This is a genomic window from Litoreibacter roseus, from assembly GCF_009811795.1.
Taxonomy (GTDB): Bacteria; Pseudomonadota; Alphaproteobacteria; order Rhodobacterales; family Rhodobacteraceae; genus Litoreibacter; species Litoreibacter roseus.
The window spans coordinates 1,305,208-1,361,169 of the sequence record NZ_BLJE01000002.1; the positions used below are offsets into that span (position 1 = coordinate 1,305,208).

General features: G+C 58.4%; 57 protein-coding genes and 1 tRNA gene (2 of these 58 cut by a window edge). 31 read left to right on the top strand and 27 right to left on the bottom strand.

All coding sequences use genetic code 11. The features are described 5' to 3' along the window. The 3 genes in view from KIN_RS13480 to hisF are tightly spaced (each overlapping or abutting the next) and all read right to left on the bottom strand, a layout consistent with a single transcriptional unit that may run on beyond the window. Positions 1–367, bottom strand: the beginning of a protein-coding gene (locus tag KIN_RS13480; RefSeq protein ID WP_159807742.1) for an MFS transporter. Its footprint begins 812 nt before the window's first position; 367 of the gene's 1,179 nt are visible here — the first part of the coding sequence; the start codon lies at positions 365–367; its stop codon lies off the left edge, out of view. Then, on the bottom strand, positions 364–678 hold the full coding sequence (locus KIN_RS13485; RefSeq protein WP_159807744.1) for a phosphoribosyl-ATP diphosphatase: 315 nt from the start codon (positions 676–678) through the stop codon (positions 364–366). Before KIN_RS13485 ends, KIN_RS13480 begins: the two co-directional genes overlap by 4 nt. Then, positions 675–1,439, bottom strand: a complete 765-nt coding sequence (gene hisF, locus KIN_RS13490) for an imidazole glycerol phosphate synthase subunit HisF (protein ID WP_159807746.1) — start codon at positions 1,437–1,439, stop codon at positions 675–677. Before hisF ends, KIN_RS13485 begins: the two co-directional genes overlap by 4 nt. A 123-nt stretch (positions 1,440–1,562) precedes the next feature. Here hisF and KIN_RS13495 point away from each other — a divergent pair, with 123 nt between their 5' ends. Continuing rightward, on the top strand, positions 1,563–2,009 hold the full coding sequence (locus KIN_RS13495) for a DUF302 domain-containing protein (protein ID WP_159807748.1): 447 nt from the start codon (positions 1,563–1,565) through the stop codon (positions 2,007–2,009). Here KIN_RS13495 and hisA read toward each other — a convergent pair. Beyond that, positions 2,006–2,728 carry a 1-(5-phosphoribosyl)-5-[(5-phosphoribosylamino)methylideneamino]imidazole-4-carboxamide isomerase gene (gene hisA / locus KIN_RS13500; RefSeq protein WP_159807750.1) on the bottom strand — a complete coding sequence of 241 codons (723 nt, stop codon included), beginning with the start codon at positions 2,726–2,728 and terminating at the stop codon, positions 2,006–2,008. The genes KIN_RS13495 and hisA overlap by 4 nt on opposite strands. 144 nt (positions 2,729–2,872) lie before the next feature. Here hisA and KIN_RS13505 point away from each other — a divergent pair, with 144 nt between their 5' ends. Beyond that, positions 2,873–3,262 carry a DUF2147 domain-containing protein gene (locus tag KIN_RS13505; protein WP_159807752.1) on the top strand — a complete coding sequence of 130 codons (390 nt, stop codon included), beginning with the start codon at positions 2,873–2,875 and terminating at the stop codon, positions 3,260–3,262. A 41-nt stretch (positions 3,263–3,303) separates the two neighbouring features. On the opposite strand, the gene hisH is transcribed toward KIN_RS13505, so the two are convergent. The 4 genes from hisH to KIN_RS13525 all read right to left on the bottom strand — a co-directional run bounded on the left by hisH (position 3,304) and on the right by KIN_RS13525 (position 6,127). Next, positions 3,304–3,945 (bottom strand): imidazole glycerol phosphate synthase subunit HisH, encoded by a 642-nt coding sequence (gene hisH, locus KIN_RS13510; RefSeq protein WP_159807754.1) that lies wholly within the window; start codon positions 3,943–3,945, stop codon positions 3,304–3,306. 1 nt (position 3,946) lies between these two features. Then, positions 3,947–4,534 (bottom strand): imidazoleglycerol-phosphate dehydratase HisB, encoded by a 588-nt coding sequence (hisB, locus tag KIN_RS13515; RefSeq protein ID WP_159807756.1) that lies wholly within the window; start codon positions 4,532–4,534, stop codon positions 3,947–3,949. Positions 4,535–4,672: 138 nt separating this feature from the next. Beyond that, complete coding sequence (locus tag KIN_RS13520) at positions 4,673–5,344, bottom strand: SDR family oxidoreductase (protein ID WP_159807758.1); 672 nt, start codon at positions 5,342–5,344, stop codon at positions 4,673–4,675. A 57-nt stretch (positions 5,345–5,401) separates the two neighbouring features. After that, entirely contained in the window at positions 5,402–6,127 is a 726-nt protein-coding gene (locus KIN_RS13525; RefSeq protein WP_159807760.1) for a type 1 glutamine amidotransferase domain-containing protein, read from the bottom strand. Between the two features lie 110 nt (positions 6,128–6,237). Here KIN_RS13525 and KIN_RS13530 point away from each other — a divergent pair, with 110 nt between their 5' ends. After that, positions 6,238–7,134 (top strand): LysR family transcriptional regulator, encoded by an 897-nt coding sequence (locus KIN_RS13530; RefSeq protein ID WP_159807762.1) that lies wholly within the window; start codon positions 6,238–6,240, stop codon positions 7,132–7,134. A 14-nt stretch (positions 7,135–7,148) separates the two neighbouring features. Here the strand turns inward: KIN_RS13530 and KIN_RS13535 are convergent, their stop codons facing one another. Continuing rightward, positions 7,149–8,027 (bottom strand): LysR family transcriptional regulator, encoded by an 879-nt coding sequence (locus tag KIN_RS13535; protein ID WP_159807764.1) that lies wholly within the window; start codon positions 8,025–8,027, stop codon positions 7,149–7,151. A gap of 504 nt (positions 8,028–8,531) precedes the next feature. Here KIN_RS13535 and egtB point away from each other — a divergent pair. Both egtB and egtD read left to right on the top strand, forming a co-directional pair. After that, the gene (gene egtB / locus KIN_RS13540) at positions 8,532–9,791 is read left to right on the top strand and encodes an ergothioneine biosynthesis protein EgtB (RefSeq protein WP_159807766.1); all 1,260 of its coding nucleotides are present in this window, start codon (positions 8,532–8,534) and stop codon (positions 9,789–9,791) included. Beyond that, positions 9,788–10,729 (top strand): L-histidine N(alpha)-methyltransferase, encoded by a 942-nt coding sequence (egtD, locus tag KIN_RS13545; protein ID WP_159807768.1) that lies wholly within the window; start codon positions 9,788–9,790, stop codon positions 10,727–10,729. The genes egtB and egtD overlap by 4 nt, the downstream gene beginning before the upstream one ends. 16 nt (positions 10,730–10,745) lie before the next feature. Here egtD and KIN_RS13550 read toward each other — a convergent pair whose 3' ends face one another. Together KIN_RS13550 and KIN_RS13555 are read right to left on the bottom strand one after the other, a co-directional pair. Beyond that, positions 10,746–11,123, bottom strand: coding sequence for a response regulator (locus tag KIN_RS13550; protein ID WP_159807770.1), 378 nt, complete (start codon positions 11,121–11,123; stop codon positions 10,746–10,748). Next, complete coding sequence (locus tag KIN_RS13555; RefSeq protein WP_243144920.1) at positions 11,092–14,574, bottom strand: chemotaxis protein CheB; 3,483 nt, start codon at positions 14,572–14,574, stop codon at positions 11,092–11,094. Before KIN_RS13555 ends, KIN_RS13550 begins: the two co-directional genes overlap by 32 nt. Between KIN_RS13555 and KIN_RS13560 the strand changes: the two genes are divergently transcribed. Continuing rightward, positions 14,564–15,187 (top strand): PAS domain-containing protein, encoded by a 624-nt coding sequence (locus KIN_RS13560; RefSeq protein ID WP_279285265.1) that lies wholly within the window; start codon positions 14,564–14,566, stop codon positions 15,185–15,187. The genes KIN_RS13555 and KIN_RS13560 overlap by 11 nt on opposite strands. A gap of 82 nt (positions 15,188–15,269) precedes the next feature. Here KIN_RS13560 and KIN_RS13565 read toward each other — a convergent pair. The 5 genes from KIN_RS13565 to KIN_RS13585 form a co-directional block, all read right to left on the bottom strand. After that, a tRNA-Gly gene (locus KIN_RS13565) sits at positions 15,270–15,344 on the bottom strand. Between the two features lie 123 nt (positions 15,345–15,467). Continuing rightward, positions 15,468–15,782 (bottom strand): hypothetical protein, encoded by a 315-nt coding sequence (locus tag KIN_RS13570; protein WP_159807774.1) that lies wholly within the window; start codon positions 15,780–15,782, stop codon positions 15,468–15,470. Positions 15,783–15,803: 21 nt separating this feature from the next. Beyond that, entirely contained in the window at positions 15,804–16,823 is a 1,020-nt protein-coding gene (locus tag KIN_RS13575) for an endonuclease/exonuclease/phosphatase family protein (RefSeq protein ID WP_159807776.1), read from the bottom strand. Positions 16,824–16,841: 18 nt separating this feature from the next. Next, positions 16,842–17,525, bottom strand: a complete 684-nt coding sequence (locus KIN_RS13580; protein WP_159807778.1) for a molecular chaperone DjiA — start codon at positions 17,523–17,525, stop codon at positions 16,842–16,844. Between the two features lie 87 nt (positions 17,526–17,612). Next, positions 17,613–18,233, bottom strand: coding sequence for a VOC family protein (locus KIN_RS13585; RefSeq protein ID WP_159807780.1), 621 nt, complete (start codon positions 18,231–18,233; stop codon positions 17,613–17,615). 51 nt (positions 18,234–18,284) lie between these two features. On the opposite strand from KIN_RS13585, the gene KIN_RS13590 reads away from it, so the two are divergent. From KIN_RS13590 to KIN_RS22250, 5 genes are all read left to right on the top strand, one after another. Then, positions 18,285–18,845, top strand: a complete 561-nt coding sequence (locus KIN_RS13590) for a 5-formyltetrahydrofolate cyclo-ligase (RefSeq protein ID WP_159807782.1) — start codon at positions 18,285–18,287, stop codon at positions 18,843–18,845. A 35-nt stretch (positions 18,846–18,880) separates the two neighbouring features. Then, positions 18,881–19,696, top strand: a complete 816-nt coding sequence (locus tag KIN_RS13595) for a TIGR00282 family metallophosphoesterase (RefSeq protein WP_159807784.1) — start codon at positions 18,881–18,883, stop codon at positions 19,694–19,696. A 92-nt stretch (positions 19,697–19,788) separates the two neighbouring features. Then, positions 19,789–21,567: an SLC13 family permease gene (locus tag KIN_RS13600; protein ID WP_159807786.1), complete on the top strand. Its 1,779-nt coding sequence runs from the start codon at positions 19,789–19,791 to the stop codon at positions 21,565–21,567. Between the two features lies 1 nt (position 21,568). Beyond that, on the top strand, positions 21,569–22,012 hold the full coding sequence (locus KIN_RS13605) for a hypothetical protein (protein ID WP_159807788.1): 444 nt from the start codon (positions 21,569–21,571) through the stop codon (positions 22,010–22,012). A 106-nt stretch (positions 22,013–22,118) separates the two neighbouring features. Further along, entirely contained in the window at positions 22,119–22,283 is a 165-nt protein-coding gene (locus KIN_RS22250) for a hypothetical protein (RefSeq protein WP_174239121.1), read from the top strand. Positions 22,284–22,300: 17 nt separating this feature from the next. Here the strand turns inward: KIN_RS22250 and KIN_RS13610 are convergent, their stop codons facing one another. Beyond that, positions 22,301–24,082 (bottom strand): SLC13 family permease, encoded by a 1,782-nt coding sequence (locus KIN_RS13610; RefSeq protein ID WP_159807790.1) that lies wholly within the window; start codon positions 24,080–24,082, stop codon positions 22,301–22,303. A 140-nt stretch (positions 24,083–24,222) separates the two neighbouring features. On the opposite strand from KIN_RS13610, the gene KIN_RS13615 reads away from it, so the two are divergent. Next, entirely contained in the window at positions 24,223–24,963 is a 741-nt protein-coding gene (locus KIN_RS13615) for a YebC/PmpR family DNA-binding transcriptional regulator (protein ID WP_159807792.1), read from the top strand. Here KIN_RS13615 and KIN_RS13620 read toward each other — a convergent pair. After that, positions 24,960–25,865: a LysR family transcriptional regulator ArgP gene (locus KIN_RS13620; RefSeq protein ID WP_159807794.1), complete on the bottom strand. Its 906-nt coding sequence runs from the start codon at positions 25,863–25,865 to the stop codon at positions 24,960–24,962. The genes KIN_RS13615 and KIN_RS13620 overlap by 4 nt on opposite strands. Before the next feature lie 91 nt (positions 25,866–25,956). On the opposite strand from KIN_RS13620, the gene KIN_RS13625 reads away from it, so the two are divergent. Both KIN_RS13625 and KIN_RS13630 read left to right on the top strand, forming a co-directional pair. Beyond that, positions 25,957–26,553, top strand: a complete 597-nt coding sequence (locus tag KIN_RS13625; protein WP_159807796.1) for a LysE/ArgO family amino acid transporter — start codon at positions 25,957–25,959, stop codon at positions 26,551–26,553. Between the two features lie 41 nt (positions 26,554–26,594). Next, entirely contained in the window at positions 26,595–27,497 is a 903-nt protein-coding gene (locus KIN_RS13630) for a DMT family transporter (RefSeq protein WP_243144921.1), read from the top strand. Here the strand turns inward: KIN_RS13630 and choV are convergent. The 3 genes from choV to KIN_RS13645 all read right to left on the bottom strand — a co-directional run bounded on the left by choV (position 27,494) and on the right by KIN_RS13645 (position 30,454). After that, the gene (gene choV, locus KIN_RS13635) at positions 27,494–28,549 is read right to left on the bottom strand and encodes a choline ABC transporter ATP-binding protein (RefSeq protein ID WP_159807798.1); all 1,056 of its coding nucleotides are present in this window, start codon (positions 28,547–28,549) and stop codon (positions 27,494–27,496) included. The two genes, KIN_RS13630 and choV, sit on opposite strands and share 4 nt — an antisense overlap. After that, complete coding sequence (gene choW / locus KIN_RS13640) at positions 28,546–29,379, bottom strand: choline ABC transporter permease subunit (protein ID WP_159807800.1); 834 nt, start codon at positions 29,377–29,379, stop codon at positions 28,546–28,548. The genes choV and choW overlap by 4 nt, the downstream gene beginning before the upstream one ends. A gap of 148 nt (positions 29,380–29,527) precedes the next feature. Then, a complete protein-coding gene (locus KIN_RS13645) occupies positions 29,528–30,454 on the bottom strand; it encodes a choline ABC transporter substrate-binding protein (RefSeq protein ID WP_159807802.1) in 927 nt (308 codons plus the stop codon). A gap of 151 nt (positions 30,455–30,605) precedes the next feature. Here KIN_RS13645 and betC point away from each other — a divergent pair, with 151 nt between their 5' ends. The 3 genes from betC to KIN_RS13660 all read left to right on the top strand — a co-directional run bounded on the left by betC (position 30,606) and on the right by KIN_RS13660 (position 34,565). Next, a complete protein-coding gene (gene betC, locus KIN_RS13650) occupies positions 30,606–32,111 on the top strand; it encodes a choline-sulfatase (protein WP_159807804.1) in 1,506 nt (501 codons plus the stop codon). A 37-nt stretch (positions 32,112–32,148) separates the two neighbouring features. Next, positions 32,149–33,807: a choline dehydrogenase gene (betA, locus tag KIN_RS13655; RefSeq protein ID WP_159807805.1), complete on the top strand. Its 1,659-nt coding sequence runs from the start codon at positions 32,149–32,151 to the stop codon at positions 33,805–33,807. A 74-nt stretch (positions 33,808–33,881) separates the two neighbouring features. Further along, entirely contained in the window at positions 33,882–34,565 is a 684-nt protein-coding gene (locus tag KIN_RS13660; protein ID WP_159807807.1) for an HAD-IA family hydrolase, read from the top strand. Here KIN_RS13660 and KIN_RS13665 read toward each other — a convergent pair. The 3 genes from KIN_RS13665 to KIN_RS13675 form a co-directional block, all read right to left on the bottom strand. Continuing rightward, the gene (locus KIN_RS13665; protein WP_159807809.1) at positions 34,562–35,368 is read right to left on the bottom strand and encodes an alpha/beta hydrolase; all 807 of its coding nucleotides are present in this window, start codon (positions 35,366–35,368) and stop codon (positions 34,562–34,564) included. The two genes, KIN_RS13660 and KIN_RS13665, sit on opposite strands and share 4 nt — an antisense overlap. Beyond that, positions 35,369–36,748 (bottom strand): helix-turn-helix domain-containing protein, encoded by a 1,380-nt coding sequence (locus tag KIN_RS13670; RefSeq protein WP_159807811.1) that lies wholly within the window; start codon positions 36,746–36,748, stop codon positions 35,369–35,371. It abuts the gene before it with no gap. A gap of 98 nt (positions 36,749–36,846) precedes the next feature. Continuing rightward, positions 36,847–38,064 carry a multidrug effflux MFS transporter gene (locus KIN_RS13675; protein ID WP_159807813.1) on the bottom strand — a complete coding sequence of 406 codons (1,218 nt, stop codon included), beginning with the start codon at positions 38,062–38,064 and terminating at the stop codon, positions 36,847–36,849. Positions 38,065–38,265: 201 nt separating this feature from the next. Between KIN_RS13675 and KIN_RS13680 the strand changes: the two genes are divergently transcribed. From KIN_RS13680 to KIN_RS13710, 8 genes are all read left to right on the top strand, one after another. Then, positions 38,266–39,798 (top strand): acyl-CoA carboxylase subunit beta, encoded by a 1,533-nt coding sequence (locus KIN_RS13680; RefSeq protein WP_159807815.1) that lies wholly within the window; start codon positions 38,266–38,268, stop codon positions 39,796–39,798. Positions 39,799–39,887: 89 nt separating this feature from the next. Further along, the gene (locus KIN_RS13685) at positions 39,888–40,148 is read left to right on the top strand and encodes a DUF7218 family protein (protein ID WP_159807817.1); all 261 of its coding nucleotides are present in this window, start codon (positions 39,888–39,890) and stop codon (positions 40,146–40,148) included. 34 nt (positions 40,149–40,182) lie between these two features. Beyond that, positions 40,183–40,563 (top strand): DUF6497 family protein, encoded by a 381-nt coding sequence (locus KIN_RS13690; RefSeq protein WP_159807819.1) that lies wholly within the window; start codon positions 40,183–40,185, stop codon positions 40,561–40,563. A gap of 214 nt (positions 40,564–40,777) precedes the next feature. Beyond that, positions 40,778–40,909, top strand: a complete 132-nt coding sequence (locus tag KIN_RS22565) for a hypothetical protein (RefSeq protein ID WP_279285266.1) — start codon at positions 40,778–40,780, stop codon at positions 40,907–40,909. Positions 40,910–40,990: 81 nt separating this feature from the next. Beyond that, a complete protein-coding gene (locus KIN_RS13695) occupies positions 40,991–41,359 on the top strand; it encodes a hypothetical protein (protein ID WP_159807821.1) in 369 nt (122 codons plus the stop codon). Between the two features lie 358 nt (positions 41,360–41,717). After that, complete coding sequence (locus tag KIN_RS13700; protein ID WP_159807823.1) at positions 41,718–41,918, top strand: hypothetical protein; 201 nt, start codon at positions 41,718–41,720, stop codon at positions 41,916–41,918. Positions 41,919–42,038: 120 nt separating this feature from the next. After that, positions 42,039–44,039: an acetyl-CoA carboxylase biotin carboxylase subunit gene (locus tag KIN_RS13705; protein ID WP_159807825.1), complete on the top strand. Its 2,001-nt coding sequence runs from the start codon at positions 42,039–42,041 to the stop codon at positions 44,037–44,039. After that, positions 44,036–44,683 carry a hypothetical protein gene (locus KIN_RS13710; RefSeq protein ID WP_159807827.1) on the top strand — a complete coding sequence of 216 codons (648 nt, stop codon included), beginning with the start codon at positions 44,036–44,038 and terminating at the stop codon, positions 44,681–44,683. Before KIN_RS13705 ends, KIN_RS13710 begins: the two co-directional genes overlap by 4 nt. Positions 44,684–44,798: 115 nt before the next feature. Here KIN_RS13710 and KIN_RS13715 read toward each other — a convergent pair whose 3' ends face one another. Continuing rightward, positions 44,799–45,260, bottom strand: coding sequence for a DUF4174 domain-containing protein (locus KIN_RS13715; protein ID WP_159807829.1), 462 nt, complete (start codon positions 45,258–45,260; stop codon positions 44,799–44,801). A 126-nt stretch (positions 45,261–45,386) separates the two neighbouring features. Here KIN_RS13715 and scpA point away from each other — a divergent pair, with 126 nt between their 5' ends. The 6 genes from scpA to KIN_RS13745 all read left to right on the top strand — a co-directional run bounded on the left by scpA (position 45,387) and on the right by KIN_RS13745 (position 54,338). Further along, positions 45,387–47,522, top strand: a complete 2,136-nt coding sequence (scpA, locus tag KIN_RS13720; RefSeq protein WP_159807831.1) for a methylmalonyl-CoA mutase — start codon at positions 45,387–45,389, stop codon at positions 47,520–47,522. Positions 47,523–47,589: 67 nt separating this feature from the next. After that, complete coding sequence (locus KIN_RS13725) at positions 47,590–48,390, top strand: hypothetical protein (RefSeq protein ID WP_159807833.1); 801 nt, start codon at positions 47,590–47,592, stop codon at positions 48,388–48,390. Between the two features lie 298 nt (positions 48,391–48,688). Next, positions 48,689–49,807 carry an AI-2E family transporter gene (locus tag KIN_RS13730; protein ID WP_159807835.1) on the top strand — a complete coding sequence of 373 codons (1,119 nt, stop codon included), beginning with the start codon at positions 48,689–48,691 and terminating at the stop codon, positions 49,805–49,807. Between the two features lies 1 nt (position 49,808). After that, the gene (locus KIN_RS13735) at positions 49,809–50,492 is read left to right on the top strand and encodes a P-loop NTPase family protein (RefSeq protein WP_159807837.1); all 684 of its coding nucleotides are present in this window, start codon (positions 49,809–49,811) and stop codon (positions 50,490–50,492) included. A 39-nt stretch (positions 50,493–50,531) separates the two neighbouring features. After that, complete coding sequence (locus KIN_RS13740; protein ID WP_159807839.1) at positions 50,532–52,703, top strand: RNA degradosome polyphosphate kinase; 2,172 nt, start codon at positions 50,532–50,534, stop codon at positions 52,701–52,703. A gap of 84 nt (positions 52,704–52,787) precedes the next feature. Then, positions 52,788–54,338 carry a Ppx/GppA family phosphatase gene (locus KIN_RS13745; protein ID WP_159807841.1) on the top strand — a complete coding sequence of 517 codons (1,551 nt, stop codon included), beginning with the start codon at positions 52,788–52,790 and terminating at the stop codon, positions 54,336–54,338. Positions 54,339–54,350: 12 nt separating this feature from the next. Here KIN_RS13745 and KIN_RS13750 read toward each other — a convergent pair whose 3' ends face one another. Next, complete coding sequence (locus KIN_RS13750) at positions 54,351–55,484, bottom strand: carboxylate-amine ligase (RefSeq protein WP_159807843.1); 1,134 nt, start codon at positions 55,482–55,484, stop codon at positions 54,351–54,353. Between the two features lie 137 nt (positions 55,485–55,621). Beyond that, positions 55,622–55,962, bottom strand: the 3' portion of a protein-coding gene (locus KIN_RS13755; RefSeq protein ID WP_159807845.1) for an SRPBCC family protein. The gene runs 61 nt beyond the window's last position; only the last 341 of its 402 coding nucleotides appear in the window; its start codon lies off the right edge, out of view — the gene reads right to left on this strand; its stop codon occupies positions 55,622–55,624.

Here is a 55,962-nt window from a genome sequence, read left to right on the forward strand (position 1 = left end):
CAACAGCTGCTGCGACCGGTGTAAACATTCCCGCGCCCGCTGCCGCAAACATGCGGGCGACATTCAGTGCTTCGATATTCGGTGCGAAGGCTGAGGCAAGGCTCGCCAATCCAAACAGGGAGAGCCCATAGGTCAGGATACGCCGTCGCCCGATTTTGCCGGTCAGTGAGACCAGCAGCGGCGACAAAATCGCGTAGGCAATGGCGTAGGTAGTCATGATCCAACCTGCCGCCGAGGCGGTCAGGGAAAAATCATCTGCAATCGGATTCAGGAGCCCGATTACCACAAAGGCACCCATGCCGATCACGAAGTTGGATGCCGATAGGACCGAGATCAGCAGAGGATGCGCACCGGTGGCGTCACTCACGTGCGGGCTTCTTTCTCTTCGATCCCGGAGACCCCCTCGCGTCGGGCCAGTTCCGACAGAACATCCTCGAACGGCACGTCGCGCGCGGCGAGCATTACCAGCAGATGATAGATCACATCCGCCGCCTCTGCGGTCAGGTTGGCCCGGTCGTTCTTTGCGCAGGCGATCACCGCCTCAATCGCTTCTTCCCCGAACTTCTCGGCGCATTTATCCGGACCTTTTGACAGAAGCTTCGCTGTCCAGCTGGTTTCGGGCGCGGCGGTTTTCCGGTCTTCGATGGTCTTGGCCAGCACATCAAGGACGTGGGTCATGCGTCTATCCTCATGTTCAAACCTGCGCGCGCCATATGCAGCTTGGCCTCCTGAATGGTAAAATCGCCGAAATGAAAGATCGAGGCGGCGAGCACGGCGTCCGCACCACCAAGTGTTACGCCCTCGACAAGATGATCCAGCGTGCCGACGCCGCCCGAGGCGATGACCGGGATCGTTACCGCGTCAGAGATGGCCCGCGTGAGAGGCAGGTTGAAGCCCGAACGTGTGCCGTCCCGGTCCATCGAGGTCAGCAGGATTTCCCCGGCGCCCAGATCTGCCATCTGTCGCGCGAACGCGACGGCGTCGATGCCCGTTGGCTTGCGGCCGCCATGGGTGAAAATCTCCCAACGGTCGTCTGCCACCGATTTGGCATCGATGGCCACGACGATGCATTGGCTTCCAAAGCGATCTGCGGCTTCCGCCACAACAGTCGGATCGGCGACAGCGGCAGAGTTGAAGCTGACTTTATCCGCGCCTGCCAGAAGCAGCTTGCGCACATCATGATGTGTGCGCACGCCACCTCCGACGGTGAGCGGGATGTAGCAGGCCTCTGCCGTGCGGGTGACCACATCAAACATTGTGCCCCGGTTTTCATGGGTCGCGTTGATGTCCAGAAAACAGATCTCGTCCGCGCCCGCGGCGTCATAGGCCTTTGCTGCCTCGACAGGATCGCCCGCGTCGATCAGATCGACGAAGTTCACGCCTTTGACGACGCGACCGTCTTTGACGTCAAGGCAGGGGATGATGCGGGTCTTGAGCATAGCGGTCCGTTCTGAAACTCCGCGTTCATCTAGCGGCTTATGTCAGCCGATGCCAGAGAAGTGATTGGAACTGTGCTATGAAGGATGTGTTCTGTCTGCACGTGCCAATTTGGAGGAGTCACCATGAAGAAAGTTTTAGCTGCATCCTTTGCCCTTGCCATATCCGCAACCTCTGCCTTCGCGGCGGATCTCGTTCAGGTTTCGACATCGAAATCCGTGGATGAAGCCATGGATGCGCTTGAAGCCGCCGTCGGCAATGCAGGTGCAACGGTGTTTGCCCGTGTGGATCATGCACAAGGCGCGCAAAACGTGGATATGGAACTGGCGGATGCGCAACTTTTGATCTTCGGCAATCCAAAACTTGGCACACCTGCGATGCAGGATGACATCCGGGCAGGGCTCTATCTACCGCTTAAAGTGTTAGCCTATGAAGGCGCGGATGGGCAGGTTTACCTGACATACGAAGATCCGTCGGCAATGCTCGGCGATCTCGACGTGGGCGCTGATGCAGAATATCTGAAGATGATGACCGGCGCGCTGAATAAGCTGACGACCGCAGCGGCGAACTAGCCCTTCAGCACTGCCAACGCTTCGCCGAGGTCGAACGCACCGTCATAAAGCGCGCGTCCACTGATCGCACCGTTCAGGGGCGCGTTTGCTGTTTTCAGCGCTTTCAGATCGTCCAACGATGAGACACCGCCGGATGCGATAACCGGGATCGAGACTGCGCGCGCAAGTGCTGCTGTCGCCTCGACGTTCGGTCCCTGCATGGCACCATCGCGGTTGATATCTGTGTAGATGATCGCCGCGATCCCAGCGTCTTCAAACTGGCGAGCCAAGTCGGTCGCTTCGATATCGGTCTCTTCCGCCCAGCCCCGGGTGGCAACCATGCTGTTGCGGGCGTCGATGCCGACAGCCACCTGACCGGGGAACGCCTGCGCCGCATCGCGGACCAGTGCTGGGTTCTCAACCGCAGCCGTGCCCAGAATGACCCGCGCCAAGCCCTTGCTCAGCCATGTTTCGATGGTCTTCAAATCCCGAATACCCCCGCCAAGCTGCGCCGGGATGTCCGTAGCGCTCAGGATTGCTTCGACCGCGTCTGCGTTCACGGGCTGGCCCGCGAATGCGCCGTTCAGATCCACAAGATGAAGCCATTCGCAACCGGCCTCCTGAAAGCTGAGGGCTTGAGCTGCCGGGTCATCGCTGAACACGGTCGCCTGATCCATCTCCCCCTTATAAAGCCGGACGCAGTTTCCGTCCTTCAGGTCAATCGCAGGGTAAAGGATCATCTTTCGCACTCGCTTGGATCGTCAGATTTGGCGCCTCTTAACCACACCTTAATCCGGGCTGCAAAGATATAAGACCCAACGTTAGCCTTGCCTGATCGGTGGTCGGTCCGGCAACACTGAGTTCACGATATGAGGGAGGACATCATGAATAAACTCGTTTTGGCACTGGGTGCTGTACTGGTGAGTGCCGGTTTTGCGGCTGCAGACCCTTTGGAAGGGCAGTGGCGCACGGCAAAGGATGACAACGGAAACTCCGGCCTGATCGACGTTGCGCCCTGTGGCAATGCGTTGTGCGGAACGCTGATCCGTTCCTATAACAGTGCCGGACAGCAGATTCAGTCAGAGCATACAGGCCGCCGGATCATCTCCGCGACCACGCCTTCAGGTGGCGGAAAGTACCGCGGCAAGGTTTTTTCGCCGGATCGGGGAAAAACCTATAACTCCAAGCTGCAACTTAACGGCAACACGCTGAAGGTGTCGGGTTGCGTCTTTGGGATCTGCCGGGACGGTGGTACGTGGCAGCGCGTCAACTGAACTGAACGCCAGCCTCTGACGGCCAATGCGGTCAGGGGCTGCTACGGTGTCCAGGCCAAAAAGTTCGATATCATGCGAAGGCCAGCCGACTGGCTTTTCTCGGGGTGAAATTGCAATCCGATGATCGTGTCACGCGCGACAATTGCCGTGATTTCTTCTTCGTACTCGACATAGGCCAAGCGATTTTCGGGATCTGCCAGTTTCATATGGTAGGAATGCACGAAATAGGCGTGATCACCGGTGTTGATGCCGTCCAGAACCGGATGCGGGCGATCAAGGATCAGATCATTCCAGCCCATATGCGGAACCTTCAGCGACGTATCGCTCGGCGCGATCTTGACGACTTCCCCGCCGATCCAGTCAAAACCGGGCGTGTCTTCATATTCGCGCCCCCAACTGGCAAGCATCTGCATACCAACGCAGATACCCATAAAGGGGCGCGCGCGTGTTTGCACGGCGTCCGCAATGGCTTCATACAACGCCGCGCGATCCTGCATCAGCGCCTTGCGGCAAGCCGGAAACGCCCCGTCACCGGGCAAAACAATCCTGTCTGCACGGGAAACGTCTTCGGGCTTGGACGAGACGATGACAGAACCATGCCCGCCCTCCGCAGCCATGCGCTGAAACGCCTTTTCTGCTGAGTGCAGATTGCCGCTCTCGTAGTCGACCAGAACCGTCAGCACGTCAGAGGCTGCCCTTTGTCGAGGGGATCGCATCCGATTTACGAGGGTCGGTTTCAACGGCGTTTCGCAGCGCCCGCGCTACAGCCTTGAAGGCTGCTTCCGCGATGTGGTGGCTGTTGAACCCGTGCAATTTGTCGATGTGCAGCGTGATGCCCCCGTGGGTCGCCAACGCCTGAAAGAACTCCCGCACCAGTTCGGTATCGAATGTGCCGATCTTGGCCGTTGGGAGGTCCAGATTGCAGATGAGATAGGGCCGCCCGGACAGGTCAAGCGCCGTGCGCACTTGGGCGTCATCCATCGCCAGATGGCACTCGCCATAACGGCGGATGCCTCGCTTGTCCCCGAGCGCCTGTGTCAGGGCCTGACCAAGAGCGATCCCTGTATCTTCAACGGTGTGGTGATCGTCGATGTGCAAATCGCCCGTTGCCCGAACTTTTATATCGATCAGCGCGTGACGGGCAAGCTGGTCGAGCATGTGGTCAAAGAACCCGACGCCCGTTTGATTGTCGTACTGTCCAGTACCGTCGAGATTGATTTCGACGGAGATATCGGTTTCTGCAGTGGTTCTGCTGATTGAAGCTGTGCGCATGTCACTCATATCCCAAGTCTCGGCGGCTTATAGGCCGGGCATCGTCAAGCGCCAAGATGGTCTGTCACATTTGCGACGCGGCATGGCAAGTGCGCCGCAGGGCAGGGCAACCTCTTGCGGAGATCGCCCTGCATTGGCTCACTTCGGATAAATCTGGATCGAAGGAATTTCGACGTGGCTCGGCTGCTCAATTGCATAGATGAAGGCCCGCGCGATATCGTCAGGCCGCAATGCGTCCGGCTTTTCTTCATCGAAAAATGGCGTGTCGACCATGCCAGGGTTGATGTTGGTCACCCGCGCCCCGGTGCCTGACAGTTCGGCTGCCAGATTGTCTGCATAGCCCCGAATGAACCATTTTGTGGCGCCGTAAACTGAGCCATCAATGTTTATATGGCCCGCTTTGGAGCCGGTCAGTATAAGGTGACCGCCTGATTTTTTAAGGTGCGGGATGGCGTGCTTTGCCGTCACCGTCACACCATAGTTGTTGACCAGTATCATTTCCTTGAAGTTTTCGACGTCACCGTTTTCAGTGCCTTTTGCCGAAGCGCCAAGACCGGCATTTGCAAACACCACGTCAATCTGCCCAAAGTGTTCTACCGCTTTGTCGAACATCGCTTTTTGCTGATCCGGGTATGTGACGTCGCATTCGATCGCAAGCGCGTTGTCGTCGCCCAGTTCCTCGGTCAGGTCGTTTAATTTGTCCAGTGATCTCGCGGCCAAAGCAACTTTGTGGCCAGCTTTGACAGCGTGTCGGGCGCAGGCTGCGCCAATGCCGGAGGATGCGCCTGTGATCAGGATAACTTTGCTCATTGTGTTCGGACTTTCTTGAAAGAGGGCGGGGCGGTTCAGAACGCACCCCGCCGGAAATTAGGCCGCGTTGGTCAGTTGAGTGTCAGCAAAAGCTTCAACCAGCAGGCGCGCGACCGGTTCCGCGGATGCGGGGTTTTGGCCTGTCACGATGTTCCCGTCGCGTACCGCATAGGCTGAGAACTTGTCGGAGGTTGCCTCAAACTTCGCGCCCTTGGCGCGCAACTCGGTTTCCAGCAAATACGGCACAACGTCCGCCAATCCGACCTCACGTTCTTCCGCGTCTGTGAATGCATTGATCTTGCGGTCCGCGACGATCGGGACACCGCCAGAGGTTGTCGCGGACAGCAGACCAGCCGGACCATGACAGACGGCGCCGACAATGCCGCCTTTGTCAAACATATGCCCGACGAAATTTGCGAGCTCATCGGATTGCGCAAAGTCCCACATTGTGCCGTGCCCGCCCGGCAAAAACAGACCGTCATATTGGTCTATCTCAACGTCACCGATGGCTTTGGATGTCTGCAGGTCAGCCATTGCGTCGCCGTCGTCAAGGAAGCGCTGGACACTTGGCTTGCGATCCCCTTCTTCCCCGATAGAAGACGGATCAGCGGGGGCTTCGCCACCTTTGATTGAAGCGAAGTCAATTTCGACGCCTGCATCCCTCAGTGCCCAATAGGGGATTGCCATCTCGTCCATATAGAACCCCGTCAGGCGATCGGATTCGGGAAATTGGCTGACAGATGTCAAAATGAACAAAGCGCGTTTGCCGGACAGATCGGTCATGGTCATTCTCCTGTGTTGTTCGGATATCTGGGAAATGGGCTTCGATCAGCCATTTGACAAAACGGGAAATTTAGGGAAGCTCATAAATAATTTTATGGAACCGCCCTGCAATGAATCCAAACCTGTTAAAGACTTTTGTCGCAGTGGCTCGGTCCGGGTCGATCACACGGGCGGCTGACCGGCTTAACGTGACCCAGCCCACTGTCACCGGGCACATTCAGTCCTTGGAGGCGCAATTTGAGGCCCCGCTGCTGGAACGCGGCGCCCGCGGTGTCACGCTGACAGACGCGGGCGAAGAACTGTTGCGCGATGTGGCGGGCCATCTTGAGGCCGCAGAAGGTGCTTTTGAGCGCCTGCGGTCGCGATCGACAGCGATCAAAGGCACTGTGCGCTTTGGCGGTCCCGCCGAGTTCATCGGTGAGAAGCTTCCACCGGTGTTCGCGGCCTTGGCCCGTGCCGGTCTGGACCTGCGGATTACGCTAGGTGGGCGTGAACGGATTTCGGCTGCATTTCAGGGCAACTTGATTGATCTAGGCATCACCGCTTCGGAACCGCAGAGTCCTGCCTTGGGGTTTGCGCCCGTGTTTCAGGAACGGCTGATATTGGTGGCATCCCCTGCCGTGGCCCGTGTGACAGAACGTCAGGGCATCACCAAAGACACGTTTCCTGATCTGGACTTCGTGGCCTATGACAAAGCCCTACCGCTCGTTCGGACATATGGGATCGCGGTTTTTGGCGTCAGCATCGAAAACCGGGCGGTGGTTGCTGCGCCCAGTTTGACACTTGTGCGGGACGTTGTGGCGGCTGGGATGGGGGTCAGCGTTCTGCCATCCTATTTGTGCCAACCCGCGCTTGCGTCAGGCGCGTTGGTTCAAATCCACAAGCCCGCGCGCGTTCCGATCAACGAACTTTTTCTGGTCTGGCGCAAAGAAGCCTTGCGACAACCAAGGATCGCGTTGGCACGGGATAGATTTGTCGGCGCCCTGTCTGAAATTGACCAACTCTGAGGTTTGCCAATCGCTCAGACCGCAAAGCGTGCACGGTTTCGTAACACGAAATCGGTCGTATGATCTACGAAAGCCCGAACACGCGCCGTTTTGCGCAGGTCGCCGTGAAGCAGGATCCAGATGGACCGGTTCAGTTCCGCTTCGACGCCGGGGACGCGCACCAATCTGGGGTCCGTGTCGCCCAAGAAGGCCGGGATCCAGATCATGCCGACGCCGTGGGCCGCGGCCTCCATCTGGGGATAAATTTCCGGTAGGATGTGGCGGGCGGGCGCATTTGGAAAGGGGCTGTCTGCCACCCAATCCGTGTTCGCCGAAAAGCCGATCCAAGACGCCTCGGCCCCGTCGCCGATGGTCAGGTTCGGTCGCGCTGCCAGATAGTCCGGTGAGGCGAAGGCGCAGATCGTATATTGAACCAACCGCCGCCCGATCAAATCATCATCCACGTCGTAGGCCACACGAATGGAAACGTCTGCCTCGGCCCGGGCGAGGTTCGAAACCTTGTTGGTAGAGATCAACTCAATCTCGATGTCAGGATAGGCCTGCGCAAAACTGGCGAGGATCGGGGCCAGAAAGGACTGGGTGAAGGATGGCGGGATGCTGACCCTCACGGTTCCCGATGGGTTTGCGTCCAGACCGAAAAGCTTTCGCTCGATCTGTTTCGTTTGACGTTCTATCTCTTGCGCATGTGTCAGCAGCGTCTCGCCTGGCTGGGTCATAGAGAGCCCCTGTATGGACCGCTCAAAGAGCCGTGTGCTGAGTGACGTCTCAAGCCCATCGATGGCCCGTCGTACAGTTGCATGACTGACGCCCAAGGTCTGAGATGCGCCCCTGAGCGATCCCGACCGGACGATGGCCAGAAAGATACGCAATGTGTCCCAGTCGAAATTCTTCAACGTCCTGTCTTTGTCTATGGATCGTTTTTGATCCGCGATGGATGGATATAGGCAGTAACCTTCAAGAAATATGTCCGCTATTCATGGGCGCGTCACACGAGGTTTGCAAGAACCCGCCACAGGTTGTGCGAGTGACCGGACGACATATGCCGATCGCGGCATGTATATTGATTGAAGCTACGTGAGGACGGCGCGCTATGTCAGAGACAGAGATCACAACCGCGCCTTTCGAGGTATTGGACACCTTGGCCCGACACAAACCCGCTTGGAGAAGAAGAGATCCGATATACACAACCGCCATTCTCACGTGATGATCGCTGACTTGTTACGGCGGGGCGGAATATTACTCTGTCATCCGGCCGCAAAAGCCCGCTACGTATCAGTGCTCGGGCCAATGCTTGCGCGCATTGAGAAACGCCTCGGATTTTTATTTGAGCACATCCGCAATATTGCCAGCCGAGTGCCTTCTCTCACAGATTGCATTTTAGCGAAGGAGACCCTCAGATGAATCAGGTTTTCAAAGAAGCACAGCCTTCGCCGAACGAAATTTTGGAATTGTTTCAGGATGTTCGCGAACAAACAGATCGGTTGGTCGCTCCGCTGACACCAGAAGATATGATGCTTCAGTCCATGGAGGATGCGAGCCCGGCAAAGTGGCATCTGGCGCATACGACGTGGTTTTTCGAGGAATTCATACTTAAACCTCACGCGCCCAGCTACACGTCCCCCGACGAGCGTTTTGCGTTTTTGTTCAATTCTTACTACGTGCAGGCTGGACCGCGTCACGCACGGGACAAACGGGGGCTTGTGTCGCGGCCCGGAGTGGATGCGGTGCGTGCATATCGTGACCATGTCGAGGGCTCTCTGGCCGATCTGATCGACAGCGGGGCCGGTGACGCGGAAACCATTGTGTCGTTGACCGAATTGGGCTGTCATCATGAGATGCAGCATCAGGAATTGCTGGTCACTGACCTCCTGCACGGTCTGTCCCATAACCCCTTGATGCCCGCGTACCGCGAACCGGAACCGCTTGCGATCAGCGAGGAGGTGCCGCTTACATTCACGAAACATGACGGTGGTCTCTTTGAGATCGGCCACTACGGAGACGGGTTTGCCTATGATTGCGAAGGGCCCCGGCACAAAACCTACGTGGCGCCGTTTCAACTGGCCGATCGGCCGGTCAGCAACCGTGACTGGATCGCGTTCATCGAAGACGGCGGATATAGCAAACAGCCGCTGTGGCTGATGGAGGGCTGGGCCGTATCTCAGGCCGAAGGCTGGGACGCGCCACTTTATTGGTGGCAGCAGGATGGTGCATGGTGGTCTTACACATTGCGCGGCCCGCAACCGGTGAACCTTGACGCTCCTGTCGTCCATGTCAGCTACTACGAAGCGGATGCATTTGCGCGGTGGGCCGGGGTGCGCCTGGCCAGTGAAGTGGAATGGGAGCTGGCCGCGCGCGACACAGTTATCGAGGGCAACTTCATGGAAAGCGCCGCATTCCGGCCATTGCCCGCGGGGTCTTTGTGGGGGGATGTCTGGGAATGGACGCAAAGCCCCTTTACGCCCTATCCTGGCTTCCGCCCGCCTGAGGGTGCATTGGGCGAATATAACGGCAAGTTCATGGTCAACCAGATGGTGCTGCGTGGCGGATCCTGTGCAACCCCGAAACTTCAGATGCGCCCGACCTACAGAACATTTTTCTACCCTCATCAGAGGTGGCAGATGCTGGGTCTGCGGCTGGCAAAGGATGCAGATCAATGAACAAACCGCTGACGGAAAACACCGAATTTATCACGTCGTCTTTGAACGGGCTGCAATCTGACCCCAAAACGCTTCAAAGCAAGTGGTTCTACGACCCCGCGGGCAGCGCCTTGTTCGAAGAGATCACGCAATTGCCAGAGTACTATCCGACCCGGACGGAGCTTTCGATTTTGGAGGCCGAGGCCGACGCTCTTGCCGGTTTCCTGCGAGATGGTGCCGCGCTGGTCGAGCTGGGCAGCGGTGCCAGCGTAAAGACACGACTGCTGCTGGACGCAGCGCCGCAGCTTGGTCACTACGTGCCTCTCGATATCTCGGCGCAGTTTCTGAAACAAAGCGCGGCTGATCTTGCGCGGGACTATCCTGCGCTTGAGGTCCAACCGATTGTGGCTGATTTCATGAGGGACGTGGTCTTCCCACCGGCATTGGAAAACGCATCAAAAGTAGCCTTCTTCCCGGGATCGACTCTCGGAAATCTGGATCAGGGTCAGGCAGTTGAGTTGTTGGCAAAGGTCGGCGCTTGGCCCGGGATCGACAGCTTCATTTTGGGACTTGATCTCGTGAAAGACACAGAGGTCTTGATAAATGCCTACAATGACAGCGCCGGGGTGACTGCGGCCTTCAACCTGAACCTGCTTCGCAGGCTTAATCGGGAGGCTGGAGCGACCTTCGATCTGGTGAATTTTGCCCATGATGCCCGCTGGAATGAAAGCGCCCAGCGGATCGAAATGCATCTGGTCAGCAAACGCGCTCATGACGTGACAATCGGTGAGGCGACTATCTCATTTCAGGAAGGCGAGAGTATTCATACGGAAAACAGCCATAAGTACACCGCAGACTCAATTCGTGATATTGCAAAGACGGCAGGCTGGCAGGTGACAGAGATGTTGTTAGACCCCAAGGAATTCTTTGCCGTGTCCGTCCTGAAGCGGGCGATCTAACCGCCCCGAGGTGCCTTCAGGAACTGATCAGAAGCTCTTCCCCAAAGAACCGGGTAAGGGCGGTGACACGGAATGGCTTTTCGATCACGTCATGTACTGCGACTGCGTTGAGGTCGGCGGATTCGTAGCCTGAGCAGAAAAGAACCTTCGTACCCTTCTCTTGAAGCTCTTTGCCCAGCCCAATGCTTTTCTCGTTGCGCCCAAGATTGACATCGAGAAGCGCGTAATCGAACGCGTTCCTAGCTATCAGATCACGCGCGCCCTGGAGCGTATGGGTGGAAAAAACCTCTACGTCGAAGGTAAGCCGTATGCTGTCCGCCATTTCGAGGCATACGAACACCTCATCTTCCAAGTAGAGCAGTTTAGTTTTCAAAGAGGTTGAACTGTCCGTCATCTTGTTTTTCTTCTAGTTCGTCGGCATTGATCGTAAGAACACAGGAAACCCCAGCGGGTTCCCAACTCATTTTGACTTTACCGCGCAAACTTCCCTCTATTGTCGACGAAATAAGTGTCGTGCCGAAGCCGGCCCCGTCCGGCTTGGTCACGGTCGGCCCGCCGCGTTCCTTCCAAGTGAAGATGAACACGTCTTCGGTGCCATCGTCCTGACGCACCCAAGACAGTTCGACATGCCCGGTGTCGTTTGAAAATGCACCGTATTTTGCGGCATTGGTCGCAAGTTCGTGGACCGCCATGCCAAGCGACAGAGCCGCACGTGAATTGATTGGAAAGTTACGCCCCTTCAAGGTCACCCGGTCTGTCCCGTAAACGGCGGTCAGCTCGGGCTCCAACACATTCAATAAGGGTGCCGAGGTCCAGTTCGAGCGAGTCAAAAGCTGATGGGTCTGTGCCAGCGCCTCCAACCGTTTCGACAGGTCCTCAAGTAGAGGCTTGTCAGCCGTCGCAATCCGTTCGGTGCGGGAGACCAACGCCATGACGTTGGACAGCATGTTTTTGACCCTGTGTTGAAGCTCATGCATGACACGTTTCAACTCAGCCGCAGTTCTGACCTGTTCGGTTACGTCCCGTACATTGACCCCCACTGACGACACGACGCCGTTGTAAACGACAGGATACCAATCAGTGTCCCAGATCCGCTCATCTTCGGGATGTGCAGCGGTGTAGCCGGTCACGCGCAACCCTTCGAGTGCGACACCCGTTTCGAAAACACTGATGGCAGGTCTATTCACCTGCTCGCGGAGGCCCGGCACGATGTCATCCATGCGTTTACCCATATGCGCTTCTACGGACGTGCCGTTGATTTCTGCCAGACCCGGATTCACGCGGATATAGCGCAGATCATGGTCCAGCAATGCCATCGCTTGCGGCGTAACGCGGTACAATTCCTCGATCTCGGCGACGCCCTGTTTCACCAGTTCAGCGTTTCTTTCGGCCTCCAGTGCATATTGCCGCAGTTCCGTTATGTCGATGCAGGTGAACACCACGCCGCCATCGCCTACCTTGTCAGAACGGTAGGGAACGACACGCACGCGGTAGAAGTTTTCGCCGGACTTATCCTCAAATTCCTCTTCAAGGGCCATTCCGCGTTCCGAGACAGTGCTACATATCTCGATCAGCCGGTCTATATCGATACTGCTTCCAATATCGCTGAGCGCCCGTCCAATGTCCTGTTTGGCAAATCTGAATAGATTTTTTGCGTCAGGGGTAAATCTGCGCAGTTTGAGCGAACTGTCCAAGAACACCGTCGCGATCTGCGTGCTTTCAATCAACCCCGACAGATCAGCATTGATATCGCGGATCTCAAGTATCTTGCTGTTCAACTCGTCGTTGGACGTTGTGAGCTCTTCGTTTGCAGACTGAAGCTCCTCGTTCATCGACATCATCTCTTCGTTGGAACTCTTGAGTTCCTCGTTGGATGTTTCGAGTTCCTCGATGGTCGTCCGGATCGTCTGGCGGGCATTGTCCAACTCTAGCTCAAGCTCTTGGGTGTAGGCTCGGCTTGCGTCACCTTCGGGCAAAAGGGGCCGTTCATCCTGTCCGCCGGAAAGATAATGGTCCTTCAGAACCAGCAATTGCTGGTCGTCGTTAAGCAACTTTCGACTTACCTCAAGCCGGACGACTTTCCCGTCGATCTCTCCTTCGTGGTAGAGGGATGTCACATCGCCGGGGGCCAACTTGGTGTTGATCAGCCGACGCACTGTTGGCTCAAGTTCGGGCCGGATCAATTTCGTGATCGACAGCTTCGCGGATCCCCCTTTCATCTTGAGGTACTTGGCCGCCGCGTCCGATGCATAGACCAGATCGCCAATGTGGCTGAGGAACAGAAATGGCGGCGCAAAATCTGTCAGAATGGCTTCGGCAAAAGGCTCGGACAGAACACTTGAAGCCGACGGATCGCGGCCCATGGGGCTTTGCTGCGGAAGAAACCCGCCCATACGCGGGAGGTTCAGCTTCACGGACGGGCCCGGGCGACGGGTAAAGATCCGGTGAGCGCGGTGGGATTCCTCAAACAGGTTATCGTCGCCAGTCAGGCTTTCGCTGGTTCCCAACAGCAAGTGACCGCCGGGTTTCAGCGCATATTGAAAGACCCGCATCGCGGATTTCTGCATTTCACTGCTGAAATAGATCAGCACATTCCGACATGAAATCAGATCGATGCGGGCAAAGGGTGGATCTTTGCACAAGCTCTGGTTTGAAAATCGCACCATATCGCGCAATGCTGTGCCGACTTCGTAACCGTCAGAGCGGGACCTGAAGTACTTTGCCAGAAGATCGCCGGGAATCTCATCGGCAATGGTGTTGGGATATTGGGCGAGCCGGGCAACACGCAGGGCGTCATCATCAATATCTGTGCCGAATATAGAAACCTGCGGCGCAACCTCGGTCCGTTCCAGCGCTTCGCTGATCAACATACCGATGGTGTAGGCCTCCTGCCCGGTCGAACACCCGGGGACCCAAACCCGGATTTCCTGATCGCGCCCTCGGCCCTCGACCAATTTCGGGATGACGTCGGCTTGCAAAGCTTCGAAAACGTCAGGATCCCGGAAAAAGCTGGTGACGTTGATCAGGATGTCCTTGAACAGGCGCGAGGCTTCATCCGAGTTTTCGACCAGACGTCGGATGTAGCTGTTTGCATCGCTGATCCCCAGAACGGACATGCGCACTGCGATCCGGCGCAGCAACGTGGCGGGTTTGTAGGAACTGAAGTCATGGCCGGTGCGATACCGAATATGTTTCGTGACGCGTTCCAGAAACTCGACGCTGGTAAGCGTATCAACCTCAACGTCATCCATGTTCGCGAAATAGTCGTTGAGGGCGGATACCATTTCGCCCACGGGAAGGACGAGATCATAGGCGGATGTCTCGATCGCGCTGCGCGGCATCCCATCGTATTTCGCCTCTTCGGGTTCCTGCACAAAGACCAGACCACCGCCTTCCTTGACGGCCTTCACCCCATTGCTGCCGTCACTTCCGGTTCCTGAAAGCACGATGGCCACGGCTTCGGACTTCTGGTCTGCGGCAAGGCTTTCAAAAAGCGCATCAATCGGTCTGCGGCGCCCGCGCGGATGCTCGAATTCGGTGCTGATCAGCATGCCGTCCTTGATGGTCAGGGACTGACCCGGCGCGATCAGGTAGATATGCTGCGCCTCGATCTTCTGTTTTTCCCCCACTGTGACCACCGGCGTTTCTGTCCGTTTGGACAGAAGTTCGGCCAGAAGGCTCTCTTGATCCGGATCAAGGTGTTGGACGACGACAAAGGCGAAGTTGTGCGCCGAGGGCAGGCCCGCGATGAACCCCTGTAGCGCTTCTAGGCCGCCAGCGGACGCACCAATCCCTACAATCTGAAGCGCGGACGCGACAGAGGATACAACTGAATTGTCGTTCACGGTGGGCCTCACGGTTAACTGGGCTAACTTTCCCCAAAGGACATTTTCGTATAGTTTACAGAAAGTAAAAAGGAGAAATGCGCTGATCGATAGCATTACTGAGCGTACGGCGAAAAATCTCGAGGACAGTCCAATTGCTATCACAGTGGCGGACCCGAAGGTTGAAGATATGCCGATCGTCTTCGCGAATAAGGCCTTTTGCAATCTGAGCGGTTATGACCGCCAAGATGTAATTGGGCGAAATTGCCGATTTTTACAGGGCGCCCATGAAAACGCTGAAGCGCGCGAAGAGATACGCAGCGCGCTGGCTGCAAATCAAAGCGTTCAGGTCGTGTTGAATAATACGACCGCCGACGGGTATGATTTTCAGAATCTTTTATTCTTGGAGCCGATCAAGGATCGATCTGGCGCACTGAGATTCTATATTGGATCGCAGTTTGCCGTCAGGCCACAGGACACCGCCAGGTATCTGGAACGTCACACCGCATCACTGGATTCCACAATTTCGCACTTGTTAAAGTTGAACCACAATCTGCGGCGTGAAAATCAAAAGAACCTTGCTCGATCAGCCCGTATGGTCTTGGAGAATTCGTTGCTTCACAAGGACATCTAAGCGCCGCCCGTGGCAACAAACGTGGATTGAAAATGCAAAAAGCGCCCCAGAGGGCGCTTCTTTTGCATCAATTGTTTGACTTTGGAGCGGGCGATGAGATTCGAACTCACGACCCTAACCTTGGCAAGGTTATGCTCTACCCCTGAGCTACGCCCGCATCCTTAGTGTCGCGTGAGATATAAACTCTGGGTCCGCCCTGCAAGGGAAAAATAAGGTCTAGCCAGGATTTTCTATGCGGCCGCAACGGGGCTCACCATTCGGCGCCAATCCTGTCTTGGGATCAGAGCTCAATGCCATCCACGACCGGGCCATCCGGTGGCGTTGGTCTATCCGGACCGAAGGGCGTGTCCCGATCCGGCGCAGCTTCAGACGGATCGCGCTTGCGGATGATGATGTCGCCGTTCGGCAAGACCTCGGGCGGATGATATCCGGGCACATCCCTTAGCTGGTCAGCGAAATCGCGCATCAAAGGCATCAACGGTTCAGCCAAACCACGAAACTGCTCAAGGATTTCAGGGATGCCTGGGACGTCCTGCTCGTCCTGCGCATGGGCTGTGCCGGTCAAAACGACGAGGCTTATGGCAAGGGCACGCATCATGATACCAATGTAGGCATGTCAGAGCGCGATATCCAGCGTCACGGGGAAATGGTCAGACGCGGTCAGAAGCGCGTTGCGCAGCGTCTCGTCTTTCCAACAGGTCGGATCGTCGAAGGGATGCCAGATCCGCCAATCTGGACGTTTGGCTGTCAGGTCAGCCGAGGTCATCACGTAATCTAGCAAGGCATTTAGATAACGTTTCTGGTGACGGACGTAAAACCGCGATGTTGCATAAGGCGCGCCGATACGCTGGCTCAGCGCGGCGGCGGCATGGGGGTCATGAAGCTGCATGTCTGGGGGTGCCTGATGACCAAGGACAATCTCGACACCGGAGCGCCCAAAGAGCTTCTCGTATTCGTCCAGACCTGGCCCATCGTTGAAATCGCCGAGGACGATCAATGGTGTCTTGGCGTGCAAATATCGTTCGACCCGTTCACGAAGCCACACGCACTGGGCCAGTTGCTTGCGGCGGTTCGAAATTGAAATGCGCATCACCTCGGCGTCCCCGCGTGCACCATGCGGGGCCTTGGATTTGGCATGCACGCCGATCATTCGAAAAGTTGATCCGCCGACAGTTTCAAGCATGACCTCAAGTGGGGGCTTTGACCACACGATGGCGTCTTCCTGCGCGTCGATATCAATATCCAGCCGGAACGCGCCATCAAACCTTGGCACGTCGTCGGGGGCATCGCTGCCGGCGGGGTCGTGAAGGGCTGTCAGTGTGTCAGGATCGTAAAGCAGAATGATTTCCTGCTGTGTTTGGTTGGTGAACCCGCTTAAAGCTGCCCGTGTCCGCAAATTGAAATGTCGCGCAAATCGTTCCAGCGCCACCCGCCCGTCGCGGCCATCGGCAATGTCTGGTGCCTCGATCACCATGACGGCGTCTGCATCGAGCGTGCGGAAAACATGACCAAGAGCGTCCGTTTGTGCGGCCCGTGTCACGTCTCGGCGGCTGGACCAGTTTCCATCATTGTAAAGTGACCCGTCATCGGCAAAGAGCGAGTTGAACCACTCGACGTTATACGTCGCCAGTCTCATAAGCGCGTGTTGCGGAGCCTAGGCGGCACGGTCGGCGACGATCTCATCCCACGCCTCATTGATCGCGATTAGGCGCTTTTCTGCAAGCCGTATGGCCTCTTCCGGGACCCCCCGTGAGATCATGAGGTCAGGATGCGCTTCCCGAACCAGAGCGCGCCAGCGCGCCCGGATATCGTCCAGCGCGGCGTCCGCTGGGATGCCAAGCACCGTATAGGGGTCACGTCTGGCGTCAGGCACGAACCGGGCCCGCATACATCGGAAGTCGCTTTCCGACATGCCGAAAATCAGTGCAACTTCACGCAGGAAAGCATTTTCAGCCCGATGATAATCGCCATCGGCCAGCGCGATATGGAACAACCCTTCCATCAGGTCCGATAAAGCTGCGGGTTGATCTGTGAACATTGCTGCAATTTTGCGGGCGTAGCTGTCAAACCCCGCAACATCCTGACGGGCAAGGTTGAACACGCGCGCCGCGCTTTCGGAATCGGCCTGCGGGATGTCGAACACTTCACGAAAGGCTGCAACTTCGTCGCGCGTCACCAGACCGTCGGCCTTGGCCATCTTCGCCCCAAGCGCAATCACAGCAATCGCAAATCCGACGGAGTGCTCGGGTTCTGTTCGCAACTTGTCAAAAATCGCGCTTAAGCCTTCGCCATTTGCGAGGGCTGCGAGTGCGTCTGTTATGCGTTGCCAGATCGTCATCTGTCAGAGACTAAAGGATTTAATGAGCTTTGTCAGAGGATTCTGAACCGCGACCTACAAGTTGTAAACTAGACGGCGATGGCGTGCTCAACGCAGTGTGACGTCCCCGCGTGGTGTTGTGAAAGTCGCTTCAAGTGCAGGCGTGACCGCCTTCCTGAATGCGATGGTGCCCGGCGCAAGGCGCGTGTTGAGGCGCTCGGCTATCTCATCAGCAGCGGGATGGTGCAGAACAAGGGTGTCAAGCCGAATGCCCTCGTCTGGCAGCCTTGGTGCGGGTAAGGGGCCATTCCATTCGATCAGCGCAGGTCCCCAGCCGCCCCAAGGAAGAATGCCACTGTCCGGGACCGCCATTTTCCACCGCAGATCGCCGCGCTCCAAAGAAATGGCGGGGCCAAACTCAGGTCCTAGTTGCCGCAGGGCACCTTCGATATCGTCCGTTTGCAGTGCCCAGTTCATCAGGCGAGGTGGCCCCTCGAACGCATCAAGATTGAACCAGCGCCGACGTCCTGGCGCGGGGGCATCAGGATCTACGGCAATTACTTCGAAATACAGATCAGGCCCAAGGTTCAGAAGCTGGTTATGGGTGCTCATGGCCGCATGTTTGCCGCCCGGTGCAAGCTTGGTGTCGAGGCGTTTTTCCATTGCCGCCACGCCGTCCGAAAGAACGTCGCAAGAGACGGCGAGATGGTCGAGTTTGAAAAGGGACATGGGCCAAGCGATAGGATAAGCCGTATGGGATGACAAGGCAGAGGGCACGCCGTGACAGATCAGGCGGATCAAAAGGCGCGCGCACGGCGGGCGGCATTCGCACGACGCAAAACAGCGAAATCCATCGAACATGATGATGCGGCTTGCGGGCATCTGCTGGAGGTTTTGCGGACAGACGTTGGCAAACCGGTCGCGGGGTATATGCCGATCCGAACCGAAGTTGATCCGCGCCCGGCCATGGCGGCGATGGCGAGGACAGGCCCGGTGGGTGTTCCGGTGATCGAGGCCGCCGACACCCCCCTAAGATTTCGCAGATGGACGCCGGACAGTGAGATGATCGACGGCCCGTTTGGTGCAAAAGTGCCTGTGTCGGGGTCTTGGATCACGCCCGCCGTGCTTATTGTGCCGCTTTTGGCGTTTGACAGATCCGGCGCACGTCTGGGCTATGGGGGCGGTTTCTACGACCGGACACTCGCACTTTTGCGCCAAACCGCACCCGCGTTGGCCGTAGGCTTCGCATTCTCCGCACAGGAGGCTGACGCTCTGCCCACGGAACCGACAGACGAACGCCTTGATATGGTCGTCACCGAGGCAGGCGTGATCCGGTTCTGATTGCCAATTCCGCGCGATCGGCCTAGTCGGGGTATATGAGACTCCTTTTTCTTGGTGACGTGATGGGACGCGCAGGGCGCGCGGCAATTACAGAACGTTTGCCCAAACTGCGCGCGGACCTCCGCCTCGATTTCGTCGTGGTCAACGGCGAGAATGCGACATCCGGCAATGGACTGTCCGGTGATCACGCGAAGGACCTGCTTGCTGCAGGGGCCGACTGCATCACGCTCGGCGATCACGCCTTCGACCAGCGTGATATGCTGTCCTTCATCGAGAAAGAGCCGCGCATCATCCGTCCGCTCAACTTTGCCAAAGGCGCACCGGGGCAAGGCGCGCGGGTTTTCGATGCGCCCGGTGGGCGTAAAGTTCTGGTGACACAAGTGCTGGGGCAGGTGTTTATGAAGCGCCCATTTGAGGATCCGTTTGGGCAGCTTGAGCAGGTTCTGAAAAAGCATCCTTTGGGCGGTCTGGTGAATGCAACTGTTGTTGATGTGCATTGCGAGGCTACGTCCGAGAAGATGGCGATGGGCCACTGGTGTGATGGCAGAGCGTCGATCTGCGTAGGCACTCACACCCATGTTCCCACGGCGGATGCGATGATCATGCCGCAGGGCTGTGCCTACCAAAGCGACGCAGGAATGTGCGGGGACTACAATTCTGTGATCGGGATGGAGAAGGCGGAGCCCATGCGCCGTTTCGTGACCGGAATGGTCAAAGGTCGCTTCAATCCTGCGACGGAGGAGGCCACGCTGTCCGGGCTCTATGTGGAAACCGATGATCGCACCGGGAAAGCGAACCGCGTCGAGATGGTGCGCGAGGGTGGGACACTTCAGTCGGCGCTGCCGAACTGAGTGCAAATTTGCGGCATAGCCCAACTGATCCCGCTTCTATATTCACATCTCAATATCTGGACACGCCTTTATGCTCGGGAGAGATTGTCTGAATGGAATTGATTGAGATGTCTCAGACCAACGAGGCCATCTTCGCGCTGTGTGTGGTGGCGGGGATGTTCGCTTTGTTCGTGCGCGAGGTATATCCGACCGAAGTCGTTGCCATCGGCGGGGCCGCGATCCTCTTGGTGGCCGGTGTCTTGCCCTATGGGCGGGCGTTGGACGTGCTGTCGAACCCTGCGCCCTGGACGATCGCTGCGATGTTCATCGTGATGGGGGCGTTGGTGCGGACCGGCGCGCTGGATTGGTTTACCCAGATTGCCGACCGGAATGCAGCGACACGACCGGCTCTCGCAATGGCGGGCCTGCTGGCGTTTGTCATTTTGTCGTCTGCCATTGTGTCAAATACGCCCGTCGTTGTTGTCATGATCCCCGTTTTTGTCCAGCTCAGCCGCACCATGGGGATCAGCGCATCGCGTCTTTTGATCCCGCTCAGCTACGCGGCGATCCTTGGCGGAACGCTCACGCTGATCGGAACCTCCACCAACCTGCTGGTCGACGGCGTGGCGCGCGCCAACGGGATGGAGCCATTTACCATCTTCGAGGTTACGCCCCTTGGTATTGTTTTGGTCATTTGGGGCATGATTTATTTGCGTTTCATCGGGCCGCGGCTGCTGCCCGAACGCGATAGCATGGCGGCACTGCTCTCCGGCCAGTCGCGCAAGAAATTCTTTTCCGAGGCGGCCATTCCGCCTGACAGCAACCTGATCGGGCGCGAGGTTTTGGGCGTTCAGTTGTTCAAGCGCGATGGCGTGCGACTGGTTGATGTGATCCGCGGGGACCAGTCCCTGCGTCGTGATCTCAAATCTGTCACGCTGCAAACCGGTGACCGCGTGGTTTTGCGAACCGAGATGACCGAACTCTTGTCGCTACAGGCCAACAAAGAGCTCAAGCGGGTGGACCAATTGTCTGCCGTCGAGACGACGACAGTTGAGGTGCTGATTTCTCCCGGCTGCAAGATGGTGGGCCGCTCGTTGGGATCCATGCGGCTGCGGCGTCGCTATGGTGTCTACCCGCTGGCCGTCCATCGCAGAAATCAAAACATCGGCAGCCAATTGGATGACCTTATTGTCCGTGTTGGCGATACATTGCTGCTGGAAGGCGCACCCGAGGATATTAATCGGCTGGCCGAAGACATGGACCTTGTCGATGTTTCGAAGCCGTCTGCCCGTGCATTTCGTCGGTCCCACGCGCCGATCGCCATCCTCGCACTCTTCGGGCTGGTTACATTGGCAGGGCTGGGCTTCGCACCAATCTTTGCTCTCTCTTTTGTGGCTGTGGCCATCGTCCTTCTGACCCGCTGCATTGACGCGGAGGAGGCGTTTTCTTTCGTTGACGGTCGCCTTCTGGCCCTGATCTTCGCAATGCTTGCCATCGGTACGTCGCTGGAGGCGTCAGGCGCGGTCGCATTGATCGTCGATCTTCTGGCGCCTTACATGATGGGCCTTCCCCCGTTCTTTGTGATCTGGGGCATCTACCTGCTGACGTCGGTTCTGACGGAACTGGTGTCCAACAACGCCGTCGCCGTCGTCGTGACACCCATTGCAATCGGCTTGGGCAATGCGATGGGAATGGACCCGCGAGCTCTGGTCGTGGCGGTCATGGTGGCGGCATCGGCCAGTTTTGCCACGCCCATCGGATACCAGACCAACATGCTTGTCTATGGTCCCGGCGGGTACAAGTTCACTGATTTCATGTGGATCGGTATCCCGTTGAACCTAAGCATGGGCATTCTGGCGTCCGCGATCATTCCGTTCATCTGGCCCGTATGACATGCGCCGCTTTCTGCTTTTCATCTGCGTTGCCGCGTTACTTTCGGGATGCACGCGCCTGCAAAACCGCTACTTTCCTGATCCGATTGACCGGATAGACCTGCCGCCACCGGCACCTCTTCAGGTTGCGCGGCCCCTCTTTGCCGTTCTTGAGGATGAGACCGTTTTGGTGGAAATGGCGGACGGCACGATTTGCCGCGCTGCCGCAGGCGGAAGCTTCGCTGCAGGCGGGTGGAGCGGGCGTCTGACCGAATGCCCCTATGCTTACCCGTACGAGGTGCGGCTTGCTGCGAGTGTCTTGCCAGGCCAAGTGCCGCTGGCCCCACGGCCCGAAGCGCAACAGCCTGCCAGCCAGACCACTGTTCCGTTCCGACCTCTGGTGGTGCTTCGGGTGACGGATGCCGCCCGGCGCAGCTATGAATTCTGGTCCGAAGAGGGGTTCTGACCACCTCTTGGCTATGCAGTTTTTGCAAGGCAGGTTTCGATCAATGTCAGTTGTTTTTAGTCATGTTAGCGCTCACATCCATGGCAACACGAAAGAGGGTATTGCCATGAATAAGTTGATCTCAGACCTGAAAACCGCCGCACATAAACGCGCCGTGTACCGTCAAACTCTGCGCGAACTGCGCGGGTTGAACATCGACACTGCCCTTGACCTCGATATTTATCAGGCCGACGCGCACAGGATTGCACGCCAGGCTGTCTACGGCGCCTGAGCCTCTGGCTGGCGCTCTTACAAGGGCCAGAAGACCAAGATTGCTGGAATAGAGACCGCGACCACTAGGATTTCCAGTGGCAGGCCCATCCGCCAATAGTCACCGAACCCGTAGCCGCCAGGGCCAAGAATGAGCGTATTGTTCTTGTGTCCGATGGGCGTGAGGAAGGCGCAGGACGCGGCCACCGCAACGGCCATCAGGAATGGATCGGGGTTGACCCCGAGGGACTGGGCCATCTGTATCCCGATGGGGGCGGCGACGATCGTGGTCGCCGTGTTGTTGAGCACATCCGACAAGGTCATCGTGACGACCATCAGCACGGTCAGAATGGCCCATGGTGGCAACCCACCCGTCAAATCCACCAGTGCGCCGGCAATCAGTTCCGTCCCGCCAGAGTTCTCCAGCGCCGCCCCAAGCGGGATCATGGAACCCAAGAGTACGACAACCGGCCATTCGATGTGATCGTAGAGTTCCGCAAGCGGAATAATCTTTAGCAGGACGAAAGATACGACCACCAGTCCCAGAGCGATGGGCAGATACAAAAGCCCAACGGATGCGGCAATCACTGCCAGCGCAAAGAGACCGATGGCCAGCCAGACTTTCTTGTCTGCGGTCACGGCCAGACCCCGATCTGCCAACGGAAGGCATCCGAGCCATTCGGTCACATCAGCCGCGCGGTCCTGCGGGACCAGTAGCAACAGAATATCGCCGGTCTTGACCTCGGTTTTGCGAACCTGCTCGCGGATCGCACGCCCGCGTCTGGAGATGCCCATAAGCACTGTCCGCTGCCGCCAGGACAGGCCGATCCGCTGTGCTGTACGCCCATTGATCCGGGACTGATCAGTCACCACCACTTCGATCACGCTCAGCCCGTTGCCGTCCGCGCGCAAAAGTTCTTCGCGCCGGGGGTCCGAAAAGTTCAATGATAACGCTGCCCGGAATTCATCCAGCGCGTCCGGTGTCGCTTCCAGAACCAGGATATCGTCGGCCTGAATGATGGTGTTGAACGCAGTTCCGTAGCGCCGCTTGCCGTCGCGGATCAGGCCCAGGATAGCAACGTCGTTCTTTTCGGCGGCCTCTTGGAGCGTTCCCAGACGTTCGCCGATGTGCTTGCTGTCCTCGGGCACGGTCAGTTCAGCGAGATAACAGCCATAGCCGTCCATCGGATCCCCTGCTGCACCCACGTCACTGCGGGCGGGGATCAATCGCCATCCGATAAGTGAAACGAAGAGCAATCCGGCGATCGCCGTCACACCGCCCACGGGCGCGAAATCGAACATCTTGAAGGACGCGCCAAGGGTATCCTCCCGGATGGTCGCAATGATGATGTTGGGCGGGGTCCCGATCAGCGTCACCATCCCCCCCAGGATCGTTGCGAAGCTCAGCGGCATCAGGCTCAGGCCCGGCTCGCGCCCGGCTTTGCGGGCTGTCTGAATATCCACCGGCATCAAAAGCGCGAGCGCCGCGACATTGTTCATGAAGGCCGACAGCACGCCACCGATAGCCCCCATCAGAGCGATATGACTGCCCAAGCTGCGGGCACTGTCCACCAGCGTCCGCGTGATTAGAAACACGGCCCCTGATCGGACCAGCCCTGCCGATACGACAAGAACCAGAGCGACCACCAATGTCGCGGGGTGGCCGAACCCTGCAAAAGCATCCTGTGTCTCGACCACGCCAAGCACAACGCCCAGCAAAAGGGCCGAGAACGCGACGATGTCGTAGCGCCAGCGTCCCCACAAAAGCAGCCCGAACACAGCGCCAAACAGCGCGAAAAGGATAATCTGATCTGTATTCATTACACTGCTCGTTTTGCTTCCGCGCATCTGACCCGGAACTGGACCGCAGCGCAATCCTTGCACATTAGGGGTGGCCTTGCGGCGGGACACGCCGCTGCTCTATAGAGAGCAAAACCACGTATGATCAATCGGAGAGACCCATGGCAGGCCACTCAAAATGGGCGAATATTCAGCATCGTAAGGGGCGTCAGGACGCTGCACGCTCCAAGCTGTTTTCGAAATTGGCAAAGGAAATCACCGTTGCCGCCAAGATGGGCGACCCTGATCCCGACAAGAACCCGCGCCTGCGCCTTGCGGTGAAAGAGGCCAAATCTCAGTCCGTCCCGAAGGATGTGATTGATCGCGCTATCAAGAAATCCCAAGGCGGTGATGCGGAAAACTACGACGAAATCCGCTACGAAGGGTACGGACCGGGCGGTGTGGCGGTAATCGTTGAGGCGATGACCGACAACCGCAACCGGACCGCTTCTACCGTGCGATCTACGTTCTCGAAAAACGGCGGAAACCTTGGGGAAACCGGGTCAGTCGGTTTCATGTTTGATCGGAAGGGCGCTGTCAGCTATGGCGCGGATGTAGGTGATGCAGACACCGTTATGATGGCCGCGATCGAGGCTGGGGCAGAAGATGTGGAAAGCTCGGAGGACGGGCACATAATCTATTGCGAGGCAAACGATTTGAATGAGGTGTCCACCGCGCTTGAGGTGGAACTGGGCGAGTCAGAATCGACCAAGCTGATCTGGCGACCGACGACGACGACCGAACTGGACCTTGAAGGCATGCAGAAGCTGATGAAGCTGATGGACGCACTGGAAGACGATGACGACATTCAGACCGTCACGGCAAATTTCGAGGCCTCCGACGAGGTGATGGAACAGCTTTAGTCCCGCGTACCGCCGCTCAGAGTGCCGGTCTGGATCAGCTGCATCTTTGCCTCGCGCTTTATCGCGCGGGTCAGGCCCGCCAGCGGTTTCGCCGCGATCCGACTTATCTGCCAATACAGTGGCACGTCCAGCGGAACAGTCTCGTCAATCGCCACAAGACGACCAGACTTTATGTGCGCTCCCACAAGCGCCGCCGGGTTCATCCCCCAGCCGATCCCCAAAAGAGCCGCATCAATGAACGCATGTGTGCTTGCCATGTAGTGGGTCGGCAGATCGATTTTCTTGCCCGTGATCTTCTGTACCCATTGCTTTTGCAGCGCGTCCTTTTGGTTGAATGTCATTGCGGGGGCCAACCGAAATGCCTCTGCCGTCGGTCCGTCCGGGAAATGCTTGGCAACGAAACCGGGGCTGGCCGTCGCGATGTAGCGTAAGTTGCCAAGTGCATGGATGTCAGATCCCTGAACCCGCGCACCTTTGCTTGTGAGCGCTGCTGACACGGCACTCTTCCGCAAAAGCTCGTCCGCGTGATCTTGATCGTCAATCAGAACGTCAAACAGCACACCGGATTGCCCTGCAAGCGCTGGCGGGATCCAAGTGGCCAAACTGTCCGCGCTTACTGCGATCCGGACCAAGGCATCCGATGGCCGCGCGACATTGAGATCTTCCGTCAGCCCCTTTTCCAGTACCGCGATCTGATCTGCATGGGCGACCAGCCGATGCCCGATCTCTGTCGGAGTGCACGGCGTCCCGCGATGGACAAGCACGGCGCCTATACGTTCCTCCAGCAGCCTGATCCGCTGAGAAATTGCGGAGGGCGTGACCCCAAGGCTCGCCGCTGCCAAGTCAAAACTGCCGGTTCGGCTGACGGCGCTGAGCGCTTGGAGAAGGGGGCGATCAAACATTAGAAATTTTAATGATAGAGTATAAATTTAAATTTGGCTAATTTCACCAGCTCGCTTACGCCGTGGACGACATCGAAAAGGGACACGGTTCATGGATGCCTATATCGCTGGTTTTTTGCTGGGATTTTCCCTGATCCTGGCAATCGGAGCACAGAATGCCTTTGTCCTGCGTCAGGGTTTGCGACGGGCTCATGTCTTGCTGGTGTGTCTGACCTGCGCCGTTTCCGATGCTATTTTGATCACGCTGGGTGTCGGTGGGTTCGGGCAATTGTCGGAAGTGGCCCCATGGTTTGCGACCGTCATGCGCTACGGTGGCGCTGCATTTCTACTGGTTTACGGGGCGCTGGCGTTTCGCTCGGCCTGGCGCGGGGGCGCTGTGATGGAGGCGACATCAGAAGGCGCCGGTCGCTGGCAGGCAGCCCTTGCAACCTGCCTCGCGCTGACATGGCTCAATCCCCATGTTTATCTGGATACCGTCGTGCTTCTGGGCTCCATCGCCGCGCAATACGATGGTGCGCGAACCGAGTTCGGGGCGGGCGCTGTCACATCATCCTTCGTTTTCTTCTTCTCCCTTGGTTACGGCGCGCGGGCCTTGGCGCCGGTTTTTGCAAACCCACAGGCATGGCGTATTCTCGATATTTTCGTTGGCCTTCTGATGTGGGCCATCGCAGTCAGCCTTTTGGTCTAGTTGCGCTTGCGTCTGGCAGCGCCCCGCTGTCAGGTAGCCCCATGACGGAGACTCGCGCCAACCCGGTTGCTGGCATTTTGTGGATGGTGCTGACGGGCCTGCTTTTTGTGGCGGTGACCGCTGTCGTAAAAAATCTGGGTGGTGCATTGCCCGCCGCACAAGCGGCCTTCCTGAGATATGCCTTGGGTCTCGTCTTTCTGATCCCAATGATCAAACCCATTCGCGATGCCCATCTCAGCCGCCGCGCGTTGGCGTTGTTCGGTCTGCGTGGTTTGGTTCACACCTTCGGGGTAACGCTTTGGTTTTTTGCGATGACCCGGATTTCCATCGCTGAAGTGACGGCGATGAACTACCTCGCACCGGTCTACGTGACCTTGGGGGCGGCGATTTTTCTAGGGGAAAAACTAGCTGCCCGACGGATCGCCGCAGTCGTTATTGCTCTTGTTGGTGCGATGATCATCCTGCGCCCCGGCTTCCGGGAGCTTTCGCCCGGCCACATCGCGATGCTGGTGACTGCCGTTATGTTCGCCGGGTCCTACTTGATCGCCAAGCAGATGTCGGACGAGGTCAGCCCCGCGGTCGTCGTCGGCATGTTGTCAATCACAGTCACCATCGGTCTCGCGCCCTTGGCGTGGGCAGTCTGGGTGCCCCCAAGCTGGTCCAGCATCGGCTGGATGTTTCTTCTCGCGATTTTTGCGACCGCGGGTCATTACACGATGACGTTGGCCTTCGCCGCGGCGCCTGTGACGGTCACCCAGCCGGTGACCTTCCTACAATTGGTCTGGGCGGTTCTGCTGGGCTACGTCGTTTTCGGCGAAAGCATTGATGGATGGGTTATTCTTGGCGGATTGGTCATTTTGGGATCCGTTCTCTTCATCACGTGGCGCGAGGCGGTCCTAAAGCAATCCGCCGTCGCGCCCCATGTCCACCCGGGTCGGCATTAGGATCTTGGGTGCGAGGTATTCTGCGGGTTGTTCAGCGCCGTAAGAACCGCCTGGGTGGTGACGTACCCCACCACTGCGCCCGCGTCCTGCACCGCAATCTCATCGCAAGTTTCAAGCCGGGTCATCAGGTCCTTGACTGAACATTGAGGCTCGACAACGCTGGACGGGTTCGCGCCGTTTTGCGCTGCAGGCACCATGACGTCGCAGGCGCGTAAAACGCCCAGCGGGTTCATATGCGCCACGAAATCAGCCACATATTCATTGGCGGAGTTGGTGAAGATCTCTTGCGGGGTGCCGCATTGGACAATGCGCCCGCCTTCCATGATCGCGATACGGTTGCCGATCTTGAACGCCTCGTCGAGATCATGTGAGACAAAGATGATTGTGCGTTTCAGATCCCGCTGCAGGTCGAGCAGTTCGTCCTGAAGTCGCGTGCGGATCAGCGGATCAAGGGCCGAGAACGGCTCGTCCATCAAGAGGATTGGCGCGTCGGTCACGAAGGCCCGCGCAAGCCCCACCCGCTGCTGCATTCCACCGGACAGCGACCCGACGCTCTTGTCTGCCCAATCGGCCAGACCCACGCGGGCAAGTTGGTCGTCCACCTTCGCCTTGCGCGCGGCTGCAGATAGGCCGCCCAATTCAAGTCCAAGGCCCACGTTTTCGCGCACGGTGCGCCACGGCAGTAAACCGAATTGCTGAAACACCATCGCGATGGTGGACAGGCGCAGGCCCCGCAGGGTTTTTCTGTCGGCGTTCGTGACATCGACCATCTTGCCGCGATCGTTGACCTGCACCGATCCGCGCGCAACGGGGTTCAGGCCGTTCACGGCCCGTAGAAGCGTCGATTTACCCGAGCCGGAGAGACCCATGAGAACCAGAATCTCGCCCTCGGCCACCTTCAGCGTGCAGTCATGCACCCCAAGGATCTGACCGGTGCTCTGTTGGATTTCACTGCGGGACTGTCCCTGATCCATCAGCGGCAAAGCCTTATTCGGCGTTTCCCCAAAGACAATCGAGACGTTGTCAAAGATCACGGCGGGTAAAGAGTTCATTTGCGTTCCACTCTCAGCATACGGTCCAGCATGATGGCGACCACCACAATGACGAACCCGCTTTCAAACCCAAGCGCCGTGTTGACCTGATTGAGCGCACGCACGACCGGCACGCCCAGCCCGTCGGCGCCGACAAGTGCCGCGATGACGACCATTGATAGGGACAGCATGATGGTCTGGTTCAGACCCGCCATGATCTGCGGCAGGGCGTAGGGTAGTTCTACCTTCCAGAGCGTTTGCCGGGGTGTCGCGCCGAAGGCCTGCGCCGCCTCCAGCAATGCGGTAGGTGTCGAAGACACACCCAAATGGGTCAGGCGTATTGGTGCGGGTAGAACGAATATAACCGTGGCGATCAGGCCGGGCACCATGCCGATGCCGAAGAAGACGATGGCGGGGATCAGATAGACAAAGGTGGGCAGCGTCTGCATCAGGTCCAGAACCGGGCGCATCCATGCGTAAAGCCGTGGCCTGTGCGCGGCAGCGATGCCGATCGGCACACCCACGGACATACATACCACACAAGCGGACAGAACCAGCGTGAGGCTCTCTGTCGTTTCTTCCCAATACCCTTGGTTCAGAATGAAGAGAAAACCCAGAAGGATGAAAAGCGGCATCTTCCAGCCCCGATGCAGGACCCATGTCAGGGTCACGAATGCGCCGACAACGATCAGCGGATGAGGCGTTTGCAGCACCCAGAGGATCGCGTCGATCAGAGCTTCCAGAACCAGCGCAAGACCGTCAAAGAAGGGCTCGCCGACCTCCTGTAACCAGTCAAACAGTTTGCGGGCTGTCAGGCCGATTGGGATTTTCGTCTCTGTCAGCCAGTCCATAACCGTCCGAATACTGTAAGCAACTGGTTAAGCATGACGGCAATGGCCCTAGATGTGAAGCGCTTGCACCGGCAAGGCTGGGAATAAAAAAACGCGCGGTCCGGATGTCGGGCCGCGCGCCTTCTATTTGGCTCACAAGAGCTTAGGATCAGAGACCCAATTCAGCCTTCACCGCTGCAGCCGCGTCGCCGCCGTCTTTTGTGGTTACACCGTCCAGCCACATTATAACCGTTTCAGGATTTGCAGCCATCCAGGTGGCGGCGGCCTTTTGCGGATCCTCGTTTTCATTCAGAATCGCGCCCATGATCTCGTTTTCCATTTCCAGCGAAAACTTCAGATTGCCGAGCAGGGCACCCACATTCGGGCAGTCATTGGAAAATCCCGCGCGCGTGTTGGTGTAGACGGTCGCACCGCCCAGATCAGGGCCGAAGAACTCATCGCCGCCGGTCAGATAGCCCATGTCGAAATTCGCGTTCATAGGGTGAGGTTCCCAGCCCAGAAAAACAATCGGCTCGTCCCGCTTGGTGGCCCGGCCAACCTGCGCCAGCATCCCTTGCTCGGAGCTTTCGACAACCTCGAAGCCTTCAAGTCCGAAGGCGTTTGCATCGATCATCGACTGGATCAGCCGGTTGCCATCATTGCCGGGTTCGATGCCAAAGATCTTACCTTCCAGCGCGTCCTTTTGCGCAGCGATATCCGCGAAGTCCTTGATACCCATATCCATGGCAGCCTTGTTCACCGCCAGCGTGTACTTCGCGCCTTCAAGGTTCTCGCGTACGGTTTCGACCGTTCCTGCTTCGGTATAGGGCGCGATATCGGCTTCCATTGTGGGCATCCAGTTGCCAAGGAACACATCGATGTCGCCTTCCGCCATCGAGGTATAGGTCACTGGTACGGACAGCACCTTGATGTCGGTCTCATAGCCCAAAGCCTCCAAAACGACAGTCGTCGCAGCGGTGGTTGCGGTGATGTCTGTCCATCCGACATCGGAAAACGTTACGCTCTCGCAGGCGGCAAAAGCAGATCCGGCGACTGTGCTCAGGGTCAATGCTGCGAGTGTGGTCTTGAAGGTCATGAAAATCTCCCGGTTGTTCATGGATTGACGGTCCATTTCAGAACTCATTATCGTCGCGCAGCACAGAGGTACGTTCTGATGCTGCAACTCGCCCGGACCCTAGCAGGCGCCACATCGCTGCGAAAGCCGGGAATATGGCGGAGCCTGCGGAATGAAACCCAACATTTTGATCATCATGGTCGATCAGTTGAACGGTACGTTCTTCCCGGACGGGCCGGCAGGCTGGCTTCATGCGCCCAACCTCAAGGCTTTAGCGGCGCGGTCCTGCCGGTTTCAGACCTGCTACACGGCCTCGCCGCTGTGCGCGCCGGGGCGGGCCTCATTCATGACGGGGCAACTGCCGTCGCGTACGGGTGTCTTTGACAACGCGGCTGAATTCCGGTCCGACATCCCTACTTTTGCCCATCACCTGCGCCGCGCGGGCTATCAGACCTGCCTTTCGGGCAAGATGCATTTTGTTGGACCAGACCAGCTTCATGGCTTTGAAGAGCGGCTCACCACGGACATTTACCCTGCGGATTTCGGCTGGACGCCGGACTATCGAAAGCCCGGCGAGCGGATCGACTGGTGGTATCATAATATGGGGTCCGTGACCGGCGCTGGGGTTGCCGAGATCACCAACCAGATGGAATATGACGACGAGGTCGCCTATCACGCCACCCGAAAGCTCTATGATTTGTCCCGGGGGAAGGACGCGCGACCGTGGTGCCTGACAGCAAGCTTCACGCATCCCCATGACCCCTACGTCGCGCGGAAGAAATTCTGGGATCTCTATGAGGGGTGCGATGCCCTGCAGCCGCAGGTCGGCCCGATCCCCTACAATCAGCATGACGCTCATTCCCAGCGTATTCTCGACGCCAACGACCACGAGAACTACCAAATCACTGAGGATCAGGTCCGCCGCGCCCGGCGGGCATATTTCGCCAATATCAGCTACCTCGATGAGAAAGTCGGCCAACTTCTGGAAACGCTTGAAGCGACCCGCCAGGAGGCGATTGTCGTGTTCGTTTCAGACCACGGCGACATGCTGGGGGAGCGGGGATTGTGGTTCAAGATGAGCTTTTACGAAGGGTCAGCTCGCGTTCCGTTGATGATTTCGGGACCGGGGATCACGCCCGCATCGGTCAGCACGCCAGTCTCAACAATCGATACCTGCCCAACGCTTTGCGATCTGGCGGGCATTGATATGAGTGAGGTGATGCCGTGGACCGACGGGGAGAGCCTTTTGCCACTGATCCAAGGCGGCACGCGCGACACCCCCGTTGCGATGGAATACGCGGCTGAGGGCAGTTATGCCCCGCTGGTCTCGCTGCGCTACGGAAAGTGGAAATATAACAGATGCAATCTGGATCCTGACCAGTTGTTCGATATGGACGCCGATCCCGATGAGCTGACAAACCTCGCGGCGGATCCGACCCATGGCGGAACCCTGCAGGCGCTGCGGACGAAGTTGGAAGCGCGTTGGGATTTGGAGCGGTTCGATGCCGATGTCCGCGCCTCTCAGGCCGGGCGCTGGGTGGTGTACGAGGCCTTGCGCCAAGGGGGCTACTACCCGTGGGATTATCAGCCATTGCAAAAGGCGTCCGAGCGGTACATGCGCAACCATATGGACCTCAACACGCTGGAAGAAGAACAGCGTTTCCCGCGTGGGGAGTAGGTCGCCACGATCTTCGATCAGAAATAGGACGAGACGAATGCAAGCGGACTACGTAATCGTGGGGGCAGGGTCAGCCGGATGCGCATTGGCCTACCGGCTCAGCGAAGCGGGCAGGTCGGTGATCGTGATCGAATATGGCGGGACCGATGCGGGGCCGCTCATTCAGATGCCGGCGGCCCTGTCCTACCCGATGAATATGAAGCGCTACGATTGGGGCTATCAGACCGAGCCGGAACCGCATCTGGGCGGGCGACGGTTGGCCACCCCGCGCGGCAAAGTCATTGGGGGCTCATCTTCGATCAACGGCATGATCTATGTGCGCGGTCACGCTTGCGACTACGATCATTGGGCCGAAGAGGGCGCCCAGGGATGGGCTTATGCGGACGTACTGCCTTACTTCAAGCGGCTCGAAAGCTGGCACGACGGCGGACGCGGAGGTGATCCGGAATGGCGCGGCAAGTCGGGACCGCTGCATGTGACACGTGGCCCGGGCCTGAACCCGCTGACGCAGGCCTTCATAGAGGCAGGCGCGCAGGCAGGCTATCCGGTGACCGGTGATTATAACGGCGCCCAGCAAGAGGGTTTCGGACCTTTCGATGCGACGATCTACAATGGCAAGCGCTGGTCCTCGGCCAACGCCTATCTGCGCCCTGCGCTGGCCCGCCCGAACTGCACGCTCGTTCACGGACTGGCCGAACGGGTGGTCATCGAAGACGGTCGCGCAACGGGCGTGCAACTTACTCGTGGCAGTCGCACCGAGATCATCGCCGCCAACGCGGAAGTGATCATCGCCGCCAGCTCGATCAATTCGCCGAAACTGTTGATGCTCTCCGGGATCGGCCCCGCAGATCATCTGAAAGAACACGGGATCGAAGTTCTGGCAGACCGGCCAGGTGTCGGGCAGAATTTGCAAGATCATCTGGAGCTTTACATCCAAATGGCCGCGAAGCAGCCGGTCAGCCTGTATCGCTACTGGAACTTGACCAGCAAAGCGATGATCGGGGCGCGCTGGCTTTTCACTGGTGCAGGTCTGGGCGCATCCAATCAGTTTGAAAGCACAGGCTTCATCCGCTCCCGTGCGGGCGTGGAGTATCCTGACATTCAGTTTCATTTCCTGCCGCTGGCCGTCCGGTACGATGGCAAGCTGGCCGCGAAGGGGCATGGGTATCAGGCCCATGTGGGGCCCATGCGGTCCGTCTCACGCGGATCGGTCACGCTGGCCTCTGCCGACCCTGCGGACGCGCCGAAGATCCTGTTTAACTACATGTCCGACCCGTCCGATTGGGAAGACTTCCGCACCTGCGTCCGGCTGACCCGCGAGATCTTCGCCCAACCCGCGTTTGAGCCTTACGCCGACAAGGAACTCCAGCCAGGGGCGCAAATGCAAACCGACGCCGATCTGGATACGTTCATCCGGGAGCATGCAGAAAGCGCCTACCACCCTTGCGGCACCGCTAAAATGGGTGATGCGAATGACCCCATGGCCGTCGTCGATCCGCAAACACGCGTGATCGGCGTGGATGGTTTGCGGGTCGCGGATAGTTCTATTTTCCCGCGGATCACCAACGGCAATCTCAACGGCCCGTCCATTATGGTGGGTGAGAAGGCGGCGGATCACATTCTGGGCAAGGACGCGCTACCGCGCGAGAATGCGATCCCTTGGATGCACCCCGCATGGGCCACAGCACAGCGATAATAATTCACGCAATCGCGGAACAGAATCGGGGTCTTTCGCGCTGATGTTTCAGCCAGTGAAAAATGGAGTGCCCCATGCCGCCCAAAGCTCTCTTCTTCGGTGCGATCGGCACCCTTGTCGAAACATCCGAGATTCAGCGGCAGGCCTTCAACGCGGCCTTTGCCGAGGCGGGCCTCGATTGGGACTGGGATCGGGACACCTATCGGGACATGCTGCAGAAGCCAGGCGGACGGCAGCGCATCGCAGATTTTGCGGACGCGCAGGGGGAAACCGTAAATGTGGATGAGTTGCACCAGAAGAAATCCGCCATCTTCCAGAACCGCCTCGATGAGGGGGTTGCGCTGCGCCCTCGCGTAGCAGAGGTCCTCTCGTCTGCCAAGCAGCATGGGCTGAAGCTGGCTTTTGTCACCACCACCAGTTCCGAGAACATCAACGCTGTGATCCGCGCCACGCATGGGACGCTCCAACGCAGCGATTTCGACTTTGTGGGATCAGACGATATGGTCGCAAATGGCAAGCCCGCCCCTGATATCTATGAGATGGCGCTGGAGCATCTCATGTTGAAACCCAGCGAAGTCGTGGCAGTCGAAGACACGCCAAGTTCCGCCGCCGCCGCAGTCGCAGCCAAAATCAAAACAATCGCGTTTCGGGGCGACTACGCCGAGGGTGAGTTTGAAGGCGTTGCAGATGAGGTCGATATCCTGACCCCAGCGACCGTCGGGCTTGTTGAGGAAGAAGAACTCAACTTCGCGTCCTAAAAGGTCCCCAGAAACTCAAAGATTCGGCGCTGCGCGGCCCGCGTCCAGACATCTATATGTCCTGCGCCGGGCACTTTGTAGAACTGCTTTTTCGGACTACTTGCCGCCTCAAAAATGGCGCGACCCTGCGCAATCGGGATCAGAGGATCATTTGCACCATGCAGGACCAAGAGGGGGGCCTCGAGCTCGCTTGCGTGGTCTTTGCTGGACCACGCATTCTGCATGAGGCCCGTCAAAAGCAAAAGCTCCGGCTGGATCGCTTCGGCCACATCTTTCAACGACGTGAAGGGGGCTTCCAGCAGGATCGCTTTCGGTGCAACGTCCGTATCAGCGTTTAAATGAATGGCCACGGCAGCGCCGATGCTCTCGCCATAAACGACTGGCACGACGGGCGTGCCCGTGATTTCGCCGCCTATCAGGGCCTTGTAAAACTCCGCACTATCCGCGCGAATTGCGCGTTCTACGGGCCACCCCTCGCTGCCGGACGAGGACGGGTAGGCTGGCGCAATCAAGCCATAACCGCGTTTGAGAAATATGCGAAAGCGCGGCGCCCGGTTCGACAGGTTCCCGGCATTTCCATGCAGATACAAAACGGTCGGACGGCCTTTGCGCGGCGGCGCGGACCAGTAGACAAGTTCACGGCCGCTGGACGCCTCGAACCGGTGTGCAGACATGCTTTTCAGATCCAATGTCGCTGGTTCAACCTCGCGCGGGTCGAACGCGTAGACGACCAAACGCTCTGTCAGAAGCAGCCCGCCAAAGATCAGTCCCAACAGGATAGCCGCGCGAATAAGTCCCCGCATTCAGTCCACCTGGTAGGGCAGCACATCGCGCCGGTTGTGATCGACGCTCAGCTTGCTTTCAAGCGGTGGAACCGAGCGCTGATGACAGGTGCGCCGGGGGCAGATCCGACAGGAAATCCCAATCGGCTCGTAGGCGCTGGGGGCTGCGGGGATCAGATCGTCCGCGTAGACCAGAGCGCCCGCATGGGTGATCTCGCAGCCCAAGGCGATGGCATATCGACGCGTCGGCGCGGTGAAACTGCCGCCCGGCTTCGAGACGTCGCGCGCAAGGCTTATGTAGCGGACGCCGTCCGGCGTTTCGGCCAATTGTCGTAAGAACCGCCCTGGCGTCTCGAACGCGCGATGTACATTCCAAAGCGGGCAGGCGCCACCAAACCGCGCAAACTGCAGATGCGTGGCCGAGTGCCGCTTTGTGATCGTGCCCGCCTGATCCACGCGGACAAAGAAGAACGGGATGCCTTTGGCGCCCGGTCGCTGAAGTGTCGACAAGCGATGCGCCACCTGTTCGACAGACGCGCCAAACCGGTCCGCAAGCCGTTCGAGATCGTGACGCGTCTCTTGGGCTGCTTCCAGAAACCGGCCATAGGGCAACAGCGCGGCGCCTGCGAAGTAGTTCGCCAGACCGATCTTGGCAATCTCGCGGGCCGCATCCGTCTGGAACCGGGCAAGATCCAGTGTCGCATCAAGTAGATCACCATGGGCCAGAAGGGCGATTTGATGCAGCAATTGAAACCGCTGGGTCGAGGGCGCTGCATGGGACGAAATGCGGATGGTTTTGGAGGCGGTATCGAAGCTGCGCAGGGCTGAGGTGTCCGCGAGATCCACCTCGAAGGGAATTGCGCCGGACCGCAGAACGTCGCCGTCCATCCGCTCTGCAAAGCGCTCGGCGGCCCGGTCGGCCGCATCAATATAGTTGTCGCAATAATGAAAAAAGTCGCGCACCTCTTCCCACGGGCTGACCTGCATCGCGGTGCCGTCCCGCCCCAAAGCCTCATCGAGTGATGCCAGTTGTTCGTGCGTCTGCCGATAGGCGCGATGCAACTCCAGAAACGCGCGGGCCAGATGTGGTGCGTTGCCAGCGGTCAGCCTCAGATCGGCCAGAGGCGGGTCGGCTTCCGCAAAGATCGGATCCGCCAGCGCCTCACGCATGTCACTGACCAAACGTTCCGCATCACCGGTCGAAAGCTCCGTGACGTCAAAGCCGAATTCCTGCGCAAGAGCCAGAACCACCCCGGTCGAGACAGGGCGGTTGTTGTTTTCCATCTGGTTAAGGTAGGGCAGCGACACCTCCAGCCGTTGGGCGAACGCTTTCTGGGTCAGTCCAAGTCGTGTCCTGACCTCGCGCAGCTTTGCCCCGGCATAAAGCTTTTGCGCCGCCACTATGGGCACCACCGCGCGAAGGTTTGTTTCAGGCGCATTCGTCTATCCGGCTCTTTGCAAGTTTGCTGACCAGATTATAGGCTTTGCAAATCGCCGTCTCAAGCGGGAACGGCGTCCCGCTCACACCGCAGCACATAGAAGATCGCCGCGACGCTGAAGGCCGCGCTGATCCACATGAGCCATTGTAGGGGCTGGCTGCCTTCACCAGCCTCTAGCGCGATTCCGGCTAGTGCGGCCATTGCGGCGCCGCCTCCGATCATGATCGCACTGCCAATACCGCTTGCGGTCCCGGCCAAGCGCGGGCGCACGGACAAGAGGCCTGCCGTGGCATTGGGCAGAACCATCCCGTTGCCCAGACCCACGAAAGTACAAAACCCAAAGAACACCCACGCACTGCCAAACCCGGCATAGGTCAGGATCAGCGACAGGGTCAGGCCGGTGATCAGTATGGTGCTGCCGACAATGATCATGCGGTTGACTCCGTAGCGGACAGAGAACTGGCCCGAGACGAAATTGCCGATGAAGTACCCGATAGCTGGCATGCCGAACAAAAAGCCCGTCATGGTCGGCGGCAGGCCGTAGACTTGTGTCGCCACGTAGGGTGCACCGCCCAGAAACGCGAAGAATGCGCCCGACGAAAAAGCCGCGCTGAACGAATACCCCCAGAATCTGCGGGATCTGAAAAGCTCGGGATATTCTTTCGCCTGCGCGCGGAAGCTCATCCCTGAAGATGTATTCGTCTCGCCCTGATCGAACCAGCACAGCGCGGTCAGCCCGATGCCGAAAACGATCAAGAACAGAAACGTCGAGCGCCAGCCAAACGCCTCGTCCAGAACACCCCCAATGGCGGGGGCAAACATCGGGACCAGCGACATGCCCATCGTCACATAGCCGATCATCGAAGCCGCCTCGTTTTGGGGGACCATGTCCCGCACGATGGCCCGGCTGAGCACCATGGCCACCGCGACCGTGGCTTGGATCATCCGAAAGGTCAAAAACGCCTCAATGGTGGTCGCGAAATAGCATCCGATGGTGGCTAAGACGAAAACCGTCAGAGCACCCAGAACAACAGGCCGCCTTCCAAATCTGTCCGAGATCGGCCCAATCAGGATTTGTAGAACGGCCGTGCATGCCAAGTAGAGCGAGACGGACAACTGCATGATGCTGTATTCTGTCCCAAGCTCCTCGGTCATCCGGGGCAGGGATGGGAGGAAAATGCTCATGTTCATCGCGGACACACCGGCCAGAAGGACCAGTGTCACGATATGCGGAGGGGTGCTGCGATCCAGAAAGCGCGTCGCGGGGAAATGACTCATTACGCTGGCTTACCTCAAACGCGGTGCAGGTCCAACGGCAGCATCGCACAGACTCTGCGCATTCAGATATTTTCAGATTTGCAATTTTCGGCTGATAGTATTCGCAATATTTGCAAATTTGCTATTCTTATCTTTGCTGCAATGCGGCACCCTGTATAAATCCGCCAATCTCGGCCACCGCCTATGTGAGGAGTGACATCAATGAACGACATCCTGAGTGAGTTGGAGGCGCGGCGCGATGTGGCACGGAAGGGCGGCGGGGATCGCCGGATCGCAGCCCAACACGCCAAGGGCAAGCTGACCGCCCGAGAACGGATTGAATTGTTGCTCGACGAAGGCTCTTTTGAAGAATTCGACATGTTCGTGGCCCATCGCTGTACCGATTTCGGGATGGAAGCCGACCGCCCCGCGGGCGACGGCGTCGTCACTGGCTGGGGCACGATCAACGGCCGAATGGTTTACGTCTTCAGCCAGGATTTTACTGTGTTCGGCGGCTCCCTGTCCGAAACCCATGCGCAGAAGATCTGCAAGATCATGGACATGGCGGTTCAGAACGGCGCGCCTGTCATTGGCCTCAACGATTCCGGTGGTGCGCGTATTCAGGAGGGCGTCGCGTCTCTGGCGGGCTATGCGGACGTGTTCCAACGCAACATCATGGCGTCCGGCGTCGTACCGCAGATCAGCGTGATTATGGGCCCGTGTGCGGGCGGCGCGGTCTATTCGCCCGCGATGACGGACTTCATCTTCATGGTCAAAGACAGCTCCTACATGTTTGTCACGGGGCCGGACGTGGTGAAAACCGTGACCAACGAGGTCGTCACCGCCGAGGAGTTGGGTGGCGCATCGACCCATACCAAAAAGTCCTCTGTCGCTGACGGCGCCTTCGAAAATGACGTGGAGGCTTTGGCCGAGGTCCGGCGGTTGGTCGATTTCCTGCCGCTCAACAACCGCCAGAAACCGCCGGTGCGCCCGTTCTTTGACGACCCAGCACGCGTGGACAACAGTCTCGACACCCTGATCCCCGATAACCCGAACCAGCCCTACGATATGAAAGAACTGATCCATAAGGTGGCGGACGAGGGCGATTTCTTCGAAATTCAGGAAGATTTCGCAAAAAACATTCTCACCGGTTTCATTCGCCTTGAGGGCCAAAGTGTTGGCGTCGTTGCAAACCAGCCCACGGTTCTGGCGGGCTGTCTGGACATCGACAGTTCCCGCAAGGCTGCGCGTTTCGTCCGGTTCTGCGATGCGTTTGAAATTCCGATCCTGACCTTTGTTGATGTGCCGGGGTTTCTGCCGGGCACCAGTCAGGAATATGGCGGCGTCATCAAGCACGGCGCGAAACTGCTCTTTGCCTATGGCGAGGCGACGGTGCCGAAGGTCACGGTCATCACCCGCAAAGCCTATGGTGGGGCATACGACGTCATGGCCTCCAAGCACCTGCGTGGCGACTTCAACTACGCGTGGCCCACAGCCGAGATCGCGGTGATGGGCGCCAAGGGTGCGACGGAAATTCTCTACCGCTCCGAACTGGGCGACCCCGACAAGATTGCGGCCCGCACGAAGGACTATGAAGACCGGTTCGCCAATCCTTTCGTGGCCGCGGAAAAAGGCTTCATCGACGAGGTGATCTTGCCCCATTCGACGCGCCGCCGCGTGTCCCGCGCCTTTGCGTCCCTGAGGGGCAAGCAATTGCAAAACCCGTGGAAGAAGCACGACAACATTCCGCTCTGAAGGCTGCCGTTTCCTGATGGATCACCGCGAAAGACAGATTGTCGGAACTCCGCAGGCCCAACTTTCGTTGGGCAGCGGAGGTATTTGTCATGAGCAAGGATCACGGACCGTCCATCAAGGACGACGACACCTACGAAGCGCTGCGCGAAGATGGCATGTCGAAACAGAAGGCTGCGCGGATTGCCAATGCGCAGGCCAACGACGATATGAGTCCATCCAAGAAGGGCGGCAAGGCCCCGCCCTACGAGGAGTGGACGAAGGACGAGCTTTACGAACGCGCACAAGAGTTGGAGATCGAGGGCCGGTCCGACATGGACAAGTCCGAATTGATCAGCGCGCTGCGGGACTGATCACACGTCAGCGTGCCGCATGTTAGGCGCGCGCGTGGCTTTGGGATTTTTCCTCGGTGCGACGGCGTCAGTGGCAGAGGACGCAATCAAGGTGCCATCCGGCGCCCAAGTGGTCTTTCAGGAAATGCGGATTGACGATGGCGGCGGATCAGACGCCGTTCTCAGGGTTAGGTACGTGGCGCCGCAGATCGCTGACACCAGCACTTACGGCTTCGATGTGATCGAGCCGGACCTTTCATATCTGTGTGAAACCCATGGTTTGCTGCTGCGCAGCGAACGCGCGCCAGACACCCGGGAAATCGTAATTTCAATCGCATCTGAACCCATTGCTTTCGGCGAAACCACGCCGGAGGTGGTGCAGTACTTCGACGTGTTTCGGGTCGATAGTGACCACTGTATATGGAGTGGATTGTGAGAATTACACAACATATGGTGGTTCGAGGTCGGTCCGATATGTCGTTTGATGCATTCACGTCACAGGGCTGCGCTGCGTCTGCGAACTGGTATTTTTTCCTTATTAAACGCTATAACCTTAAACGTGGTCGCGCTGTGCCGGCCAAAACTGGGTGCGGGTTTTCGCGGGGGGGTCTCCGTCAGGACTTAGCATCGAATACAAATAGGAGACTTAGATGTCCAAGAGCCTTAAAGCCCTCATCGCCCTCGGGTTTGTTGCTATCGTTTCTGCTTGCGGTGGTGCTGAAGAAGAAGAAGTTGTTATCGTTGAGCCGATTGAAGAAGAAGAAACCTTCGACAAGTTCTAAGATATTTGCGGGACAGGCGTCAGCGTCTGTCCCGCCACTTACGACACAGCCGCGCAACCTTGAAAGCTTTCGGTGCGCGATATGCTGAAGCACAAGGGCTTTCCGTCCCGGCTGCCGGGCACTGACTTCCAGTTTACATTGCGGCGCGAAAACAAATCAGGTGCAACCCCGCTGATCGCGCGTGAGCGCTTCGCAGATCGCAAGCCTGCCGACCGGCGCGCCGACGAAGGATTCGTGTGGGCTCTGTGGGATTACTTTGGTGAAGAGCCGTTTGTGCGCGGCAATCTCGACGCCGGCAGACTGAGCTGGTTGTTGAACCGAGAGGTCGTTCCGGCAGAAGAATCATTCGATCCGGGAAGCTATGATGCCCTGTTGCGTCTCGATGTGACTCGCGCCCGTGCCTCATTTCCAGACGCCTTCGGCCCCAATTTTTGGGGGAATTCGGCGTGAAAATAGGCGACAATCAGGTGTTTGAGCGGGAATTGGCCAATCGGAGCTATGTCAGAAGACAAGACTTTCAGTGGTTTGGTTTTGACGTCATGGTCATTTCAAGAGCTTTTCCCTCCAGCACAGAGATAAGCTCTTACGTACTATACCGTTACCCTTCCCCTCTAAAGAGGTCTGCCCGTCCAGGCAGACCTCTTTTTTATTCCGGTGCGCTGCATATGAAGGGCAGGGGCCATTCGGCAGATTTTGGCTCTTTCATTAACTATTTTTTTCCGGTTCCCGCTGATTTCAGCGTGTCGCATCCCGGAACCTACCTGATACGAAAATGTTGTGGCTCTATCCGCTCAGAAGGAGACAAGACATGCGAAAAACACTCACGGCACTTGGGTTCATCGGCTTGGCATTCACAGTCGCGGCCTGCGACACGGATGCGGAACGCGCGGTTGGTGGGGCAGCTGCGGGCGGCGTCATTGCCGGCACGACAGGCGGCTCTGTCGCGACGGGCGCCATCATCGGCGGTGCCGCTGGCGCGTTCTGTGACGACGTCGGCGTCTGCGACTAGCACAACCACACATCGCCCCTCCTTGAGGGGCACAGCATATCATGGCCATCGTCCCATTCGGGGCGGTGGTCATTTTCTTTTGTCGATCCCGGGTCAAACCGGGGCAAAGGGGACGGGGACATGTTCAAGAAAATTCTGATCGCCAACCGGGGCGAAATTGCCTGCCGCGTGATCAAGACCGCACGCAAGATGGGGATCGCCACGGTGGCGATCTATTCGGATGCTGACCGAAACGCACTGCATGTAAAGATGGCGGATGAGGCGGTTCACATTGGACCAGCGCCCGCCAATCAGTCGTACATCGTGATCGACAAGGTTATGGAGGCGATCAAGCAAACGGGCGCCGAAGCGGTTCATCCGGGCTACGGGTTCCTCAGCGAAAACGCCAAGTTTGCCGAAGCACTGGCGGCCGCGAACGTGGCGTTTATCGGTCCGCCCAAAGGGGCCATCGAGAAGATGGGCGATAAGATCACGTCTAAGAAAATCGCGCAGGACGCCGGTGTTTCGACCGTGCCCGGCTATATGGGCCTGATCGCGGATGCGAACGAGGCTGTGAAGATCTCCAATCAGATCGGCTACCCCGTTATGATCAAAGCCAGCGCAGGCGGCGGCGGCAAAGGCATGCGCATCGCTTGGAGCGATGAGGAAGCGCGCGAGGGGTTCCAGTCTTCCAAGAACGAGGCCGCGTCCAGCTTTGGCGACGACCGGATTTTTATCGAGAAATTCGTCACCCAACCCCGGCATATCGAAATCCAGGTGCTCGCTGACAGCCATGGCAACTGCATTTACCTGGGCGAGCGGGAATGCTCCATCCAGCGCCGCAACCAAAAGGTGATCGAAGAGGCTCCATCGCCGTTTCTGGACGAAGCCACCCGCGTGGCCATGGGCGAGCAAGCCTGCGCGCTGGCCTCTGCCGTGGGATACACCAGCGCGGGCACGGTCGAGTTTATCGTCGATGGCGGGCGTAACTTCTACTTCCTTGAGATGAACACCCGCCTTCAGGTGGAACACCCGGTCACAGAACTGATCACAGGCGTTGATCTGGTCGAACAGATGATCCGCGTGGCCTATGGCGAGAAACTTGCGCTCGCACAAAAGGACGTAAAGCTAAACGGCTGGGCCATGGAAAGCCGCCTCTATGCCGAGGATCCCTATCGCAATTTCCTGCCCTCCATCGGGCGGCTGACGCGCTATCGCCCGCCCGCCGAGGAAACAAGAGACACCTATGTCGTGCGCAACGACACCGGCGTCTTCGAGGGTGGCGAGATCAGCATGTATTACGACCCGATGATCGCCAAGCTCTGTACATGGGCGCCCAGCCGGGGTGAGGCGATTGAGGCGATGCGGGTGGCGCTCGACAGTTTTGAACTTGAGGGGATCGGGCACAATCTGCCGTTTCTCAGCGCCGTCATGGACCACCCTAAATTCGTCTCGGGCGAGATCACAACGGCCTTCATTGCTGAAGAGTATCCCGAAGGGTTCGACGGGGTCGAATTGGATGAGGCGGCGCTGACACGTGTCGCATCTGCTGCCGCTGCCATGCACCGGGTCGCCGAAATCCGGCGGGCGCGGATCTCGGGCCGGATGGACAATCACGAACGCAAGGTGGGCGCCGATTGGGTTGTGACCGCGCAGGGAACGCGGCATGCCGTCAGCATCGACGCGGACCGCACAGGTGCCACGGTCACCCATGACGATGGCACCAGTCACCGTGTTACGTCCGACTGGACGCCGGGCGACACGCTGGCGCGGCTTGATATCGACGGCACACCGCTGGTTCTGAAAGTAGACAAGATTTCGGGCGGCTTCCGCCTGCGGACCCGCGGGGCCGAGATGAAGGTCCATGTCCGCACACCGCGTCAGGCTGAATTGGCCGTGCTCATGCCTGAAAAGCTGCCGCCTGATACCTCGAAACTGTTGCTGTGCCCCATGCCCGGCCTGATCGTGAAGGTCGACGTGGCCACAGGCGATGAGGTTCAGGAAGGGCAGGCGCTTTGTACGGTCGAAGCCATGAAGATGGAAAACATCCTGCGGGCCGAACGCAAGGGCACGGTGTCCAAGATCAACGCAGCCGCCGGTGACAATCTGGCGGTGGATGATGTGATCATGGAGTTTGAGTGAGCGTCTTCGCTGCCATATGGGGGTGGTTCGCCGCCCTTGATCCCCGGATCTGGCAGGCGATCATCGCGGGCATATTTCTGGCCTTCGGCTGGATCGTGAACGGGATGCAGAACCGCCGGGTCGCCGCGCGGTTCCGCAAGGAAAAGTTGCGTGACGCGCACAGGGCCATCTTTGCGGAAATTGCACCAAATCTTGCAAATCTGTGGGATGAGACCGCGCTGGACGATCACGCCGCAACACTCATCGCTCAGATGGAAGAGGATCCGAATTTCCTGCCATTCATCCCGAAAGAGCGCAACGACCGCCTGTTCAGCGCCATTCAGCAAGAGATCTGGATTTTGCCGCGTGTCACCATCGATCCGGTTGTGATGTATTACGTCATTCTGGATGCGGTGGATTCGCTCACGGACGATATGCGCGGTGACAGTTTTGCCGCGTTGCCCCAAGACCGACGTATCGCGATCTATCGCGATTACATCGAAATGCGCAAACAGCTTCTGATTTCAGGGAGAATCGCCAATCATCTGATCAGCATTTACGCGCGTGACGGAAAAAAGGCCGCCGAAGAAGAGGCCGCGCGTCTGGCGCCCTATTCAGGGCAACCGTTGCCTAGTAGCCTGACCGTGGACCGGTCCGCCACGTGAACGGGGCGGGCTTATACGGGATGTCAGGCATCGGTGCTTTTACAGGTGTCTCAGACATGTGGTCTCCTTCTGCCCATAAGATAATGGTAAAACGCTTCCAATTCAATAAAGAACCCTACGGCTCCAACGGACGACGTTCGCGTAACTCCTGCTGGCGCAACGGCATTTTGTCGATAACCCGGCTGATCTCGCGCACATCCCAGGGCAGGGGCTTGCGCAGCTTCACACCGCCATCCTTGCCGATCAGGACCAGCATGAACCCGCGAGGGCGCAATTGTTCCCGCAGGGCGGAATTCGCAGACGGGTCGGTATCGGTGATGATCACCACATCGCGCTCTGCAAGTACGTCCAACCGTTGCGTCAACAGACCGATCTGGCGTTGGTATGCAGGGTCCGCGGGCGTCTGGGCAAACACCACTATGGGCCGCTTGACCCACAAGAAGTCCTCCAGATTGATCTCGCTGGCATCCAAAATGAACTCGTCCAACGCCGGGTCCGCATCCGTCGCCTGTGCGTGGCCAGCGGCCCCAAATGCCGCAAACACCGCCACTGAAAATATACTGATCGCCCGTTTCATACGCCCTCCGTTTCCAAACCATATAGGCGCGACATCCCCAGATGCTACGGCGATTTTAACACCTCCGCGTGACGAGATGCAGATGACTGCAGCCTTCGTCCGCCAAAGACAGACGAGGACCAAGAGATGAGCCAGAAAAAGAACGAGTGGGAAGAGCGCGCCCGGACCGAACTGCGCGGGCGCGCCCTGGACGATCTGACGTGGAACAGTCCGGAGGGCATCGCGATCCAGCCAGTCTACGGACCCGAAGACGCCGATGGCTTGGAACACATGGGCTCCATGCCAGGCGAGGGCCCCTACACGCGCGGTCCACGGTCGACTATGTATACCGGCCGCCCGTGGACGATCCGCCAATATGCAGGCTTCTCGACGGCCGAGGAATCCAATGCCTTCTACCGAAACGCCTTGAAAGGCGGACAACAAGGCGTGTCCGTGGCCTTCGATTTGGCCACCCACCGGGGCTATGACAGCGACCATTCAAGGGTGGAAGGTGATGTAGGCAAGGCAGGCGTGGCCATCGACAGTGTGGAGGATATGAAGATCCTCTTTGACGGCATCCCCTTGGGCGACATCTCCGTTTCTATGACCATGAACGGCGCCGTGATCCCGGTTCTGGCGTCTTTCATCGTTGCGGGGGAAGAGCAGGGCGTCGACCGCGCCAAACTGTCCGGCACCATTCAGAACGACATCCTGAAGGAATTCATGGTCCGCAACACCTACATCTACCCGCCTGAGCCATCCATGCGGATCGTGGCGGATATCATCGAATACACCGCCGCCGAGATGCCGCGCTTTAACTCAATCTCGATCTCTGGCTACCACATGCAGGAAGCAGGCGCGAACCTTGTGCAGGAACTGGCGTTCACGCTGGCGGACGGCAAAGAATACGTGAAAGCCGCGCTGGACCGGGGCATGGATGTGGACGCTTTCGCGGGGCGCCTCAGCTTTTTCTTCGCCATCGGCATGAATTTCTTCATGGAGGCTGCCAAACTGCGGGCCGCGCGTTTCCTGTGGCACCGCATCATGAGCGAGTTCAATCCGAAGAAAGAGCAGTCCCTTATGCTGCGCACCCACTGCCAGACCTCCGGCGTCAGCCTGCAGGAGCAGGACCCCTACAACAACATCGTGCGCACCGCCTACGAGGCGATGAGCGCCGTTCTGGGCGGCACGCAGTCCCTGCACACCAATAGCTTTGACGAGGCCATCGCGCTGCCCACGGCCTTCTCCAGCCGCATTGCCCGCAACACCCAGTTGATCCTGCAAAACGAGACCAAGGTGACCAAGGTCGTGGACCCTCTGGCGGGGTCGTACTACGTCGAAAAATTGACCGCTGATCTGGCAGATGAGGCGTGGAAGATCATTCAGGAAATCGACGAAATGGGTGGTATGACCAAAGCCGTTGCTTCCGGCATGCCCAAACTGCGCATCGAAGAGGCCGCCGCCTTGCGTCAGGCGCAGGTGGACCGGGGCGAAGAGGTTATCGTCGGTGTCAACAAGTTCCGGCTCGAAAAAGAAGACGTCATCGACATTCTCGACGTGGACAATGTGCAGGTGCGCGACGCCCAGATCAAACGGCTCGACCGCATCAAATCCAGTCGCGACCAAGCCGCTTGCGACGCCGCGCTCACGGCGCTGACGGACGCCGCCAAATCAGGAACCGGCAATCTGCTGGCGCTGGCCGTGGACGCCGCGCGCGCGCGCGCGACAGTGGGGGAGATCAGCATGGCGATGGAGGACGTTTTCGGCAGACACCGCGCCGAGGTCAAAACGCTCGCAGGCGTCTATGGCGCCGCTTATGAGGGCGACGAAGGCTTTGCCCAAATTCAGAAAGACGTGGAAACCTTCGCAGAACAGGAAGGCCGCCGCCCCCGCATGCTGGTCGTCAAGATGGGTCAGGACGGTCACGATCGGGGCGCCAAGGTGATCGCCACGGCATTCGCCGATATTGGCTTCGACGTGGATGTAGGTCCGCTGTTCCAGACCCCCGAAGAGGCCGCACAGGATGCCGTCGACAACGACGTGCACGTGATCGGCATCAGCTCACAGGCGGCGGGCCACAAGACCCTCGCGCCGAAACTGGTGCAGGCTTTGAAAGACGCGGATGCGGGCGAGATCATCGTCATCTGCGGTGGCGTCATTCCGCAGCAGGATTACGAGTTCCTCTACAATTCCGGGGTCAAAGCCATCTTCGGCCCGGGCACCAACATTCCCAAAGCGGCGAAGGATATCTTGGAGCTGATCCGGACATCGGGAACAACCTGATGCGCAAAACGATCCGTCGAAGTCAGGTCTGCATCTGGATCGAAGCAGACAACGCCGCGACGTAGCTATGCGCTTCACGACAGATGAAGCTGAACTCTTCAACGAATTGATCGTGCAGACACTTTACGGCTGCACGTCAGCGTCGATGTCCGACCGGGCCGCTGATGTGGATCTTCGCAACAGCTATGTCGGAGGACTCGCAGATATGAGCGATTTCTTCGAGATCCATTGGATGATGGAGCGCATTGGTATCCTGTCATCAGATCTGCACTGCAGATATTCAGAGATGGAAGTTCGCGAGGTGCTCGGCAATGATTCTGAACGCTTCAAGATCGACCTGCTCTGGGTGATCGGTGCATTTGTTTTCTCGAATTTATACTATCAAAAGAACGTGGGTCTGACGTGCATTCGAGACGCGAAACCGGCGGACGCTTTTGATGTGCCTCACCGTCTGAACGAGACATTTCAACTCTTGGACGCGTGCGGATATGCAGCCCGGCAGGGCGCAGCCTACAAATGGACCGAAAAGGCATCGCCGATCATGTGCGCGCTCGGGAGCTGGCAATTTTTTCAACCGGAAGGGCGAGGCGCGCGATTGTATGTAGACCGGATGATTGAAACGATTCCCGACCGGTTTCGTGCTCTTTTCGAACCTTCCCGGGACTCATGGTGGCCAGAAACGAAACCACCCGCCAGCGGGCATGAAAGAGCTGTATTATGTGTTTCAAACCACTGGTACAGGGACAATTGGCACCTTGAAGGCGCTGTGAAAGAAGATGACCTGACGGGATTGCCCTACGGCTTTTCCATTGCAACCGGTCTCGCCGAACTTTTGAATGCCATTCTACGCGGTGAACAAGAAAGATAGCGTCACCGGGCACAATTCGAGTGATTGCGGTGAACATCTGACGCGTCATCGAATTGGGCCATTTGTAATGCTTGCTGCACAGGGACGTGAGGGTTCAAAACTGACGTTTCAGCATACGCCGCCTTGAACCCGAGTGGCTCCGCGGCGCCGGTGATCGGTGACTGCCCGCTTGGCTATATCGATAATTATGGTCGCCCAGTTAAGGTGCTTTTTCAGCGCCATCACGGCCAAAATTCGGGTGATTGGTTGAATCTCCGGATGTCATCGGCCAAATCAAAGGTTAATAAAGAGAGGTTTCATGGCGTTGCCAGTTCAACAACAGATGAAATACTGGGGCATCGTGGCGGTGCTCCTCTTGGCTGTGCTGTGGTTTCTGGGCGACGTCATGCTGCCCTTTATCGTGGGCGGTGCCGTTGCTTATCTCCTAGATCCCGTCGCGGACCGGCTCGAGGCGGCCGGGCTGTCGCGTGTTCTGGCAACCGCCACCATCAGCGTCGCCGCTGTCCTGATCTTCGTATTGATCATCCTGCTTGTGGTCCCCGAGATCGTCGATCAGGCGGTGCAGCTTGTCCAGACAGCGCCGGAACTCTTCACGCGCTTCAAGGACTTCATATCCGCTCAGCTTGAATTTCTGACCGAGCGCTTCCCTATTCTGGCGGATGGAGACTCCACGGTCAGAAAATCGCTGGATTCTCTGGCAGAGACGTTCCGCAATCGGGCGGGTGAACTGGCCCAGACTGTGTTCGCCTCCGCGCTTGGAGTGGTCAATGTCCTGATCTTCATCGTCGTGGTGCCGGTCGTGGCTTTCTATCTGCTGCTCGACTGGGACAATATGGTCGCGCGCATCGACGGGCTTCTGCCCCGCGACCACGCCCCCCAGATCCGCCAGATCGCGTCTGACATCGATGCCACACTGGCCAGCTTCGTGCGGGGCCAATTGACCGTGTGCCTGATCCTCGGGACGTATTACGCCATCGCCCTGATGATTGCGGGCCTGCAATTCGGGCTGATTGTGGGCTTCATCGCCGGGCTGATCAGCTTCATTCCCTATATCGGGGCGATCATCGGCGGCGCGCTGGCCGTGGGGCTTGCGATTTTCCAGACATGGCCCGATGCGGCCAACGCCGCCGCAGAGGCAGGCGGTGTGAACTGGGTCTACGTAATTGTGATTGCCGCGATTTTTCAGGCGGGCCAGTTGATTGAAGGCAACGTTCTGACGCCGAAACTTGTCGGCGACAGCGTGGGCCTGCACCCGGTCTGGCTTTTGTTCGCTTTGTCGGCATTTGGTTCAATTTTTGGCTTTGTTGGTATGCTTGTGGCCGTGCCCATTGCTGCGTCACTGGGCGTAATTGCACGTTTCGGCGTCGATCAATACAAAGAGAGCAGGCTATACAGAGGTCTGCAAAAAGACGACTGACATGGATCGTCAAATCCCATTTGCCCTGCCTGTAAAGACTGCGTTCGGGCGCGACAATTACTTTATATCGGATGCCAACGCGCTGGCCGTGGCAACCGTCGAAAACTGGTCTGACTGGCCTCAAGGCAAGCTGATGCTGACCGGGGATGAGGGCGCGGGGAAGAGCCATCTTGCACAGGTCTGGGCGGCAGAGGTCGATGGTCAGATCATGGATGCCCGCGCCATCGCAGATGCCGATATTCCGACACTGTTGTCTGGCCCGCTGGTGATCGAGGATCTGCATCTGGCAGCAGGTGATACCGCAGCCGAAACACAGTTGTTCCACCTCTATAATCTCAGCGGGGCCGAAGGTATCCCGGTGCTGTTCACAACGCGAATCCCGGCGGCACGGATGGACTTCACCGTGGCCGACCTGAAAAGTCGGATGCAGGCACTGCAGACCGCACAACTGGGCCCCTTGGATGACCAGCTTCTGGCGGCGATCCTTGTCAAACTTTTCGCGGATCATCAGCTGCGGGTAAAGCCTCAGGTGTTGGATTACACCGTGCGCCGCATTGAACGCAGCTACGCGGCCGCGTTGGAGTTCGTGCGCAAGGTCGATCGGCGTGCTTTGGCCGGAAAGTCTAAGGTTACCATAGCTTTGGCCCGCCAGGTTCTGGACACTGACCCGAAAAAAACGGCATAAGTCATGTCTGCGTTACACTGGGGGTCAAAGAGGTCTGTCATGACGATTGCTGATTTTCTTCAGGCCGACTTCCCGGCCCCACAAGAGCTGACAGACTTCGATCCCGAAAGCCCGGATCGTTTCTTCAACCGCGAACTCAGCTGGCTCGCCTTCAACTGGCGGGTGCTGGAAGAGGCGCAGAACCCCCGTGTACCGTTGATGGAACGGGTCCGGTTCCTGTCGATCTCGGCAAACAATCTCGACGAGTTCTACACCGTGCGTGTGGCTGGCCTGCGCGAACTGTCCCATGCGGGAAATACGGTGCCCTCCAGCGATGGGCTCACACCGGCGCAGCAGCTGGTGCTGATCGACGCGGATGCCCGCGCGCTGATCGCCCAGCAGGATGTCGTCTGGGAGGCGCTCAAGACGCAGATGGAGGGGGAGGGGCTCACACTTTTGAACGCCCAAACGCTCACCAAGGCCGACCTCGCCCATCTGGACACATACTTCATCTCGAACGTCTTCCCGGTCCTCTCGCCCTTAGCCATCGATCCGGCGCACCCGTTCCCGTTTATCCCCAACGCAGGCTTCTCGCTGGCCCTGCAACTGGCGCGCGCCAAGGATGGGCGGTCCCTGCAAGCCCTCCTGCCGATCCCCGCGCAGATCCCGCGCTTCGTCTCGCTGCCGTCGGACACCGGTCAGCGCTATTTGCCGATGGAGGAGCTTTTGCTTCTCAAGATCGGCACGCTCTTTCCCGGATATGAGACCAAAGGCCATTGCGCCTTCCGCGTCCTGCGCGACAGCGATCTGGAGGTCGAGGAAGAAGCCGAGGATCTGGTGCGCGAGTTCGAAACCGCGCTGAAGCGCCGCCGCCGCGGCGAAGTGGTGCGCCTGAAACTCAGCGCCGAGGCACCGACAAACCTGCGCACTCTGATCATGAGCGCGCTTGAGGTGGGCGACACGGACGTAGTTGAGGTGGCGGGGATGATCGGCCTTGCCGATCTGGGTGAGCTGGTGTCCGAGGCCCATCACGACCTGCTCTGGCCCCGGTTTGCCCCGCGCGTGCCGGAACGGGTGCAGGATCACGACGGCGATATGTTCTCGGCGATCAGTCAGAAGGACATGCTGCTGCACCACCCCTACGAGACCTTTGACATGGTGATCCGCTTTCTGGCCCAAGCTGCCCGAGATCCCAATGTGGTGGCGATCAAGCAGACACTCTATCGGACCTCGAACGAAAGCCCCATTGTGGACGCGCTCTGCGAGGCCGCCGAAAACGGCAAATCCGTCACGGCGCTGGTCGAGTTGAAAGCCCGCTTTGATGAGGCCGCCAACATCCGGCAGTCGCGCAAGCTGGAACGCTCCGGCGCTCATGTGGTCTACGGGTTCATCAACTATAAGACCCACGCCAAGATCAGCATAGTGGTCCGGCGGGAGGGCGATAAATTGGTGACCTACACCCATTACGGCACCGGCAACTACCATCCGATCACCGCGCGGATTTATACCGATCTCAGCCTTTTCACCTGCGAGGATGCCCTTGGCCGGGACGCCACCAAGGTCTTCAACTACATCGGCGGCTACGCCCAGCCAGAAAGCCTCGAAAACCTCGCCATCGCGCCCACTTCGCTCAAGAAAAACCTGATCGCGATGATCGAGGCCGAGGCCGACTATGCACGCGCCGGGAAACCCGCGGAAATCTGGGCCAAGCTGAATGCTATTGTGGAATCCGACGTGATCGACGCGCTCTACAAGGCGTCTCAGGCGGGTGTTAAGATCAGCCTTGTCGTCCGTGGCATCTGCACGCTCAAGCCCGGCATCAAAGGGTTTTCCGAGAACATTCGCGTGAAATCCATCGTGGGCCGGTTCCTCGAACACTCGCGCATTGTCTGTTTCGGCAACGGCCACGGTCTGCCCTCCAAAAAGGCGCGGGTCTTCATGTCATCCGCCGACTGGATGGGCCGCAACCTGAACCGTCGGGTGGAAACCCTCGTCGAGATCAAGAACAAGACTGTCCATGCGCAAGTCATGAGCCAGATCATGGCCGCCAACCTTGCGGATACTGCGCAAAGCTGGGTTTTGTCGCCAGACGGCAGTTTCCAGCGGGCCGAGCCGGGGGCAGACCAGCAGTTGTTCAACTGCCACCGCTTCTTCATGGAAAACCCATCCCTGTCGGGTCGCGGCTCTGCCGGGGCAGGGGACGTGCCAGAATTGACGCACACCAAAGATTGACGCGCGGACCTTTGCCGTTACATGCTTCGGCAAGGAGGCCAGACGACTGGCGTCACGAATATTGGCGGAGCGCCCGAAGTGTCAATGGATGGTATCACCGAACCGCTCGGGTCCGACCCGTCCGGCGATGAGCACGGCCCCTTCGGGCGGCCCCTTTTCAATGACCCCAAGGCCAAGGCGCTCAGCCGCGTCGGCACGATTGATGTCGGATCGAACTCCGTGAGGCTCGTGGTGTTTGACGGCGCCGCCCGAAGCCCCGCCTATTTCTACAACGAAAAGATCATGTGCGGTCTGGGGGCCGGACTGTCTGAAACAGGTCGCCTGTCGCCCGAAGGCCGTGTCCGCGCTCTGGCAGCGCTCCACAGATTCGCGCTTCTGGCCAAGGGGATGGCCATTGAGCCTTTGACGTCCGTGGCCACCGCAGCCGTGCGCGAGGCCAGCGACGGACGAGAGTTCTGCGAAGAGGTGGCCGAAAAAACCGGTCTGAAGCTCTGGGTCGCCTCCGGTACGGAAGAGGCGCGGTTGTCGGCCCAAGGGGTCTTTCTGGGCTGGCCCACGGCCCGAGGTCTCATGTGCGATATCGGCGGATCGTCTCTGGAATTGGCGGAGCTGGGCGACGGCGTCGTCGGGCAACGGATTTCCTCGAAACTCGGACCGCTCAAACTGATGGACGTCAAAGGTGGGCACAAAGGTCGAAAGGCCGTAATTGACGCCACCATTGATGATCTGCGGGAACAAATCTCCAGCGATTACAAGACACTCTACCTCGTGGGCGGGTCGTGGCGCGCCATTGCACGGCTGGACATGGAACGGCGTGGATATCCGTTGAAGGTGCTCCACGAATACCGGATGACGCGCAAATCGATCCTGCAAACGGTGAAGTGGATCGGTACGATGGACGTCGATGAAATGCGGGCGCTCACCGGCAATTCAGAGGCCCGGATGCGCCTTGTCCCCATCGCGGCACAAGTTCTGAAATCGCTCATTCAACGGTTCAAGCCGGAATACATCGCCACCTCCAGCTACGGTATCCGCGAGGGGCTTTTGTACGAACAGATGCCGTTTGAGTTGAAACGCCGTGACCCGCTGGTCGAGGCCGCTCGCTATTCCGAGGCGCAAAATGCCCGCATCCCCGGATTTGGACGCACGCTGTTTGAATTCATTAAACCGCTCTTCCAGAACGCCTCGCCCGGGCGCATGCGCCTCGTGAAGGCCGCGACGTTGCTGCATGATGTCAGCTGGCGGGCCCATCCCGACTACCGGGCCGAGGTCTGTTTTGACAATGCCACCCGCGCAAATCTTGGCGGTCTGGATCACCCGGGCCGCGTTTTTCTTGGGGTTGCGCTGCTGCATCGCTACAAGAACAGCCGCTCCGGGACCCAGTTCGAGCCGCTGTTTGACCTGCTGTCAGAGCGTGAGTTGCGGGATGCCGAGGTCCTGGGCAAAGCCATGCGCTTCGGCGCGATGTTCTCGGTCCAGCGCCCCGATCTGATGGGCAAGCTGACATGGCACCCGAAAAAGCGCCTGCTCAGACTGCGCCTCAACCCGGAAACGCGCGGTCTCTTCGGCGAGGTTGCAGAGGCGCGCTTCGGTTCTCTTGCGTCGTCCCTGGACGCGGAGACCGAGGTGACCTGAGGAGATCTCCGCTCACAGTCCGCGGCTGAAATCCTCAACAAGCGATCGGACCACTTCTTTCAATGCGTCGTTTTCATCAGCGCCGTTCGTGGCCGCGTTATGAAACACCTCGACTTGTCGGTGCGAACTCGTGCCCTGTTCGATAATGTCGAACACGCCCGTCACCTCTTCGAAACAGCCAAGCGCCTCGGCATGGGGTTTCACAAGCTCCACCAGCTCGTTGAGCATATTTTCGAAGGGCACGATTTGCCCGATCCCGAAATCAATCAACCCCCGTGAGACGCCATAACGCTGCGCCCGCCAGCGGTTTTCCTCGACAAGGAACCGATCATATTGCCGCCACCGCTTATTTTCGCTCCGCAGCGTGAACAGCATGCGCAGGATGCTCTGGGTGAGCGCCGCAATCGCGATGGCATGATCCAGCCGGGGCGACACATCGCAGATACGCGCTTCGAGCGTGGGATAGCGTGCCGAGGGCCGCAGATCCCACCAGATCTTGGTCCCGTCCTCGATGATATCAGCCTTGATGATCGTCTCGATGGACCGCCGATATTCCGAGAAACTTTGAAACGGCGGCGGTAACCCCGTGCGCGGCAGGTTGTCGAACACCGTCAGTCTGTAGGAATGCAGCCCCGTCTCTCGCCCCTCCCAAAAGGGGGAGGATGTGGACAACGCCAGAAGATGCGGCAGGAAGTAGGAAAACTGGTTCATCAGATCGACCCGCAGGTCGTCATCCTCAATCCCCACATGCACATGCATCCCACAAATCAGCATCCGCCGGGCCACCGCTGCCAGATCCTTTTCCAGCGACCGGTATCGTTCCTTGTCCGTAAAATGCTGCCTGTCCCAGTCGGCGAACGGATGCGTGGACACGGCGATCGGCTCAAACCCATAGGTATTGCAGATCTCTTTCACGGTCCGCCTCAGCCCGGCAAGATCCTCCCGTGCCTCGGCGATGGTCGCACATACGCCCGTGCCAACCTCGATCTGGCATTTCAGAAATTCCGGACTGACTTTCTTGCCCAAAAGATCCTGACAGGTTTTCATCAGGCTTTCAGGGGCCTCCACCAGATCGAAGGTTTCGGCATCGACGATCAGGTATTCCTCCTCGATGCCGAGAGAAAACGAAGGGTCTTGGGGCGCCATATCCAGATCTCCGGATCGCTGTTTCTGATCGCAGCGGACAAGGCCACGTCCACAAAACCTAGCAGACCCGGGCCGAAAGTCAGCAGCGGACGCCTGCGATCAGCAGAATGGCCCCAAGTCCCGAGCCATCCGACATTTCAGATGGCGCGCATCCGCGCAAGGTGCTCGTCCCATCCTTTGTCCAGCGCCAGCGTCAGTCCGTAGGCGTCGGCATCCGCGGACAGCCCCTCATGGCGCAGGGACAGGTACGTTCCGCCCGGCACCTCATCAAGGACCCACTTTACGGTGCTCACCCGGTCGCCCATCTGCGAGATGGTGAACGTATATTCCAAACGGCTGAACGGTTTCGCCACCAACACCTCGCCCCACATCAGCCTGTCCCCACTCTCGGCGCCATACATCGTATAGGGCCCCTCCACCAAAGGCACATCTGGTCTGTGAAACCACAGCGCCAGCTTCTTGGGGTCCGTCAGATACG

Excerpts from the sequence above, each read along its gene's own strand:
- KIN_RS13485 (WP_159807744.1), bottom strand. The coding sequence starts at position 678 with ATGACCCACGTCCTTGATGTGCTGGCCAAGACCATCGAAGACCGGAAA.
- hisF (WP_159807746.1), bottom strand. The coding sequence starts at position 1,439 with ATGCTCAAGACCCGCATCATCCCCTGCCTTGACGTCAAAGACGGTCGC.
- KIN_RS13495 (WP_159807748.1), top strand. The coding sequence starts at position 1,563 with ATGAAGAAAGTTTTAGCTGCATCCTTTGCCCTTGCCATATCCGCAACC.
- hisA (WP_159807750.1), bottom strand. The coding sequence starts at position 2,728 with ATGATCCTTTACCCTGCGATTGACCTGAAGGACGGAAACTGCGTCCGG.
- KIN_RS13505 (WP_159807752.1), top strand. The coding sequence starts at position 2,873 with ATGAATAAACTCGTTTTGGCACTGGGTGCTGTACTGGTGAGTGCCGGT.
- hisB (WP_159807756.1), bottom strand. The coding sequence starts at position 4,534 with ATGCGCACAGCTTCAATCAGCAGAACCACTGCAGAAACCGATATCTCC.
- KIN_RS13520 (WP_159807758.1), bottom strand. The coding sequence starts at position 5,344 with ATGAGCAAAGTTATCCTGATCACAGGCGCATCCTCCGGCATTGGCGCA.
- KIN_RS13525 (WP_159807760.1), bottom strand. The coding sequence starts at position 6,127 with ATGACCGATCTGTCCGGCAAACGCGCTTTGTTCATTTTGACATCTGTC.
- KIN_RS13530 (WP_159807762.1), top strand. The coding sequence starts at position 6,238 with ATGAATCCAAACCTGTTAAAGACTTTTGTCGCAGTGGCTCGGTCCGGG.
- egtB (WP_159807766.1), top strand. The coding sequence starts at position 8,532 with ATGAATCAGGTTTTCAAAGAAGCACAGCCTTCGCCGAACGAAATTTTG.
- egtD (WP_159807768.1), top strand. The coding sequence starts at position 9,788 with ATGAACAAACCGCTGACGGAAAACACCGAATTTATCACGTCGTCTTTG.
- KIN_RS13550 (WP_159807770.1), bottom strand. The coding sequence starts at position 11,123 with ATGACGGACAGTTCAACCTCTTTGAAAACTAAACTGCTCTACTTGGAA.
- KIN_RS13570 (WP_159807774.1), bottom strand. The coding sequence starts at position 15,782 with ATGCGTGCCCTTGCCATAAGCCTCGTCGTTTTGACCGGCACAGCCCAT.
- KIN_RS13575 (WP_159807776.1), bottom strand. The coding sequence starts at position 16,823 with ATGAGACTGGCGACGTATAACGTCGAGTGGTTCAACTCGCTCTTTGCC.
- KIN_RS13580 (WP_159807778.1), bottom strand. The coding sequence starts at position 17,525 with ATGACGATCTGGCAACGCATAACAGACGCACTCGCAGCCCTCGCAAAT.
- KIN_RS13585 (WP_159807780.1), bottom strand. The coding sequence starts at position 18,233 with ATGTCCCTTTTCAAACTCGACCATCTCGCCGTCTCTTGCGACGTTCTT.
- KIN_RS13595 (WP_159807784.1), top strand. The coding sequence starts at position 18,881 with ATGAGACTCCTTTTTCTTGGTGACGTGATGGGACGCGCAGGGCGCGCG.
- KIN_RS13600 (WP_159807786.1), top strand. The coding sequence starts at position 19,789 with ATGGAATTGATTGAGATGTCTCAGACCAACGAGGCCATCTTCGCGCTG.
- KIN_RS13605 (WP_159807788.1), top strand. The coding sequence starts at position 21,569 with ATGCGCCGCTTTCTGCTTTTCATCTGCGTTGCCGCGTTACTTTCGGGA.
- KIN_RS22250 (WP_174239121.1), top strand. The coding sequence starts at position 22,119 with ATGAATAAGTTGATCTCAGACCTGAAAACCGCCGCACATAAACGCGCC.
- KIN_RS13610 (WP_159807790.1), bottom strand. The coding sequence starts at position 24,082 with ATGAATACAGATCAGATTATCCTTTTCGCGCTGTTTGGCGCTGTGTTC.
- KIN_RS13615 (WP_159807792.1), top strand. The coding sequence starts at position 24,223 with ATGGCAGGCCACTCAAAATGGGCGAATATTCAGCATCGTAAGGGGCGT.
- KIN_RS13620 (WP_159807794.1), bottom strand. The coding sequence starts at position 25,865 with ATGTTTGATCGCCCCCTTCTCCAAGCGCTCAGCGCCGTCAGCCGAACC.
- KIN_RS13625 (WP_159807796.1), top strand. The coding sequence starts at position 25,957 with ATGGATGCCTATATCGCTGGTTTTTTGCTGGGATTTTCCCTGATCCTG.
- KIN_RS13630 (WP_243144921.1), top strand. The coding sequence starts at position 26,595 with ATGACGGAGACTCGCGCCAACCCGGTTGCTGGCATTTTGTGGATGGTG.
- choV (WP_159807798.1), bottom strand. The coding sequence starts at position 28,549 with ATGAACTCTTTACCCGCCGTGATCTTTGACAACGTCTCGATTGTCTTT.
- choW (WP_159807800.1), bottom strand. The coding sequence starts at position 29,379 with ATGGACTGGCTGACAGAGACGAAAATCCCAATCGGCCTGACAGCCCGC.
- KIN_RS13645 (WP_159807802.1), bottom strand. The coding sequence starts at position 30,454 with ATGACCTTCAAGACCACACTCGCAGCATTGACCCTGAGCACAGTCGCC.
- betC (WP_159807804.1), top strand. The coding sequence starts at position 30,606 with ATGAAACCCAACATTTTGATCATCATGGTCGATCAGTTGAACGGTACG.
- betA (WP_159807805.1), top strand. The coding sequence starts at position 32,149 with ATGCAAGCGGACTACGTAATCGTGGGGGCAGGGTCAGCCGGATGCGCA.
- KIN_RS13660 (WP_159807807.1), top strand. The coding sequence starts at position 33,882 with ATGCCGCCCAAAGCTCTCTTCTTCGGTGCGATCGGCACCCTTGTCGAA.
- KIN_RS13665 (WP_159807809.1), bottom strand. The coding sequence starts at position 35,368 with ATGCGGGGACTTATTCGCGCGGCTATCCTGTTGGGACTGATCTTTGGC.
- KIN_RS13675 (WP_159807813.1), bottom strand. The coding sequence starts at position 38,064 with ATGAGTCATTTCCCCGCGACGCGCTTTCTGGATCGCAGCACCCCTCCG.
- KIN_RS13680 (WP_159807815.1), top strand. The coding sequence starts at position 38,266 with ATGAACGACATCCTGAGTGAGTTGGAGGCGCGGCGCGATGTGGCACGG.
- KIN_RS13685 (WP_159807817.1), top strand. The coding sequence starts at position 39,888 with ATGAGCAAGGATCACGGACCGTCCATCAAGGACGACGACACCTACGAA.
- KIN_RS22565 (WP_279285266.1), top strand. The coding sequence starts at position 40,778 with ATGTCCAAGAGCCTTAAAGCCCTCATCGCCCTCGGGTTTGTTGCTATC.
- KIN_RS13695 (WP_159807821.1), top strand. The coding sequence starts at position 40,991 with ATGCTGAAGCACAAGGGCTTTCCGTCCCGGCTGCCGGGCACTGACTTC.
- KIN_RS13700 (WP_159807823.1), top strand. The coding sequence starts at position 41,718 with ATGCGAAAAACACTCACGGCACTTGGGTTCATCGGCTTGGCATTCACA.
- KIN_RS13705 (WP_159807825.1), top strand. The coding sequence starts at position 42,039 with ATGTTCAAGAAAATTCTGATCGCCAACCGGGGCGAAATTGCCTGCCGC.
- KIN_RS13715 (WP_159807829.1), bottom strand. The coding sequence starts at position 45,260 with ATGAAACGGGCGATCAGTATATTTTCAGTGGCGGTGTTTGCGGCATTT.
- scpA (WP_159807831.1), top strand. The coding sequence starts at position 45,387 with ATGAGCCAGAAAAAGAACGAGTGGGAAGAGCGCGCCCGGACCGAACTG.
- KIN_RS13725 (WP_159807833.1), top strand. The coding sequence starts at position 47,590 with ATGCGCTTCACGACAGATGAAGCTGAACTCTTCAACGAATTGATCGTG.
- KIN_RS13730 (WP_159807835.1), top strand. The coding sequence starts at position 48,689 with ATGGCGTTGCCAGTTCAACAACAGATGAAATACTGGGGCATCGTGGCG.
- KIN_RS13735 (WP_159807837.1), top strand. The coding sequence starts at position 49,809 with ATGGATCGTCAAATCCCATTTGCCCTGCCTGTAAAGACTGCGTTCGGG.
- KIN_RS13740 (WP_159807839.1), top strand. The coding sequence starts at position 50,532 with ATGACGATTGCTGATTTTCTTCAGGCCGACTTCCCGGCCCCACAAGAG.
- KIN_RS13745 (WP_159807841.1), top strand. The coding sequence starts at position 52,788 with ATGGATGGTATCACCGAACCGCTCGGGTCCGACCCGTCCGGCGATGAG.
- KIN_RS13750 (WP_159807843.1), bottom strand. The coding sequence starts at position 55,484 with ATGGCGCCCCAAGACCCTTCGTTTTCTCTCGGCATCGAGGAGGAATAC.